We start from the raw sequence: 56,066 nt of genomic DNA on the forward strand, positions 1-56,066 counted from the left end.
GGATGCCGAGCCGGCTGTCCGTGATGCGCGTCTGACCCTGTGCCTGGCAGCAAAGCAGACCATTGAGAACGTGCTGAAGCTCATCGGCGTAGATGCACCGGAGTCCATGTGACAACGTATAGGGGACTTCAAAAGTCCCCTATATACGAAGTATGGTTCCGGAGAAACCATACTTCGATACCCGAATGACGCGCTCCAAGAGCGCTGGGTCGGGGTAACAAAACCCACGCACATGTCGCGGGTTTTGTTGCGGCGCATGCGCCGCTGATTGAAAGCCGCCGTGTAACGGCGGCCGTCTGCGGACGGGACCAATGGCTCGGTTTTTCGGTAAAAAACCTGCTATGCGGTTACGTTTTGCAAGCAAAACGGATTTTTTTGCCGCGCTGAGCGCGGAGGAGAACCACATGAAAAAATTAGCCAAAAGATTAGCGGCACTGGCGATGACAGCGGCAATGATGACCGCCTCCGCCGGTGCGATCACGCAGGACGGACAGAGCGAAACGTGGTTTGACGGCGTTTGGGCGCTCATTGATGCTTTCGGCCTCAAGGCAGAGCATGATCCGTACGTTCTGCAGAACTATATCAATAAATATCTGGAAAAGCATCCGGATGAAATGTATGACGTGCTCAACGATATTCTCTCGCTGCTCGATACGCATTCCATGTATCTGTCGAGCGAGGAGTATTCGCAGGGATTTTCGACGCTTGAGGGCTTTGTCGGCATCGGTGTCGGCCTGCAGGAGACAGAAAACGGCGTACAGATTGCTGAGGTCATGCGCTATTCAGCGGCGGAGGAAGCCGGTCTGCAGATTGGCGATCTTATCGTGAAAATCAACGGTGAGGACGCAACCGGGCTGAAAAATGCCGATGTAGCATCTAAGCTGCGCGGTGAGGAAGGCACGTCGGTCAAGCTGACCGTGCGCCGCTACGGACGGGACATTACCGTTACCTGTGAGCGCCGTCAGGTCAACCGCGTGTACGTTTCCAACAAGACGATGGCGGACGGTGTGGAGTACATCAAGGTCAGCGCCATCGGCTCGCAGAACGACTGGTCGGCGTTTTCGGAGATTTGGGACAGCCTGCCGTCCAAGAACACCCGTGCGGTCATTCTCGACCTGCGCGGCAACGGCGGCGGCCTGATCGACGCGGCGCTCAAAATGGCCAATGTTATGACACCGGTCAAGGATGCAGAGCTTGCCGGCGTGCGCTACCGCGATGATATGGGCGGTCTGGAGCAGACCTATTCGACCGGCAATGCGCTGCCGCTGGGCAAGATTGTCGTTCTGGTGGACGGCGGCACGGCTTCCGCGGCGGAGCTGCTGGCAGGCAGCCTGCAGGATACCGGTTCGGCGACGCTCATCGGCAGCAAGACCTATGGCAAGGGACAGGGTCAGTTCCACATTGATCTGGTAAACGGCGACAAGCTGGTCATCACCACGCTGGAACTCGAGCTGCCCAAGCAGGGCTGTTGGGAAGGCGTCGGCCTGACGCCGGATATCCAGCTGGAAAACCGCAAGGTTACAGTCAATACCAAGGACCTGAAACCGCTCGATACGAGCACAACCCTGCGTTTTGGCGACAGCTCGGACGCGGTTTACGCCATGACCGAGCGCCTGTCGCTGCTGGGTCTGCTCACCGAAGCAACCGGCAGGTATGACGGCGACGTAGCGGACGCGGTAGCGTCCTTCCGGGCGGCCTACGATCTGCCTGCGGCGCTGTATGCGTCTCCGGAGATGCTGAGCGCACTGGACGAAGCGGTTACTGCGCTGAACGGCCAGACCTATCTGGTGGACGATCAGCTGCAGAGTGCACTTGAAATGTGCAGGCTGGCGGCGGCAAAACCGCAGCAGTATACCGTTAAGAGTGACGGCAGCTGGACGAAAAAGTAAACTTTATCAACTGAAATATGAATATTTTTCATCTTCTTAGGAGGAAGCACAACCTTGGATATTCCTTTATGTCAATCCGAGCATAAACCGCAGCTTTTGCTGAACGATCCGGCGGCAATTCCGCTGTATCATACTGCGCCTGAGCAGTTTGCAGGCGCACTTGCACCGAATGCCGAATTGTGTGATGCATGGGCTGAAGAACTGGCACCGCTGCCGGTCGGCCTGGCGCTCGCGTGTCCGCCCGAACCCGATGCGGAGCACTGCGAACGCCCGATCACCATGCACTACATTGAGCAGTGCAAGGAGGTCTTCCGTCCTCTGCTGCACGATGATGCGGCGTTCTATTATCTGCATGGCGCGCCGACGTTTCCGGCACTGCGTGCCGCTGTGCTGGCTCTGGGCGATCTGTGCGGCCGAACGGTAATTGCGGAGCTGCAGGTGGAGGACGACGAAGGCCATCTGCCGGACGGCACAGATGTGCGGGCAGCTATCGGTGTGCTGCAGCGCATTGGCGTTACGACTGTGCTGATCAGCGCACACGATCCCGAATCGCTGACGCAGGCGCTCGAAATCGCGGCGCCGTATGCGCGGCTGTCGCTCGGCGTGTGCATGCACGCGGACTGGCTGTCTCAAACCACACTGTACAACACCGAGGTCATTATGCCCGACATTACGGAAGCATTTGTCGCAGCGCTGCGCGGCAATCAGGTGGCGTGCAAAACGCTGCCGCGCGATCACGATGATTTTATCTGTGCGCCGGATGGCAAGCACGCGCATTTTATCGCTCCGACCATCGACATTTCGGACGAGATCGAGTGCGGTCCGCATCTGGATGAGGATCTCATCGAAGCCGAGGATGATTCGGGTGCGTTCAAGCTGCTGCTCGAAACCGAAGAGGATGTTGTCACACTGGAGGAATCCCGCTATATGATCTCGCGTCCGCTGTGCCTGTGTGCGGAATCTGCCGACCTGCTCGAGCAGGGTCTGCGGGTTTTTCCGGGACTTGCGCTGTATGACGGCACATGGGAGCAGGAAGACGCGGTCATTTCGTACTTTGAGACGAAATACGGCATGATCCGCTTATAGGGGACTTCAAAAGTCCCCTATATACGAAAGACGGTTCCGGAGAAACCGCCTTTCGATACCCGAATGACGTGCCCCAGGGGCACTGGGGCGGGGAAACAAAACCCACGCACATGTCGCGGGTTTTGTTGCGGCGCAATGCGCCGCGGATTGAATGCTGCCGCAGAGCGGCAGTCGCCTGCGGGCGGGACCAAAGACTCGGTTTTCTGGACGAAAACCGGTCTTGTAGTTGCAATTATGCAAGCAAATTGTTATTGAATACCGCGCGGAGCGCGGTTATCTGGATAGGAAAGGCAGGGTGGAACCTATGGACTGGAGAGAAGTTACGATCTACACGACGACCGAGGGCATCGGTCCGGTCGAGGCACTGCTCGAGGACAACGGCGTAGAAGGCTATGTGCTCGAGGATGCGGCGGATTTTGAAGAATTTCTCAAGGACACCGAAATATACTGGGACTATGTAGACGAGGATCTCGTGCGCGAGAAGCGCGCGCAGGAAACCTGTCTGAAGATCTATCTGCCGGACAGCGACGAGGGTGCAAAGCAGTACGCGGATATCCGTGCCGCGCTGGAAAACCTCAAGGCACGCGATGAGGAGCACGCCTGGGGCCGACTGTGTACCGAAACCGCGCTGACCCGTCAGGAGGACTGGGAGTGGGGCTGGAAGCAGTATTTCAAGCCGTTCCCGGTGGGACGCGGCTTTATGATCAAGCCCTCGTGGGAGACGGTTGAGGACCCGCAGGGCCGCCGTATTCTTGAGATCGACCCGGCGTCGTCCTTCGGCACCGGTAGCCACGACACGACCCAGCTGTGCATGATGGCGCTCGAGGATGCGGTAAAGCCGGGTGACAAGCTGCTCGATATGGGCACCGGCTCGGGTATTCTGGCCATTGCGGCGGCTATGCTCGGTGCGGATGTGCAGACTATCGTCGATATCGACGAGAACTGCCTGAAAACTGCACACGAAAATGCGGAAAAGAACCATGTTGAGATCGGCAGGGGTCTGTGCGGCGACGCGCTGCGCGACCCGAAGCTTGCCGAGGACATCGGCGGCGGCTACGACGTGATCGTGGCGAACATCGTGGCTGATGTCATCATCGGCATGTCGCCCATGTTTGCGGATAAGCTGGTCAAGGGCGGTACGCTGATCTGCTCCGGCATCCTCAACGAGCGTGCCGAGGAGGTGCGCGCGGCGCTGGAAAAGAGCGGATTTACGATTCTTTCGCACGAGAAGAGCGATGACTGGAGCGCTTTTGCTGCGAAAAAGTGATTTATTTCAGGATTCACGGAATGTTCACTTGCCAAACGGCTGTTTTTTTGCTAAAATAGGAAAGGTTATTTGATTATTATGCCTCGATTTTTTGTCGATCAGCAGCCGCAGGACGGCGTGCTGACCCTTACCGGAGAAAACGCGCATCATGCGGGACGTGTTCTGCGTCTGCGTGTCGGCGAAGGTGTTACCCTGTGTGACGGTGCCGGAATGGATTTTGACTGCACGGTGGAAGCCGTGGAGAAGGAAGCCGTGACCTGCCGGGTCGTAAGCTGCCACGCGGCGGATACCGAGCCGAAGCAGGCTATCACGCTGTTTATGGCGCTGCCTAAGGGCGACAAAATGGAATTTATCGTGCAGAAGGCGGTAGAACTCGGCGTCAGCCGTATCGTGCCGTATCTGTCCAAGAATTGCGTTTCCCGACCGGATAAGACCGAAAAGAAGGTGGAACGCTGGCGTAAAATCGCTGCCGAGGCAGCAAAGCAGTGCGGCAGAGGACGTCTGCCGGAGGTGGCAGCCGTTGTACCGGTCGCTCAAGCGATCGTGCAGGCGGCGCAAAGTGAAACGGCACTGTTTTTCTACGAAAACGAGAAGCGGACCGGTCTGCGCGACGCGCTTGCAGGCGGTGTCAAGGACACGGTTTCGCTGATGGTCGGGCCGGAAGGCGGCTTCGATCCGGCTGAGGCAAAGGCAGCCGTGGACGCGGGACTGCAGAGCGTTTCGCTCGGCACACGCATCCTGCGGTGTGAGACTGCGCCGATTGCGGCGCTTGCGGCCGTGCTCTATGCCGGCGGCAACATGTGAGAAGAAATAAAGGGAGTGTTAAACATTGGCAAAAAACAATGTGGGTAAAAAGCCAATTTCTCAGGAAGAGTATACCACCAACAAGGTGCTCGCGGTATTCAGCGTGTGCCTGCTCGGCGTACTGGTGCTGATGATCCTCGAGCGTCTGCTGGGCTACAGCAACACCTGGAAGACCGGCGTGCTGGTAACGCGGGTGCTGCTCGGCGTGGGCATTGTCGGCGCAGCAGCCGGCATTATCATGCTGGGACAGGAGCATGCAGGCAAGCGCAGCAGCGTGCGCCGCATCGTGTGCGGACGAAATATGCTGATTGCAAGCATTGTTGCCATCGTATTCCTGACCGCGATCAACTACTACGGCACCATGCCGATCAAGGCGATGTATGTTGTCCTGCCGGTTCTGGCAGTGTATTATCTGGTGTATCATTCTTATGCGCCGGAATTTTTCCTGATTGCAGTAGATACCGGTGTGGGTGTTGCGGCGATGCTGGTGATTCACCGTGCACTGGTTTCGGCTAACCATACGTGGATGTCCACCGTGGCGGTAGCAGGTACCGCGGTGCTGGCGCTGATCCAGATCGCTGTTACGGCTTCTCTGCGCCGCAAGAAGGGCAAGTTCACCTTCCGCGGCAGCAAGATCGACACCCGGTTCAGCAAGAACGCGTACCTGATGCTCACCATTACGCCGATCGTGATGGTAGCGCTGACGGCGGTCGTTGTACTTGCGGCAAGTCATGTCATGATCGCACTGGGTGCGGCAGCGGCATATCTGTTCATCACTGCGGTATATTACACCGTGAAGCTGATGTGATAATTGCATTTTTGTCGAAGCGCGGCGCGTTTTGACGGTTAGACAGCGGGCGGCGCAGCCGCCCGCTTTGTCATACCCGAAGGAGGGGACGTATGAGACGATTTTTCGGCTTTCTGCTGACCATGACTCTGCTTGGCGGCGGTGCATTCTGGCTGCCGTATCTGCAGGCGAAGCCGGTGGATAATGTCTATCAGGCGGCAGATCTGCTCCGGCAGGACGCGGAGAACGGCGGAAACGGCGTTGCCTTCCGCGAGGACAACGTGGACGCGGACGAGGTGTACAGGGCACTGGAGGCGCAGTATCCATACGCATTCGCGCTGCATGCGGTAACACGGCCGAACAAGACCATTGAGCTGAACACTGAGGTTTCTCGGCAGGCGCGGCAGGAGCAGGCGTGGGAGTATGCCAAGGTGCTGACAGCTGGTTCGATCTCACAGACCATGACCGCAGAGGAGAAGCTGCGTGCGCTGCACGATACCCTCATCCGTCAGTGTGAGTACGATGTGGATACGGCAGAGGAGGACGCTCCGGACGGCTCGGCACCCGCTTTCGCGGCAGACGGCGCGTTGCTCGATCATAAGGCCGTGTGCGCCGGTTACGGCCGCGCGTATGAGATGCTGTGCAAGGCGGCAGGCATTCAGGTCATCTATGTCGCATCCGAGGAAATGAACCATGGCTGGAATGCCGTGCGGCTGGGCGGCACAACATATTACATCGACTGCACGTTTGACGACCCGATTCCGGACAGAGGCGAATATGTATCCGATCAGTATTTTATGCTCACCGGAGATGAGCTGGCGCAGACGCATACCTGGAATGAGACGTTCTACGAGCAGCTTCTGGACAGTCTGGAGCAGGGCGGAAAATAGCGGGAAAATCGGTTCCGAAACTTTTTCAAAATTTTTTAAAAAAAGGTGTTGACATTTGATCGATTATGGACTATACTAAACAAGTCGTCAGCGAGCGGGCGATAACAACGGAAAAGGATATGGCGGTATAGCTTAGTTGGCTAGAGCGTCCGGTTCATACCCGGAAGGTCATTGGTTCAAGTCCAATTACCGCTACCATTTTCCCTTGGCCCGTTGGTCAAGCGGTCAAGACACCGCCCTTTCACGGCGGTAACGGGGGTTCGATTCCCCCACGGGTCACCACTTGGAAGTTTAGCTCAGCTGGGAGAGCATCTGCCTTACAAGCAGAGGGTCAGCGGTTCGAGCCCGTTAACTTCCACCACGAAAACCACTCACGAAAGTGAGTGGTTTTTCTTTTTGTCTTTAGAAACCGCCGGCTTTCCGGGGCGCGCGAGTTGCGTCGGCAATACGTCCTATCCGGACGGCAGTTTTTTTCAGCACCGGCTGAGCGGGGTACTCGAACTGCGTAAGCGTGTTCGTCCCTTTCCGGGCGGGAGGTTTTTCGCTTGAAATCAAGCGAGGAGTTGCGCTCTGCGGAGCGCGGGGATTCGCCGCGCCCCGCGGCGGGGCAAGAGGGTAGACACCAAGGTTTCTACCCTCTTAACTCCCACTTCCTTTGGGGAGGGTCTGGCGCAGATTGCCGACATGTGACCGCTGCGAAACAGGGGAACGGCAGTCGGGTTACCGCAGCGTGTCTTTCGTGAAATATTCGCAGTTCAAAGACAGCGTACTGCTACACATACGGGATACTTTGTGCAGGCGCGGCATAGCAGTGCCGCGCAACTCTTTAACACGTTATACCGCACGGCACCTACGAATTAAGCGTTTGGTACAATTTATCCTCGTAGGTGCTGTCTATCATAACGTGCTGACGAATTGTGCGGCACGGTTATGCCGCACTCTGCGTTGATTAACCCGCATGTGTAGCAGTACGCTGTCTGTGAACTGCGAAAAGGTGGAGAAAGACACGCTGCGGTAACCCGACTGCCGTTCTCCGTTTCGGAGCGGTCACATGTCGGCAATCTGCGCCAGACTAACAAACAAGGGAAAGGCAGGAGTTCAAAGAGGAAGGGAAACCGTAGGTGTTCCTTCCTTTTTGCTCACCGCCGTGGGTACGGCGCTGTCCCAGCCGCGGGTGCGGCAATCTCCCGCGCTCCGCAGAGCACAACTCTTTGCTGAATTTCAGCGAAAAACTCTCCGCCCGTTAGGGACGAACACGCTTGCGCAGTTCGAGTACCCCGCTCAGCCGGTGCTGAGAAATGCCGCCCGAATAGGGCGAACCGCCTGCGCGGTTCGTGCATCCCAGCGGGTCGGTGCCGGAATAGCCTGCGTTGCGGTTAAACCGCCGCAACTTCACATAAACTACGTTTGCGTTACTCCCGCATATACGGTATAATATAACCCGTTAGACAAACTTTTCCGGAATCGAGGGAAATTATGCAACAAGTGACCCGAAAAATGCTGGGTGCGGGAATCAATCTCACCTGCGTGACCACACCGAAGTTTAAGCGGGCAGTGCTGCGCGCGATGCTGGTGCTGCCGCTCGGCGGCGAGGATGCCGCGCTGCGCGCGTGTCTGCCGCAGGTTTTGCGCCGCGGCACGGCCAGGCTGAACGACATGCAGGCGTTCGGCACCGCGCTTGATGAGCTGTACGGTGCGCGCATTGAAGCCGCAGTGCGTAAGGAGGGAGAGAACCTGTGCATTGGCTTTCTGTCCGACTGTATTGATGAGGCTTATGCACCGGGAGCTGACGGTCTGACCGCCGGTGTGATCGGTCTGCTGTGCGATCTGCTGTACAACCCGTATCTGCAGGACGGCCTGTTCTGCGCCGCCTATGTAGAGGGCGAGCGCGGCAACCTGATCGACCGCATTGCTGCACTTAAAAACGATCCGCGTTCGTGGGCGCCGCGCCGACTGAACGAGCTCATGTGCGAAAACGAGGACTACGGAAAGTCCGCGCTCGGTACGATCGAGCAGGCGGAGCGCATTACGCCGGAAACGTTGTACGCGGCCTATCGCCGTGCGCTGAGTGAGGCGCAGGTGGAGCTGTTCTACTGCGGTACGATGATGCCGGGCGAGGTGGAAGCGCACTTCATGGCAACGCCGCTGGCTCAGCCGCGCGAGGGCACGCTGTATCAGCCGCACACGGTCGTGCAGGCGCGGCCTGCCGGTGATGTTCGTGAGGTCGTTGAGGATGCCGAGGTAACCCAGGGCAAGCTGTCGCTCGGCTTCCGTACCGGCGGTGCATCACTGACCGGCGGAGAACCGACGGCGTACTGGATGTTCCAGACCATCTACGGCGGCTCGACAAGCGCGAAGCTGTTTCTCAACGTACGCGAGAAAAAGTCGCTGTGCTACTACGCAAGTGCGCAGTTTGTCGCCTCTAAGGGACTGATGATCGTGGGCTCCGGCATCGAGAACAGAAATTTCGAGGTCGCACGCGATGAAATCCTGCACCAGCTGGATTTGTGCCGCAAGGGCGAAATTACGGACGCAGAACTCGAGAGCGCCCGCAAAACGCTGGTCAACGGCTGGCGCACCATGCTCGACGACCCGCTTACACTCGAGCGCTACTGGATGGGACAGGCGGCTGCAGGCACGCTCGTATCGCCCGAGGAGCGCATCGAGCAGGTGACCGACATCACGCGCGAGCAGGTCATTGCCGCGGCACAGAGCACAGCGCTTGACACGGTATTCTTTATGAAGGGAGCGGCAAAATGACAAAGAATTATTCCGCTCTGCACGAGAGTATGCAGACCCGCACGCTGGCAAACGGTCTGCGCATTTGCTATCTGCCTAAGGAGGGCTTCAGCAAGACCTTTGCCATTCTGGCGACCGATTTCGGTTCGGTGGACGCATCGTTCACCTTTGAGGGCAAGCGGTATGACACACCGGCAGGCGTGGCGCACTTCCTTGAGCACAAAATGTTCGAGGATGAGGACGGCAACGCACTGCAGAAATTCGCCCGCACCGGTGCAAGCCCGAACGCCTTCACGAGCCACACCATGACGGCGTATCACTTTTCCTGCACCGACCGGTTTGAGGAGAATCTGGAGATTCTGCTTAAATTCGTGTTCACGCCGTACTTCACGGATGAAAACGTGGAGAAGGAACGCGGCATTATCAATCAGGAGATCCGCATGGTAGAGGACACACCCAATTGGGAGGTGTTCGTCGGCGCGTATGAGGGCCTGTACCGCAATCATCCGGTACGCGTGTCCATTCCGGGCAGCGAGGAGAGCATTTCGCATATTACACCGGAGCTGCTGTACACCTGTCACCGTGCGTTTTACAGTCCGAAGAACATGGCGCTCGTGGTGTGCGGCACAGCGGACTTTGAGCAGGTATGCCGCATGGCAGAGGAGATTTCACCGCAGGACGCACCGGAGATCGGTCAGCGTCATTACGGCGAGCGCCGCGCGGAAGTCCATCAGCCGGTTGTGACGCGCAAAATGCAGGTGTCGCTGCCGCAGTGTATGGTCGGCTTTAAGGACGAGCCGGTTCCGGCAGGCGAAAGCCGCCTGCGCCGCAGTCTGATCGGTGATCTGGCGGTGCGTATCCTGTGCGGCGATACCTCTCCGCTGTATGCAAAGCTGTACGAAAAGCGGCTGCTCGGGCGCGATTTTGATGTGGATTACTCGCTGATTCCGGATGGCGCATGCGCGATCCTCGGCGGTGAGAGCCGAGATCCGGCGGCTGTGCGCGAAGCGCTTGAGCGGGAGACTGCACGGCTGGCGCAGGAGGGCATCGAGCCGAAGCTGTTCCGCCGCATGAAGAACGCGCTGTACGGCATGCGTTTGCGTATGCTGGATGTGCCCGATCTGTATGCACGGCAGGAGATCGCTTCTGTTTTTGCAGGCGAGCATTATCTAGATTTTGCCGGGCTGTTTGACACCATTCATGCGGAGGATGTGCAGGAAATGTTCCGCCGCTGGGCACAGCCGAACCGCTCGACCATGTCGGTGGTAGAGCCGAAGTAACGATAGAAAGAAGAAAGATCATGGAACACACAATTTCATTTCCGGCGCTCGGCCTGAGCCTTGACATCAACCGTGTCGCTGTCAATCTGTTCGGCAAGGATATTTACTGGTATGGCATTATTATCTGTCTGGGCTTTGTGTTGGCGGCGCTGTATGTCAATCGACGGACGAAGGAGTTCGGCGTTACGTCGGACAATCTGATGGACTGCCTGATCATCTGTGTGCCGGTCGGCATCATCTGCGCTCGTATTTACTATGTGGCATTTGAATGGGGCTATTACAGCCAGCATCCGAATGAGATCATCGCCATCTGGAAGGGCGGCATCGCAATTTACGGTGCGGTCATCGGTGTTGTAATCGCACTGGCGGTGTACAGCAGAATGAAGAAACTGTCGTTTGCCAGCCTGTGCGATCTGGCGGCGTTCGGTCTGCTGATCGGTCAGTGCATCGGAAGATGGGGCAACTTTGTCAACGGTGAGGCACATGGAGGTGCAACCTCTCTGCCGTGGGGCATGAGCATTGACGGTGCCTCTCCGGTGCATCCGACCTTCCTGTATGAGTCGCTGTGGAATCTGGTGGGCTTTATTGCACTGCATTTCTACTCGAAGAAGCGCAAGTTTGGGGGCGAAATGGCGCTGCTGTATGTAGCGTGGTACGGTTTGGGACGTGCGTGGATCGAGGGCCTGCGGACGGACAGCCTGTATCTCGGCCCGGTGCGCGTATCGCAGCTGCTGGCCGGCATAAGCTGCATTGCAGCGATTGTTGTGCTGGTACGGCAGTATAACCGCTTCAAGGTTGAAAAGGCGTTCTACGCGCCGGAGCAGGACAAGGCGGACGAGAAAAAAGGCGAATAACATTTCACGATAAAGGAGAACGACAATATGAGTGCAGTAAGGATGGGCGGCAAGGCACTGTCCGCGAAGGTGCGCGGCAGCATTCTGGCAGAGACCGAGGCGCTGAAAAAGCAGGGTGTAACGCCGGGTCTGGCGGTTATTATCGTCGGCAACGATCCGGCGAGCGAGATTTACGTCCGCAATAAGGAGCGCGCGTGTGAGCAGTGCGGCTTTTACAGCGAGAAGTACGCGCTTCCCGAGGAGACCACACAGGAGGAGCTGCTTGGTCTGATCGCGCAGCTCAACGAAAGTCCGGCAATTTCGGGCATCCTGTGCCAGATGCCGGTGCCGAAGCATATTTCCGAGCAGGCGGTCATCGACGCCATCGATCCGAAGAAGGACGTGGACGCGTTCCATCCGGTCAATGTCGGCAAGATCATGGTTGGCAATTTTGATTTCGTGCCGTGCACGCCCGCGGGTGTCATGGAGCTGCTCGACGAGTACAAGATCGACCCGAAGGGCAAGGAGTGCGTCGTAGTCGGCCGCTCGAATATCGTCGGCAAGCCGATGAGCATGCTGCTGCTGCACCGTCACGGCACGGTTACCATTTGCCACAGCCGCACGCAGGATCTCGCAGAGGTGTGCCGCCGTGCGGATATTCTGGTAGCCGCTGTCGGCAAGGCAGGCTTTATTACGCCGGATATGGTCAAGGAGGGCGCAGTGGTGATTGACGTTGGCATCAACCGCAACGCCGAGGGCAAGGTTTGCGGCGATGTGGCGCCGGAGGTTATGGAAAAGGCCTCTTACATGACGCCGGTTCCGGGCGGAGCCGGTCCGATGACCATCACCATGCTGATGAAGAATACGCTCAAGGCGGCAAAGCTCCAGCACGGCATTCAGTAAACAAAAACCGCCCGTATCCGGGTTGACAATCCGGGTGCGGGCGGGTATACTAAAGATAACGAAAGGTGCTGCCGGTAGACGGTCAGCCCCTAAAACTGTGGAAAGAAGTAATCGCACATGTAGGAGTGTCGGCGGTTACTTCTTTTTTGTTCCTAAAATACGCTCAATGAGTACGAGTATCACTACAAGTATTACGAGATATTCCATAGAACCACCCCCCCTTGCAGGGGCAAGACTTAACCGCCTACCGTGAAAGCACAGCAGCACCTTTCTTAACGACAAGTATAACAGAAATCGACTGCTTTTGCAATCCCACCAAATTTCGGCGGGATTGTTTTTATTTTGTAAATTAGAAAAGATTGACCTTTGTCCGGATTCATTCTATAATAAAACTAATGAGTTAACCGCAACATACGGTTTATCACGTCAGGGGAGGACGAATACAATGGATATGAAGAAGCTTGCCGGCGATAAGGCGGCAGAGTATGTAAAGGACGGCATGGTTGTTGGTCTGGGCACCGGTTCCACTGCGTACCACATGGTAAATGCAGTAGGCGAGATGGTAAAGAACGGCCTGAAGATTCAGGCGATCCCGACCTCCAAGGCTACCGAGGCACAGGCGCGCGAGCTGGGCATCCCGCTGCTGACCATCGACGAGCTGGATCATGTTGATCTGGCAATCGACGGCGTAGATGAGATCGACCCGCAGTTCAACGCCATCAAGGGCGGCGGCGGTGCGCTGTACCGCGAGAAGGTCGTTGCATCCATGGCGAAGGAAGTTATCTGGATCATGGACGAGTCCAAGCTGGTAGACAAGATCGGCGCTTTCCATCTGCCGGTTGAGATCGCACAGTACGGCTCCAAGCAGGCGATGGAGCGCATGGCAGCTTACGGCTGGAATCCGGTTCTGCGTGTACGCGACGGCAAGACCTTCGTTACCGATAACGGCAACTTTATCGCTGATCTGCACCTCGGCGCAGGCTTTGACATTCAGGACGTTTACTCCAAGCTGACCGGCATGCTCGGCGTGCTGGAGCATGGTCTGTTCCTCAACATGTGCAAGCGCATGATCGTCGGCCACTCCAACGGTGAGGTTCAGGTCATCGAAAATCCGTCCAAGTAAGCGCAGCTGAAAGGCAGGAGAATTAATGATGGATCAGAACGATCAGAACGACCGCTTCGACAGATTCGACCGCTTTGAGCCGGACTTCAGCCGGTTCGAAAGTGCCTCGGACCGCAGTGAGCGCTCGAGCAGCCTCGACCGCAGTGAGCGTCCCGCACGCACAGGCAGACGTCAGTCGGCACGTCCGGTGCGTTCCGGCATGCGTATGGGCAAAGGCAAGCCGATGCGCAGAGCATCGGTCAAGCTGAACTACCGCATGGTGCTCTGCATTGCCGTGCTGGTACTGCTTTTGCTGACGATCATCTTCGGCGGACTGTTCAAGTCCCGCGGCAGTAAAATTGCGGACCTGAACTCGCAGATCGAAACACTGAATAAGGATAAGGACAATCTGTCCGCACAGATCGGTGCGCTGACGCAGGAGAATCAGACCCTGCAGAGCAGCATCACCGCAACGCTTCCTGCGGCTAAGACCGCAGAGACCAACAGCATCGTGGATCTGATCCCGATGCTGAACGACGGCGTTTATGTAGTACAGAGCACCGGCTCGCAGCTTCGCTACATCAGCGTTCCGAAGGGCTACCTGCAGGACAAGCTGGGCGAGTACCGCGATGACGCTTCCGGCTATGCCGCCTCCACCGGCGATGCACCGATCTGCCAGTACTATGTGCTGTTCACCGACCGCGTGATCGGTCTTGCAGAGGGCGACACCGGCTTTGTCAGCACCGACCGCAGCGCAACCGGCTCGACGAGCACGATTCCGTCCGGCTTCTATGATTTTGTTGCTTCGTTCTTCAACAACAGCAGCAATACCGCGGCTTCCGGCAGAAGCTCGGATAACAGCTCTGACAGTTCGGGCGACAGCAGTGCGTCCGACAATTCGTCTGACAGCAGCGCTTCCTCCGCATCTGCGGATGCAAACGCATAATCTGCGGAAAAATTAAAAAAATCAGAGGCATGGACTTGACAGTTCGTGCCTCTTGTGATATGCTATTAAAAGCCGCATTGTGCATAGGCTTTTGTAAGTGTGTATCAAACGATGCACCGCCGTGCCAAGCGTGACTCTACAACGAAAGAGAGGGAAAACACATGTATGCCATTCTGAAAACTGGCGGCAAGCAGTACAAGGTATCCGAGGGCGACGTAATCTACGTTGAGAAGCTCGGCGTAGAGGACGGTGCTACCGTATCCTTTGACGAGGTTCTGGTAGTAGGCGAGGGTGATTCCATCACCGTAGGCGCTCCGTACGTTTCCGGCGCGGTTGTAACCGGCACGGTTGAGAAGACCGGCAAGGGCAAGAAGATCAACATCTTCAAGATGAAGCCGAAGAAGGGTTATCGCCGTCGTCAGGGTCATCGTCAGCCGTACACCAAGGTGACCATCGCGTCCATCAAGGCGTAAGACCGTGACCAAAGTCACTTTTTCGCTGCAGGAGGATAAAATCCTCGCGGTGGATATTCTCGGCCACGCAGGCTATGCGGAGGAAGGGGAAGACATCGTTTGCGCAGCGATCTCCAGTGCGGTTATGCTGACGCATGCGCTGCTGTATAATGTACAGCATATTCCGGTCGATACTCTCATCGAGGATGACGGAGCGCATATCCGCTTTACGCTGCCGAAAGGCGATGTGGAACGCGGACAGGACGCACTCTGTGCCCTGAAACTGCATTTTTCCGAACTGGAACAAAATTATTCTGATTTCTTGAACGTAATGGAGGTGCAAGCAGATGCTGAAGATTAGCTTACAGTTTTTCGCTCATAAAAAGGGCGTTGGTTCGACCAAGAACGGTCGTGATTCCGAGTCCAAGCGACTGGGTGTAAAGCGTGCAGACGGTCAGACCGTACCGGCAGGCAACATCCTGGTTCGCCAGCGCGGCACCAAGATCCACCCGGGTGTGAATGTTGGCCGCGGTAAGGACGACACCCTGTTCGCAAAGGTTGAGGGCGTTGTTCGCTTCGAGCGTCTGGGTAAGGACCGCAAGCAGGTTTCCGTTTACCCGCAGTAATTATAGCGATTGCAGTATAGGGGGCTTCAAAAGCCCCCTATATTCAAATTCCGGTTCCTTGCGAAACCGAAATTTGATACCCGAACGAAGCGATCTAAGATCGCTGGGTCGGGGGTACAAAAAGCACGGGCAAAGCTCGCACTTTTTGTGCGGCACGGAGTGCCGCGATTGGATGATTGCGCCGGAGGCGCAATTCGCCTGCGGGCGGGCCGATGACTCGGATTTCTGAATGAAATCCTGTCATGTGGTTGCAGTTTGCAAGCAAACTGGTATTTTATTGTCCCAGACTTCGTCTGGGATTTTGTTGATTTTAGATAGATATTACACCTTTGAGAAGAAAGGAGGACTACCATGTTTATTGATATTGCAAAAATCAAGATCGTATCCGGTAAGGGCGGTGACGGCAAGGTTGGTTTCCACCGCGAAAAGTATGTGGCAGCCGGCGGTCCGGACGGCGGCGACGGCGGCCGCGGCGGCTCGGTCATCTTCAAGGTAGATGACAATCTGTCCACGCTGCTCGATTTCCGTTACAAGAAAAAGTATGTCGCGGCTCCCGGTGAGCCGGGCGGCGGTAAGCGCTGCAAGGGCAAGGACGGTGCGGACCTGATCATTCGCGTACCGCGCGGCACGATCATCCGTGACCAGAAAACCGGTCAGGTCATGAAGGATATGTCCGACAGCGAGCCGTTTGTAGCAGCCAAGGGCGGCAACGGCGGCTGGGGCAACACGCATTTTGCAACGCCGACGCGTCAGGCACCGCGTTTTGCCAAGCCGGGTCTGCCGGGTGTCGAGCGCGACATTATCCTTGAGCTGAAGCTGCTGGCCGATGTCGGTCTGGTCGGCTTCCCGAATGTCGGCAAGTCCACGCTGCTGAGCATGGTCTCGGCGGCGCGCCCGAAGATTGCAAACTACCACTTCACGACTCTGGTGCCCAACCTCGGTGTGGTTTCGGTCGGTGAGGAGCAGAACTTCGTCATGGCCGACATTCCGGGCATTATCGAGGGCGCGAGCGAGGGTGCCGGTCTGGGCCACGACTTCCTGCGCCACATTGATCGCTGCCGACTGCTGCTGCATCTGGTTGACGCGGCAGGCAGTGAGGGCCGCGACCCAATCGACGACATTGAGAAGATCAACGCCGAGCTTGCCGGTTACAGCGAGTTTCTGGCAGCGCGTCCGCAGATCATTGTTGCCAACAAGACCGACCTGCTGGGCGATGACCGCGAGCCGGTTGAGAAGATCCGCAAGTACGCAGAGGAGCGCGGCTTCCTGTTTGCGGAGTTGTCCGCGGCGACCAATCAGGGCGTCAAGGAGCTGATGAACCTGACGTGGCATGAGCTGCAGCAGTTGCCGCCGGTATTCATCTACGAGCCGGAGTTCGTCGAGGTCGAGGAGAAGGCCGCAACCGAGAACGACTGGACCATCGAGCGCGACGGCGACGCTTACGTTGTCACCGGTGCATGGGTGGACAAGATTATGGGCTCGGTCAACATCGACGACTACGAATCCCGCCAGTATATGGATCGTATGCTCCAGTCTGCAGGCATTTACGCCAAGCTGGAGGAAATGGGCATCGAGGAGGGCGCTCCGGTCGTAATCGGAGAGTTCGAGTTCGAGTACGTTTACTAAACTGGGTGAAAGAGGACCTTTGGGTCCTCTTTTTTCATATCGTGCGGTTGATTCAGAGTGAAGAGAACGTGCAGGAGTAGCATAATGCAATATCACTAAAAAATTATATCGTACTATGTTCAACTCGCTGAAATAGTGCTACAATTAACTCAGAATGCACAAAAAGGGAGTTGACAAACTGTGCAACAACAAAAGAACGATAAAACAACCTGCCTGTTGCTTGCGCTGACCACGATTTTCTGGGGCAGCCTGTACACGGCAAGCAAGGTACTGCTCGATGTGATTCAGCCGTTCACGCTGCTGTGCCTGCGCTACATCATCGCGGCCATCGCCATGACCATCCTGCAGCGCCTGCGCAAACCCGACCCGAACGGCAAGCCGCGCAGGATCAAGGGCGGCGACTGGAAATACGTTATCATGTTCGGCCTGGGCGGCTATGTGCTGTCCATCGGTCTGCAGCAGTACGGCACCAAGCTGGCGGGAGCATCGCTGGCATCGCTCATCAACTGCATGAACCCGATCGCTATCTGCTTCTTTGCGGTGCTGCTGCTGCATGAGCGCATGACGATGAAGAAGGTCGTCTGCATTGTCAGCGCGGTTGCCGGTGCGGTCTGCATCGTCGGCGGAGACGCCGGCGGCGGTCATATCCTCGGCATAGCGCTTTCACTCGGTTCGGTGCTGACGTGGAGTGCGTTGAGCGTGTTCATGCGCTCATTCTCGCAGAAGTATGATGCGCTGACCGTCACGACTTACGGTATTTACGTTGCCGCTATCGGCACGCTGCCGCTGATGCTCCGCGAGGTCATCACCCACCCGGAGATGGACTTCCTGCACGCGAAGTACATCCTTGTGCTGCTTTATGTGGCGATTTTCTGCACGACCATTCCGCATTCGCTGTGGAATTACTGTCTCTCCCGGGCAGAGGCGAGCACCTGTTCTCTGTTTTACCCGATTCAGCCGCTCACCTCGATGGTGCTCGGTGTCCTGCTGCTGAACGAGCACATGACGGTCGGCTTTATTGCCGGTGCGGTGCTTATCGTGTTCGGTGTGCTGTATTCAACGCTCGGCAAAGAGAAAACCAGATGAGACGCCTTGGCTTTGCCCGATGTTATAGGTTAAGCTGAAAAATCCTCCTGTCTTCAGAAGAAGGCAGGAGGATTTTTTATTCAAAACGGCGAAAGAGAGATGATGATGAAGCCCAAAGGGTAAAAATGCAGGGATGCAGTTCGGACGGTGTCGGATTGCAGCCGGTTTGTTGAATTTACAATCCCAAATCCTTAAACCGCGAATACATGGACTGTACGCCGTACAGTGCCGCCACCGGATTGTGCTGCAGTACCCGGTCCTTGACGATCATAACCGTTGTCGGAACCTTGCTGTGGCGCAGAAACAGGGTATCATGTCCGACGCACAGACCGATCACGATGTTGAAATCGCAGCCGTGCGCGGCAAGCGTCTTGGCCTGCATGATCGGGTTGCACATGGACTCGTGTCCGCAGCCGCCGTTGAGCTTTTTCTCGTTCGGTACGCCGATCTCGGTCTTGTCCTGTGCACCGACCTTGCAGCCGACCGTGAAATATTCGATACCTTTTGCCTTGAGAATACGGGCGAAGATGGAAGTCTCTCGCATCAGACCGACGCAGGACGCGATGCCGATCTTTTTATAACCCATGCGCTTGATGAACTCGATGGTTTCCTCAACACGGGTCAGGCGGCCGTAAAACTCGCCTTCAATGCACGCGGAGGTGCGGGCAATCAGACCCTGTTCCGGGTCGTTGCGGTAGATTTCAAGTGTTTCCTCGAGCAGTGCCTTATCTACGTTCGTCGTCAGGCAGAACGGCGGGTACTGCTCCTCGCTGGCCGAACGGCAGCCGAGTCTGCTGCAGTCCGAGCAGCTGTGTGTGCATTTCAGTTCCGACATAATCCTTTCCTCCCTGTAAAAACAATGTTATGCCTTTGCGTTTGTGTCCTGTGCGGGCTTGGTGATTTTGCCGCTGCAGCAGTCGTCCTCAGCCTCGGCTGCTGCTGCCGGCTGGAAGCTGACAGAGGAGGCATTTGTGGATTTAGTGGCGTTATCGTTGGAAGCGTCGCTCTCCGGTGCATCCGGAACATCATCGAAGAAGATATATGCATTGTCTGCGAACTTGGTCGCATCGGTGCCTTCCTTGAGGATACCGATTTCGGTCAGCTGCTCTGCGCCCAGCTTGAGTGCGTCGTAGCCGCCCTGAACGGAGGGCTTGTAGTTGTAGGTTTCGAGGATGGCAGCGAGCAGGTCTGCATCGCCGGCGGTGTACTTCTTATCAACGATGATCTTCGCGGTTTCCTCCGGATGCTCCTCTACCCACTGTGCGCCCTTCTGTACGGCACGGGTAAATGCTGCAGCAGCTTCCGGATTTTCCTCAGCCAGCTTGCTTGTTACGAAAGCATCGCAGCAGTATTTATCCTTGTAGGTGGGATCGGTAGCGGTGTCGATGAGTGCGGTCAGGCCATACTGCTCCTGAGCAACAGCGGCCTGCGGGTCACCGAGCACGATGGCATCAACAGCCTTGTTCTGCAGCACCTGTGCAAGGTCGTTGCGGGAGAATACGGTGAACGTTACTTCGCTGCTGCCATCGGAAATGTCGATGCCCTCAGCATTGAGAGAACGCTTGGTGATGAGCGTACCTGCATCTGCCAGACCCGGAACGCCGATGTTCTTGCCCCTGAGATCAGCGACTGTCTTAATGTCGGAATCGCCCGGGACGAGCAGCTTCTGGCAGCCGGTGTGTACGCCGGTGGTGAACTTGATGGGCAGGCCGTTCTCGATGGGCTGAAGCATTTTGCCGAGCAGCTCCATGCCGACATCGACTTGATCTGCGCCGATGGCTTCGCCAACGTGAGCCGCATCGACCGTTACCTGCTCGAGTTCAATGTTTTCATCCGCGAAGTAACCGTTCTCGATCGCCATGTAGATCAGCGCGCCGCAGAGATTGCCGTGGTAGGCAAAACGCAGATGGGTTACGCCACTGTCTGAAGCGGAATCCGTTGCCGCGGAAGCGTCCGAATTGCTGCTCGAACCGCCGCAGGCGGTAAGCGAGAGCGTCAGTGCAGCTGCGAGAAGTCCGCTTGCCACTCGAAATAAAATACCGTTCTTTTTCATAGTTTTCTATCCTTTCGAGGAAAATATATAATAAAAGTAATAATAATGAACGTGAGTTCTTTAATGCGATCCTAAATATAGTAGTTGGGTTCTTTGATTGTGCCGCCGTAATGGAGCTGACGAAGGATTTCTGCACGGTAGTGAAGAAAATCCTCCGAGCTGCGTGCTCTTGGGCGGGCAAGCCGGATATCCAGCGTACCGGTGATGCGTCCCGGTCGGGGTGTCATAACGACCACCTTATCCGAAAGATACACGGCCTCGTCCACATCATGCGTTACCATGATGGCGGTCATGCCGGTTTCCTTCCAGATGCGCAGGATCTCGTCCTGCATGTTCATGCGGGTGAAGGCATCGAGTGCACCGAGCGGCTCATCGAGCAGGAGCACCTTGGGCTTGCCAACGAGTGCTCTTGCGAGAGACGCGCGCTGGCACATGCCGCCGGAAAGCTGGTGCGGATACGAATGCTCGAAGCCCTTGAGGCCGACCATCTCGATAAATTCGTCTACGCGGTCCTTTTCCTGCTTGTAGATGCCGCGGGCGCGCAGACCGAACGCGATGTTATCGTAAATCGACAGCCACGGGAACAGCGTGTGCTCCTGAAACATGAAGCCGCGGTCTGCACCGGGGGCCTTGATAGGTGTGCCGTCCAGCATCAGGCTGCCGTTGTCCATCGGGATCAGACCGGAGATCAAACGCAGCAGCGTGGACTTGCCGCAGCCGGACGGTCCAATCAGTGAAATGAACGAACCGGCGGGAATATCGAGCGAAACATTGCCGAGAGCGGTAATGCGCTCTCCGGTGGGATTGACAAAATGCTTGGATACACCCGAAATCGAAATACTTCCTACCATTTGATAACTCCTTTCTGCCATGCGAGCACGCGGTCGCGGAATTTGAACAGCAGCGTGATGAGAATGAAGAAGGTGACTGCAATGATGATCAGTCCGGCATATACGTTGGCATACGCCATCATTTCCTTCTGCCAGTTGATGTACCAGCCGATGCCGTACTTGGCACCGAGCATTTCGGCGGTGACCAGCGTGATGAACGACGAGCAGGTGCCGTTGAACAGGCCGAGGAACATATGCGGCATAGCCGCCGGAATGCCGACCTTGGCAATGCGGTAGAAGCTGCCCGCGCCGAGCGTCGAGGAGACCTCAAAGTACGAGTTGGGGATGGAAGCAATGCCGCTGCTGGTGAGCACGGTGGTCGGGAACCACACAGCCAGCGCAATCAGAAAGGCACTGGCGGAAACCGCAGTCGGGAATGCGATGAGCACGAGCGGGATCCACGCGGTGGACGGGATCGGACCGAGCACGCGGACGAGCGGCTGTACCCAGTAGGCGAAGGTCTTGTTGAAGCCGATGCCAATGCCGGTCAGCATGCCGACGACTGCACCGCCGAGCCAGCCGAAGAACAGCAGGCGTGCGGAGTATGCAAGGCAGGTCGCGAGGAACGCACTGTCCTCGACAAGAACGCCGAACACGCGGTCGAGCGAGGGAAAGTACAGTACCGGCAGAATCGCAAACTTGGCGGTCAGCAGGTTGAGAATGTTCAGCACCAGAACCGCTCCTGCATAGAACAGTGCGCTGTACGACAGCTTATCGCGCACCTTGGTGTTGCCGAGCGATATCAGCAGGGCAATCACATACACGGCCAGTCCGATGAGCAGCGCCCATGTAAAATAAGGATGTTCTGCGGCAGGATGCTGCGCGGAATCCGGCAGCAGAATATCGCAGGCGAGCGCCAGCAGAATGGAGAGAACTGGCAGCGATTTAACAAAATGCTTCACAAGGGAGAACTCCTTTCGATAAAAAAGGCAGAAGACGTATGCCTTCCGCCAGGATGGCATATGCGCGTTATTCGCACATTCGCCAGGTCACAAGGGAACGCATACACGAGCAGCGGTGCATACACATACAGCAGCGATTCATACAGTACATTCGGCTCATGACAGGTTCTCCTTTCAATTCATATAAATCCTATCGGGATTCGGTGATTGAAAGTATAGACTTCAATAACCTGATTGTCAATAGGAATACTATGATTTTTGGATAGTGTGCCAAAAACGGTTTGTCTGAAAGAGAGAATTTGTCGGTTTTCATAAAGAACCGATGCAGCAGGATTTCTTATGGGATCGGGTGGCTGAATCCATGCTTTTGTGTTACAATATTTACAGGTGATGAATATGATTTTTAAACCGCGTCCGCTCAGCAGAACCATGCTCGATGACGCTTCGCTCGTCTGCGATAAGCAGCACTGCCGCCGGATCGGTCCGTGCGGTGTTGGCCGCCGGGCATTATATTTGAACAGTTATTTTATTGACCGGCATTATTATGTGCCGTTTTCCGCCATTACGCGGGCATTTAAGTTTATAGAAGAAGGCACCGGCGGTGTCCGAAGTGTGCTTGCAGGCAGAGCCTGTCTGCTTGTGGAGTACGATAATGGTCTGCAGCAGGTGTGCTGTTTCAAGTACGAGGATCAGATCGACGAGCTGCTGCGCGTGCTGCACAAGATGCATCCGGAGATTCCGTGCGTCAGCGAGGAAGAGGAGGCAGAACTCGAGGTCGAGTGCGAGCGCCGGAGGGCGGAAGAACGCCGACGACCGCCGCTCAGCATCCGCGCCGAGCGGGAGATTGAGGAGCTGGAGAATGCGATCGCGTACCTCGAGTGTAAACCTGAGCTGTACAAGCGGCTCAGTCGTGCAGCTAAACGGCGGCGCAACTACCAGAGCAGGAGTGCAGGATATCGGTGGGCGGCTGCAGCGATCATGGTGCTCGGGGCGGCGGCGCTGATTTACAGCGTGGTGTCGCTCGTGTGCCGCGGTTTCTCCGGCGGATACCTGCTGCTGTGCCTGCTGGCGGCAGCTTTCCTGTTTGGCGGATGGCGCCTGCTGCCGACGGCGCGCAACAACAATGCGGCTGTTCTGCGCGGGGATAAGCAGGCGCGGGCACAGATGCAGAACTATATCGACCGGTTTCCGGCATTTCCGCTGCCCGCACGGTACGCGCACCCGATCGTGCTGCGCCGTATGCAGCAGGCCATCGCGGAAGGCCATGCGCTGAACGTCATGGAGGCACTTGAGGTCGTCAAGACCGATCTGCAGACCATGAATGCGGATATGCAGGTCTCGCAGGAGGAATACGCCGAGATTTCTACGATCAAGCCTCTGTTTCTGAATGCGGATTATAAGTAAGAAATCCGGCCTGAGGCTTGCAAAGCTGTTGACAACGGTATGGCTTCTCCCGTATAATAAATTCAGTAAAATGAAGTCGAAAAAGAGGGGATGGACGGATATGCTGTGTAAAAAAAGAACATGCGGCGTTCCGTTGAATCCAATAGGAAAACGATGAAAACTAAGGACCTTCTGCCCGCAAAAATGGCAGTCGGTCCTTTTTTTAGGGAGGAAACTGATATGATCGAAAATTGGAATGACGTCCATATCGTACCGGAATTCAGCGATCAGGGTGTGGACTGCTACCGTCTGGCGGGCGGCAGCTTTGTCAATGAATACTACATCGTCTCGGAGGCCGAGACCCGCAAGCTGATGAACCATCCGGAGGTTGTCGGCTACGAGGTGTATGCGTCACTCGTAACAGCTACCTCGCAGATGATGTACTACCTCAAGGAGCAGAAAAAGATCACTTCGGCGAACATTCTGTCCATTCTGCGCGGCGCACTCAACTATCCGCTCGAGGAAAGCTGCTATAAGGAGCATATCCGCGTGCATGACATCAGCTTTATGTCCAGTGAGCGCGTATTTGGCGAGAATGATGAGATGTCGCTTGATATCAAGTACTGCAAGCTGACCATGGTGCCCAACAGCACGCTGATGATCGGCGATATCATCGCCTCGGGCGAGACGCTTGTGCAGTGCCTGCGTTATGTCACCGACTATTACCGCAAGCAGGGCGCCAAGCTGCGCAACATTCTGCTGTTTACCATCGGCGGTACCCAGGGCATTGAAATCCTTGAAAAGCTGACCAGGGAAATCCGTACCTACTGGCCGGACTTTGAGGGCTTCATCACCGTGTACTACGAGGGCGTTTTCAGCTGCTACGAGGAAGGCGACAAGGGCGTTTCCGGCATCAACCGTGCGCTCATCGACTTTTACTGGAAGGGCGGCATCGTGGCGCCGGAGTTCCGCCGTCAGACGCTTTCCATGCAGAATCCGCTGTTTGAAAAGTGCACGATCTACGATGGCGGCGCACGCCGCTATGAAATCCACGAGCACATTGAAGAGGTGCTGGAATTCTGGAACGGCATTCTCGCGCGTGCCGACAAGATCGACAAGCAGGCGCTGTTGGAGGAAAAGCTGGGTCATGCGCTGCCGATTTCCTATGAGGACTGGCTGAAGGACTGCCATTACGAAAAGCTGGACGCAAAGCTGACGCGCTGGCTGTATCAGCAGGAGCGCGGCTTTGTCGAGAGCCTGAAGGACGTAACGCTGGAGGAGATCGCGCGTCAGCGCATTGACGAGTTCACCACGACGCTCAAAAAGTACATTCTTTAATAAATAAGGCAACACCACACAATTAAAGCTGCGGCGCTTTGCGGAAATTTTGTACCCTGATGTCGTTACGATTTCACGGTAATACAGCAAGTATTACCGCAAAACCGCGCCTAATCAGGATGCAAAATTTGCCCGCAAATCGCGCTTGTTCAATTATGCGGTATTGCCACAAAAAGGGGATAAGAATCTATGAAAAATGACAACACATCGGTCGATATCGACTTTGCGGAAGCGGCCGTGCCGCATTATGCGCGCCGCGGCATCGTAACCATGTTCATGATCATGCTGGGTTTCACCTTCTTCTCGGCCAGTATGTGGGTCGGCAAGGAGCTGGCAGACGGACTGGATTTCGGCGGCTTTATCATCTCCATGATCATCGGCGGCCTGATCCTGAGCCTGTACACCGGTCTGCTCGGTTACGTCGGCGCGGAAACCGGCATGAGCCTTGACCTGTTGGCACGCAAAGCCTTCGGTGTAAAAGGCTCGTACCTGCCGAGCGCGATGATCTCGTTTACGCAGATCGGCTGGTTCGGCGTCGGTATCGCCATGTTTGCCATTCCGGTTGCAAATGAGCTGCTCGGCGGCAGCACAGCGGCTGAATGGGTGCTCGTTATCATTGCGGGTGTGTGCATGACGGCCTCGGCGTATTTCGGCATCAAATCGCTGACGCTCATCAGCTATATTGCGGTTCCGTTGGTTGCAATCCTGGGTACGGTTGCCATGGTGATGGCAGTTAAACAGGGCAACGGCACGCTGATTGATCAGTTTGCCAAGTCCAGCGGTACGCTGACCGTTGTCGGCGGCGCCGGTCTGGTTATCGGCTCGTTTGTCTCCGGCGGCACGGCAACACCGAACTTCTCCCGCTTTGCCCGCAACGGCAAGGTTGGTGCGATCACGACCGTTATCGCGTTCTTTATCGGCAACTCGCTGATGTTCTTCTTCGGCGGTATTTCGTCGGTCTACGTCGGCGGCAATGACATTTTTGAGGTTATGATCAACCTCGGTCTGTTCTATCTGGCGATTCTGGTCCTCGGTCTCAACATCTGGACCACGAACGACAACGCGCTGTACACCGCCGGTCTGGGTCTGGCGAACATCTTCGGCCAGAGAAAGAAGCCGATGGTGCTGATATCCGGTATTGTCGGCACGGTGCTGTCGGTCTGGCTATACTGGAACTTCACCGGCTGGCTGAATATCCTCAACTGTACGCTGCCGCCGGTCGGCATTATTCTGGTGATGAGCTTCTTTATGAACCGAGAGAAGTACAACGACATGGAGATCACCGAAACGGTGAACTGGTTTGCGGTTATCGGCGTTCTGCTGGGCGCTGTGGTGGCAAATCTGGTTCCGTGGGGTATCGCATCCATCAACGGCATGATCGTTGCTGCTGTGTGCTATCTGGTCGGCAGCAAGGCGAAAAAATAAGCAGAATTAAAAAAATCCTCGTTTAACCCAAGGTCAGCCGAACTTGCTGACCTTGCGGTTTAATCGGGGATTTTTTATTTTGCAATTTGCGGAAATTTTCTATCACAGCATTGTCCAGACAGTTCCCTTTCCGGCTCATGCTTTGCCGGATGCCCTTCTCTTGGAGCATCCGTTGATACTGTTTGTGTTGGTACTGCCACCTCTGGTCGGAATGGAGAATGAGGTTTGTTCCGTCCGGAATTTTTGCAAACGCCTTATCCAGCATAGTCGTTACCATGCTCAGTACCGGACGGTCTGAAATCGTGTAGCTGACCAGATCGCTGCTGTGCAAAATGGGGGGAGAAACAGAAAAGGCCTGACAGCGCAGGCCCTTTCCAAAAGAGGTGTGAATTCGGGCGGTTGGGGTATCAGGAACGCCCGAAGGATCAGTTCTGATTTTTCTCGTCGTGCCGCTTGACCACGCGGATGCCGATCGTCAGCAGCACGGCGGAAATGATGGCTGTGGTGAGGACAAAGCCGTCCTGCAAGGTAAACAGGAACCGATCGGCCAGCATCACCGTGCAGATCAGCACGCTGCCGAGCGCTTCGAGCTGAAGGCCGCGCCGACGCGATAACTTAGAAAGCATATGCTCGGCCTCCTTTTACTGAACGCCCATTGCCGCCAGAATGACGCGCATGATGACAAGGCTGATAGCCGCATCAAGCAGACAGACACCGATGAGCAGCGGATGCCACTTCTTGTTGGTGTCGGTTACGAGCACGATACGCGCATAGTGTCCGATGAGCGTACCCATCAGGATACATGCCGGGAGCATCATAGACGCCTGACCGAGCGTCAGAGCGCCTGCCTCATACATGGAAGCGGCGGTCGCGCAGCCGGAGGCCTTGGCGAAGAACGCCGAGATCAGAACCGCGAAAGCCTCGCCCGGCAGACCGAACAGTCCCATGACTGGCGACATGACCGTACCGAGAATGTCCATCAGACCGGTCTCCTTCAGAATGTACACCAGTACATAGCCGAGGATCATCGCAGGGGTGATATTTTCAATGCCGACCTTGAAGCCCTTTGCGCAGCCCTTGAGGAAGGTATCTACGATTGAAGGTTTCTTTGCCTTTGCGGGTGCGGCCGCAGCCGCCGTATTGGTTGCCTGATTGCTCATTTCCGTTACCTCCTTATGCCTTGCCGCGCTTTGCACGCAGAATCAGACGGACGATGTTCGCACCGATCAGCTTGCAGACGAACATGATGACGATGCACGGGCCGAGTGCCACCGGGCAGATCGCCACGAGCGGTGCGCCGCCGGTGATGGTGTTGTTGATGCACGCCGAGCCTGCGTACTGATACGCTACGAAGATCGTGCGCTCGTCGTCCGTAATCTCGCCGTCTTCGTACAGCTCACGGGTCATGACAGCCGCAACGTCCGAACCGGTAAAGCTCGAGATGAATGCGATGCCGCACTTGCCCGGGATGCCGAGCAGCGGACGGAGCAGGGGACGAAACAGGATATCCGACGCCTTGAATGCGCCGAGCTGCTCGAATACACCGAGCAGGCCGCAGAAGAACATGACCGCCGGAATCAGATTGAAGCCTGCCATGAAGCCGTCCTTCGCGCCGGTGCCGCCCTTGCCGATGAGGTTCGCGCCTGTGTCGCCGATCTGTCCGAACGAGCCTGCCAGATTAGTAAAGTCAAGCACCTTGATCGGTCCTTCCGCCGTGCGGAACGCACCGGAGAGCACGAGAATGAGGACGATCAGTGCCAGCCATGCGCCGATACCGATCTTTTCCTTGTTTTCCGCCTGTTTCTCTTTGTTTGCCATGAGTTTATACCTCCTTATCCCTTATCTGCCGTTTATTCGGCAGTTTTGGCAAAATCGTCGTTCAGCGTATACGCTGCGCACGCCGCAAGCACGCTGCGCTGAAACAGCGATTCTACTTCCGCATATTCGTTCGGGGTGTGATTGCCCTCGCCGCGCACGCCCATGCCGCATACCGTCGGCACGCCGCATGCTACCGTGATGCCGGAGTCCGAAAGACCGCCGACCTGGAAGCAGTCGATCTCACCGAAGCCGCAGTCCTGCGCGGTGCGCTGCAAATGACGGAACAGCGCCATCACGCCATCGGTTGTGTCCATGCACTGCATGACGCGGCTCAGATCGAGCTCCGCCGTAGTATCCGGCACTGAATTATGCTCGGTCGCACGGTGCAGAATTTCAAAAATCTCATCGCGCACCTCCGCGTTTGGGAAGCGGATGCCGATGCGCACCTCGCACGAGTCGGGGATGGTGTTCTCACCGATGCCGCCGTCCACCATGCCGCAGTTCATCAGCCTGCCGCGCATGATGTCGTTCTGCGACTCGATCTCGACGATCTTGTGCGCAGCCTCGAGCACCGCCGAGCGGCCCTTCTCCGGCGCAATGCCCGAGTGGGATGCTCTGCCGTGAATCCTAATGCTGACCGGGCCGCCGCCCTTGCGGCCGACCACGAAGCGGTTGTCCATGTAGCCGGTCTCGAAGTTGAACGCTGCAAGCGCGCCTGCCGCCTCCTCTGCGAAGATCTCCTTCGCGTCCGAACGCATATGCAGGTTTTCCTCGTCGCTTGCGAAGATGAACTTGATCGGGCGTTCCTTCCAGTCCACGCTGTCGAGTGCCTTGACCGTGTACAGTGCCATGACCAGACCGGCCTTCATATCCAGCACGCCGGGGCCGTGCGCCATGCCGTTCTCGTCTACGCGGAACGGATTTTCCTTCGCCGCGCCCTCCTTGAACACGGTGTCCATGTGGCCGATGAGCAGAAGCGGCGCTTTAGAGCTGCCGGGGTTCCACTCGCCGATGAGCATGTCACCGGAGTTCTGAATGGCGCGGACACGGGTGTGGATGCCGGCGTTCTCCATCTCGCGGCGCAGGATGCTGCAAACCGCGTTCACGCCGTCGATTTGCGTCGTGCCGCTCTCCATGTTCACCAGCTCGCGCCAAAGGTTCAGCATCGGTTGTCTGTTTTCGTCGATGTACTGGCGGATCTGCGTGTAAATTTGCTCCATTTTCGTATACCTCCTCTATTGAAAGCCCGTTGTACCGGGGCTTAGTTCACAGCATCTTTACCGCCGCGCCTGCAATAAGCACGGACACGATAGTAACGGTGACGAAGCCTGCCGTCAGCATTTTCGGCAGCAGAAAATTCAAGATCGCTTTCTTTTCCTTCTCGTTTCGTCCGAACGCCTCGGAGACCTCCTGCGGAATGAGCATAGTGGTCGGGAAGCCGAACGTGCAGCTGATGCCGTAGGCCGCCGCAAGGCTGACCGGTATGTGCAGCAGCTTCGCGCACAGCAGCGCGGCCACCATGGTTCCGAAAACGCCGCAGGCCGCTGCGGTCAGCAGCGCAGGCAGAACGGATAACACTTGCTCCGGCGTGGTCTGCGCCAGATTGGAAAAGATCAGAATGGTGACGAAAAACGTGATCAGGCTGGAGGCCTGCGTTTTTCCGAGGATGTTTTTATCGAGGAAACCCAGTGCGAAGAACACCGCGCCCATGATAAGGCACATGACGAAGTAGTGAACCGCACCGCCGGTCAGCTTGGACGCATAGTACGCGATGACCGCAACGACTGCCAGCTTGGCGAAATACATCGAAGGACGCTCGCAGCATTTCGGCAGATGCAGCGGACCGTGATGCGCCGCGTCGTTTTCCTCCTGCAAAGTGCTGTACTGCTCCACGAGCACCGCGTCATCGCGGATGAGCTTTGCGGTGCGCCGCAGCAGAAGGGACGCAATCGGTACGCCGATGAACTTCTGCGTCACGTAAAGCACGATGCAGAACGTCGCCGCCGTCGTGAGGTTCATCTCCTTGAGCGTGCTCGTCATGATGAGCGTTGCCGCGCTGCCGCCTGCGAAGATCGGTGCACCGGCGATCGCCATCTCGCTGCCAATGAACGGTCGTCCAATCAGTACGATTGCTGCAACTGCGCCGCACACGCCGCACAGCGCGGTGACGACTACCTTCCACTGCCGACGTAGCTCCGCGAAGTCGATTGTCGTGCCGAGCGACACGATGAGCAGGCCGGCAATGATGTTGCCGAACCCGGTGATCTGCGCATCGTCGATCAGTGTGCGCGGCAGGATACCGCTCCAGAAGCCTGCAAGCAGCAGGATTGCAATGCTGAGCACCGTGGAGAATATTGCTTTGGTCTTCTGCGCAATCAGATCGCTGACTGCGTAGATGCAGAACAGAATCGCAAGTGCGCTGATCGGTGTCATAAGCCTCATTCCTTTCTGTGTCTATACCGTATCATAAATTTGTTATGCCTGTCCAAATCATAAAAGTTATAGTGACGTTATAACCGAAACGGAATAGTATTCCTGTACAGTTTCACGCCCGCTTTTCAGGAAAAACAGACAAAAGAATAGGCGCTGTGACTAAATCACAGCGCCCTTGCTTTGACACTATTCGGTATACCATTCTGCGCTTTTTTGTCCATTTCGCTTTTGTTATAACCCAGTCATAACAAAACGGAATATCCCGTTATAACCCTCGAAACGTCTTATTTCGCATTCTTCGGGTAAAGCTCCTCCAGCATCTTCACAAATGCCTGTGCTTCTGTGCTCAGCATTTCTCGGCTGCGCTGAATCCAGCCTACATTGATCTGTACTTGACAGTTCCGGATCGGGATGGTGCGGATGCCGTACTCCGCAAAGTCCGGCGCGCTCAGTCCCGGACCGAGGCGAACCACATCGGTCGAGCGCAGCAGCGACAGGATGGCCGCGCTGTCGTTGACGTAAACAACACGCTTGAACTGCTCGAGACGCACGCCGTCGATCTCCAGATAAAAGCTCAGATTGGAAAAATAATCATCCGGAAGGCGGACGAACGGATGGGGCAGGAGCTGCTCCATCGTCACCTCAGCCGCATGGTACAGCGGATGGTTCGGACCGAGGTTTGCATACCAAGTGTCCGTGCCCAGCGCGTGGAATTGAATGTTTTTGAACTTCAGCATGTGCCTGAGCTCCTTCACCTGCACGTTGTTGCTCATCACAAAGCCAATCTCCGCTTCGCCATGCTCCACGCTCTCGATCACCTGCTGCAGACGGTTTTCCACCAGCTTGAGCGCCACGCGATTATCGTGGTAATCGTTGTAGAACTTCGCCATCAGACGCCCCATTGTGATGATCGGATAGGAGGCAATAGACAGCACCGGTGCGTGCTCTTTCTCCGACAGGCCCTGAATGAGCTCCATCTGGTTGATGATCGTGCGCGCGTACTGGTAGAGCTTTTTGCCCTCGTCAGTCAGCACGACGCCCTTGTTCGTGCGGTTGAAAATACGCACCTTGAGCTCGTTTTCCAGATTGCTGATGGCCTTGCTCAGATTGGGCTGCGTGACAAACAGCTTCTCCGCGGCCTTGTTGATGCTGCCCTGCTCCGCAATGGCGACAAAGTAGGTAAGCTGCTGAATTTGCATAACTCTTTTCCTCTTTTGCATGTAGTATCTTTAGTATAGCATATTCGGGCGGAAAATGTCAGATGATCTTGAGGAGGGAATACCGCGGAAATGGACGAAAACCATTTGAATATTCTCGGCGTGCGCGATTGTGGCAGCTATGTGTCATAAAAGGTTAGACAGCAGTCTTGATCCCGGCGCCGCGCGCACACACTTCCTGCGAGACTACATCATGGGCCGCATTTGACACCTTTTCTTTCCCCCATACAGCCGGAGAACCATCAGCAATGGTGGTTCTCCGACCTTAGCGTAATTAGGAGGCTATTTGCGTGAACAAACTGGAGCTGGGGCAGAAGATCCGCGCATTGCGAAAGGAACGAAAACAAATACTGAAACACTGGCGGAGGCTGCAGATATCGGACTGATTTATCTGGGTGAGATCGAGCGCGGTGTCAAAATGCCGAGTCTCAAAACCTTTATTAAGCTCGTAAATGCGCTGGATGTATCGGCAGATGAGCTAATTGGCTTGGAAACCAAGCCTGGTCGAGATTATTACGCGCAAAAGCTCTCTGAACAGCTGCAATCACTTACGCAAGAAGAAACTGCTGCGGTGCTTTCAATCTTAGAAACAACGATACAGCAAGTCAAGAACTTAAGAAATGAAACGGTCTGATTGAATAAATCAGACCGTTTTTTTGTGACAAATTTTGGCGTATGTGCTATACTCAAATTATGCAAAAGCTTAATTATAAGCTGCAGTAAATTTGGTAGCAGCATATACATCTCACGAGGGGGAACGTAAAATGAACAGTACGGAGCGGAAGAGAATTTACTGTTTTTCACAGCCTGTGCATAACATTTGCAGTCGGACAGCTTTTTGACAAGCAGACGCATATTTTTGCGAGTTGAAGCATGTTTCACGGTCTCAATCTTCGCCATACAATCGAATATCGCACAAACGGCAGATTTTCGTGCAGTTTTTTCATATATGAGTGAATGGTTTTCTCTGACTCATTCATCACGGTTTTCAGGATTTTCTTGTTGCTGCCCTTAACCTGCTCAGACAGGCCGCGCTTGAACTTCGCTCCCGAGCGGGATACCTCGAACCGAAGCATCGGCGCATCATACTGCTCCAGCAAATCCTCCTCCATCAGCTGAAATGTCTTGTCATAGACCGTCAATGTGGTCGTCTTGCAGCAAATACACCACGAATGCGCGTTCTTTTCCTTGTGATTGGGGAATTCTTTGCCGAATGTGCACAGCTTGTACTGCTTCATGTACGGGCTGCAGCGAATGACACGCAGTGCCTCATCAACCCATTTTTGCGACTCGGGAAAGTAGTCCAGACAGCAGTCGATACGCGAGAGCGTCAGCTGTTCGAACTCGCGGTCCAGACCGATTTTATGCAGCAGTTCTGTCATCTCTCTGTCAAGCGTTTTCAGCTGCTTTTCCGTCGCGGTGAACACTTTCTTGGGTGAATATCTTCCGTGCAGCAGAGTGTGCGGATTGAGCCGGAAACGAATAGAGCAGGCGATATTTTTGCTCGCTTTGTTCTTGCTGCGCTTCTGCTTGTACAAGTAAAGTGCGACACCCTGACCGCAGTACGAGGTGCAGATATACTTCGTCATGCCGCTCTCGGAATGATATGTCGCGTCCGGGTAGAGCTTGCCGAAATGCAGACTTTTCAGATGCTGAAACACCTTGTTAAAGCTCTTCTGGGACAGTCTGTGAAATAATTCAATCGTATGGATACTGTAACGAAAATCCATTTCATACACCGCCTTTCGCAAAACAGCCGATTACTGCGTCGTGCAGATCGTCCGATGATTCACAGATTGCATACAGTTCATTGACGGCGTCCACTGCACGGTAATCCGTGTCAGAGATGATATCAAGGTTCATCTGAAAATCGGCGTCATTCCAGAGCAGCAGTGCCTTTGCGCGTTTGCCGTCGCGCCCGGCCCGGCCTGCCATCTGGTAGAATGACGCGACGCTGAACGGCAGCTGAGAGACAATAATCAGGCGAATATCCGGGACATTCACGCCCATTCCGAACGTAGAAGTTGCAATCATAATATGTGCCTCACCGGAACGAAAGCGCGCTTCCTGCTCGGCTCGGTTAGACAGCCTGCTGTGGCAGAGAGCAATAGCAGAAGCCGAAATATCGCAATCCTCAATAAGAAAGTCACGCATATCTTCTACATCACAGACACGAGTGCAGTAGATAACAACTTTTCCTTTACTGCCGCATTTCTGAATCGTTTTGCTGACTTTCGCATAACGAGCAACATCATTTTTCACAAACGCTTTCTTGAGGGACAGATTAGAACGTTTGAGCTTGCCGATATGTACAACAGGATTTTTCATGCGTAGACTTTTCGCAATATATGAAATATCATCCGGCATAACAGTCGCGCTGAAAGCAGCAACGACAACCGTGTGTACGCTATTCTTCTGAATTGCCTTCCAGAGGTGAGGATCACTCAGCCGTTCCGGCGCGACAAAGATTGCCTGGAGTTTACGATGTGTCAGCCGTTCGATAACGGTGGTATTCTTCCGGTTTCCGCTGTACAGACAGCCCGCTCGGATTTTACTGTCCTCGCAACGCTGCACCAGATCACGCATGAGTGCAACGGTCGGGAGAATACCAATCAGCAGACCATTCGGGTGCAGGGTAATCATCGAGAGAAAGCAGATCGACTTGCCCTCGGAGGTTTGTGCTAAACCGAGTACATCTTTACCATCGGATAAGTCTGTGATTGCCTTCTTCTGAAACGATCTAAGTTTCGAAATGCCAAAGGTATTACATATCATCTTTTCCTGTTTGTTCGTCATAATTTTCACTCCAAAACATAGAATTTTCGTTCAAAATTGAAATTTTGAAATTTCGTCTGAACTGCCTTTATTCCATTGTTGAGAGCGTAATCGAATTATAATTTCACAGGAAAAACATGATATATAATATATAATAATAGCGAAAGACGTTGTATATGTACTATTTCCATCCCATTCTCTTACCCAGCTCCAGCATGCTGATACCGAACTGCTCTGACGCTGTCAATGCCATCTGCAACGACGCTTGCAATTTTTGTTAAAACTATTTGTCTAACTTTTTGGGCACTTCAACGTGCGGTACGGTGTCCGAACGAAGTCGAATACATCGCCTTCTGCAACGCGGCAGAAGCGCAGTGCAACCGCGACCGCGATAATGATGTTCGGAAGCGAGGTCATCAGCTTAGACAGGTTTGCCACAAATGCCGGAACCAGTGCTCGCACAGCGCATGGGTCTTTGCGTAAAGATTTTCCACGCTTCTCGTAAGGCCGTCCGTTTCCGATAGACCCACCACCGTGGTGATGCCATTCATGTTAATTCGTGCCATGATAACAGATGCGGTCTGCACCTTGCAAAAGATGTAAATTTCGAGGCACGATCTCTGTGAAGCAGACAGGCTGCACGCTAAACAATCCTATCCGCTTGCAGCAGGCCGGAAAACGCAGCTTGATCAGGTGCATTTTATTGGGGCGGCTGTAAATTGGAAGCGAAACCAGAGAGGGAGAGAATGTTTCGTGAAAACCAATCCAACCATGCAGGCAGAGGCGGTTCTGCCTACACGATCTGTTTCTGAAAACGGAAAAATCAATATTCTGACACGCCTGGCTTACGGCGGCGGTGACGTAGAGTGCAACGTTTGGCAACAATCAGTCTGCCTGGGTCAAGGTAATGAGCATCTGGGCCGCAATCGCTGTCCTGCTGCTCTGGATGTTCCAGAGCACCAATCAGGCTGTTGTCGGCACGATCCTGCCGTACTACTGCAAGTATGTGTTCCATAACGACTCGTGGATGTACAGCACGCTGTATCTTTCCGAAACCATCGTTCTGATCGTCGGCGTGCTGTATCAGCTCGACAAAAAGTATCCCGCTATCATGAAAGAACTCGAAGAGCGCGAAGCGCGCGGTGAGCTGTAACTTTCTGATCTTCATAATCCCTCAACCGTTCCCGGCATGGCTGCAAAGCTGTGCCGGGAATCTGTATCTCCGGCTTTTCTTGCTCTGCCCGCACCGGTCGGCAGGGCGTTTTCCGTCTGTGTGCCGTGTCCGCCTCGCGGATATTCACAAAAAGTTTATCGCTGCGGCATTGCGGCTGTCCGCTCTTCTGTATATAATAAATGCAGAGCAGATTCCTGTGTCTCTCCTCGCGATTACCGAACGATTCAGATAAAGGAGTACCCGTATGTCAACCAACAACCTGTCCTCTCCCGCCTCCGGCCGTTTTTCCCTCAGCGCCGCGGCACTTCACATTCTCGCCATGGTGCTGATGCTGATGGATCATCTCTGGGCGACCCTCCTGCCTGCGCAGGACTGGCTGACGTGTGCCGGACGGCTGGCCTTTCCCATCTTCGCATTCATGGCGGTGGAAGGATATTTTCACACCCACAGCTTCCGGAAATACGCCCTGCGGCTTGCGCTGTTTGCCGTGCTCTCCGAAGTGCCGTTCGACCTGATGTACGGCGGAACCTGGTTTTATCCGGTGCACCAGAACGTGATCTGGACGCTGCTGCTCGGTCTTCTGGGCATTCATCTGATGGAAACCGTGCGCAAAAAGCAGAAAACATGGCTGTATCTGCTCACCGCCCTGCTTGTTGTGCTGATCGGCACAGTGCTGGGCACCCTGAGCATGGTGGACTACTACGGCACCGGCGTGCTGACGATCTTTATCTTCTACTTCTTCCGCGGACGGAAGTGGTGGTGTCTGGCAGGGCAGCTTCTCGCCCTCTACTGGGTCAATGTGCAGCTGCTGGGCGGTCTGCTGTATCCCGTCCATATATTCGGCATGGAATTTGAGATCTGTCAGCAGGGGCTTGCACTTCTGGCGCTCATCCCCATCTGGCTGTACCGCGGACGGCAGGGCTATCACAGCAAGCCGTTCCAGTATGCCTGCTATGCCTTTTATCCCGTACATATGCTGATCCTTGTGCTGATCCTGCAATATCTGACCCGCTGACGGCCATACCGGCATCTGCAAACATCTATAAGGCAACACCGCACAATTAAAGCTGCGGCGCTTTGCGGAAATTTCGTGCCCTGACTTTGGCTTCGGTTCCTTGCGCGAGTTCCGTCCGCGCTGCCGAGATTTCACGGTAATACGTCAAGTATTACCGCAAAACCGCGCCTCGTCAGTACGCAAAATTTACTCGCAAATCGCTCTTGTCCAATTATGCGGTATTGCCTTAAAACTTTTTATTTATCAAATGCGCGTTCTGCTATATAATGAATACAACATTAAGGCATTTTCTGTTTTATGAAGGAAAGTGTGCAGGACAGGCCGGCTGTTGTATGCGGTGCAGATCGACCGACTGCAAGAGAGAGCGCTTTCCCCACGATAACACTGAAAATTTTCGGTAAGAGAGAAAGGAAAAACCATATGAACTGGAACATTATTACGGATTCAAGCTGTGATCTGCTCCCTTCCACCAGTCCGGACGGAAGGATTCGGCTGACCAGTGTGCCGTTTACCATCCGCATCGGGGAGCGGGATTTTGTCGATGACGAGCATCTGGATACGATGGAAATGCTCTCCGCCATGGAGCAGGAACACTCGGCCGGCCACACCTCCTGCCCCACGCCGGACGCATGGCTGGCACAGTTTGAACAGGTGGACTGCGCGATCGCGATCACCATTTCCTCGCAGCTGTCCGGCAGTATGAACAGCGCTCTTGCGGCAAGAGATATGGCGCTGGAGAAAAATCCGGATAAAAAGATCGTCATTCTGGACTCCTTATCCACCGGACCGGAGGTTCTGCTTTGCGTAAAGGAGATCGAGCGCCTGATCCGTCAGGGCCTTTCCTTTGACGATATTGCGGCGCACGCCAGAAATTTTCTACAGAAAACCAAAATCCTCTTTGCGCTCTCCTCGTTTGACAACCTGATCAAGAACGGACGCATCCACCGTCTGACAGGTATGCTCGCCAAGGCTCTCGGCATCTGGGGCATCGGCAGCGGCAGCGACGAGGGAAAGATCACCTTTGAAAGCAAGGCGCGCGGTGCGAAAAAAGTCGTACAGACGCTGGTCAGCACCATGAAGGAGCACGGATTCATCGGCGGAAATGTCGCGATCAGCCATTGTGATAATCTCGCACTGGCTCAGACGCTGAAAAACAGCATTCTGGATATCTGGGAAAATACAAGCATCGAGATCCTGCCGACCCGCGGGCTCTGCAGCTACTACGCCGAGCGCGGCGGATTGATCATCAGCTACTGATTTCAACAAACAAAGGGCGAAACCGCATGGTTTCGCCCTTTTTCTGTTCGGTTGATTGTTTTCCGCTCACAGCACCTGCATATCCGCCGCACTGCACGCCGCAAGGAACTCCGGAGGCAGCTCAGTGAGCAGATCCTGCAGCAGCGCATCCAGATCCTCTCACGGCCCACCATGGCAAGCCATGCCTTGAGCGACTCGGCCTTCTTGGACGGCACGGATTTGATAATGCGCCAAAACCCAGTTTCTTTCTATTATGCCTTTGCATATTCTCATCATCAGCACATCATTTTCCATCATTATGTACTAACTCCATCCATTTCTTTTCGTTTATTGTATCTGTTCTTGCATTGATTTCCAGTATTCAAATCGGTAGAAAGCAGTACGAACTCAGCAAATGGCAGGCAGAGGCGCAGAACAAGGTGGAGCTGTATTTGCTGACGCAGCCGATTACGCTGAAAAGTGCCGACGGTATACAGCCAGATCAAAGTGTGCCTGCAATTTATATCCGAAATGTGGGCGGCAATGTGATTTATCTGGAACGGTATCTCTTTGACGGCAGAGAGTACCCATTGGGAAAAGAGGTTTTGCCGCCGATGTCTGTATGCGAGGGCTACCGCTATATTTATTTGCCGACAGATGGAACGACCCGTGTTTCGCTGCAAATATATTTCGAGGACTGGCAGAAAAAACAGTGGACGACAAAGGGGGTTGCGGATTGGGAAGACGGTATTTGGAAGATTACATATCAGCCGTGCGTCCGCTGTGCAGAGCAGCTGCTAACGCGAAAGAAACAGATCTGCAAACCATAATTTTCATGAATAGGAACACATTGTGCATACGGTTTTTCTACATGAATTGCACGGTTTCAGTAAATACTACCACTATCGCAGCAGAAATACCGAAAATGGGAGGCGGAATTGCTATGAAAGCAACCGGAATCGTGCGCCGGATCGACGATCTCGGCCGCGTTGTTATTCCGAAGGAGATCAGAAGAACGCTTAGGATTCGAGAGGGCGACCCGTTAGAAATCTATACCGACCGCGACGGCGAAGTGATTTTCAAGAAATACTCCCCGATGGGAGAGATGGGCGCGGTATCCGCCGAACTGGCGGAGGCTTTGGCGCGTACAGCGGGCATGAGCTGTGCTATCTGCGACAGGGATGCGGTGATTGCGGCAGCGGGCGGTGCGAAAAAGGATATTCTGGAGCGGAGTATTTCATCCGAGCTGGAGCAGCTGATGGAACGCCGCGAATGTTACGAACGCGGTGTGGACGAGCAGCCGGAGGTGCTTATCTCCTCTCAGGACGGCTGCGCGGTGGTTGCGGCGGCACCAATCATCACAGACGGCGATGTCAGCGGCTGTGTCGCGTTTGTCAGCGAAAAAGAGGACGAAAAGGCGGATGAGGTGCTGCTCAAGCTGTGTCAGTCGGCGGCGCAGTTTTTGTCCAAACGCATTGCAGTGTGAAAGGAGCGTTCTCTATATGCACAGGCACGATCACAAAGAGCGTGAGCCAAAGGCCTTCCCGCAGTACGACGATGCGGCGCATATTGACTCGGCAGCAGTGGCCGAGCTGCCGCCGTGGGAGCAGACACGCGAGCCGAAAGGCGATCCCAAAGCAACGGCCTACACGGAGAAATACTGTGAGGAGCAGCAGAAATGAAAACGGCGGAGGCTGTCGTGAAACTACAGCTTCGCCGACAAGCGGGAACGGGTCGTGGGCCGTTCCAAAGTTGTCCGAAAGTTCCCATACGGTAACTTTCTCCCTATAGAAGTCAAAAAAGTCAGGTACACGCCCTGACTTTTTTGGCATTTGCAAGCAAATGCTATTTAACGCGCGCTGTCGCGCGGATTATTTGAAATGGCGGGGATATAACTTTTTACAGACTGAAACGGCGGAACGATACAAATCGTTCCGCCGTTTGGCGTTAAATCATGTATTCAATGGTATTCTCTGCCGTCAGGCGCGTCTGGTCATTAAACAGGAGAATGCCTTCGCGGGTGTCGATCTCGCCAAGCGCGTAAACCTCGTGGGTCTCACGCTCGAAGCAGGGGCAAGGAACGAGCCGGTTGTATTCGCACGGGTGGTCGTACACCATCTGCACGCCGTCCGTATCGAGCGGCTGATCAAGATAATACGGGTCGAACACGCGCACCATGTCGTTTTCGTCAATGCCGGTGAGCGTCACATAGTGCGCTCCGTCGAAGTGCAGGCGCACCACGGCAGCGCCGCCGCAGCGGAGTGCATCGCGCAGACGGCTGTTCTGCCCGAAATTCACCGCCGGACCGGACAGATACTGCGTGGAGATGTGCAGGCGGCCGATCTTGCCAAAGCCGTTCAGCCAGTTGCTGAGGAACATCATCGCCGCACAGGAGGTACCGCTTTTGCCGCTTACGCCGTCCGAGCCGTAGCAGTCCAGACAGTACAGCATGATGTTGCGGACAGCCTCCGGCGGGATATCCTCGCGCTCAAACAGGAATGCGAGCGCGTTGAGCATGGAGGTTGGACCGCAGTCATATTCGGAAAGCTGGTAGCGCAGCGGATTTTTCATGGGGGAGCCTTCTTTCGTGTGATGTATTCCTATCGGATTACTATATAATAGTAAGGTCAATGCCGATCAATGTCAATACAAATTTGCGGAAAGCGCATATTCATGGTATGATAAGTATGCTTCCCGCCAAAGATAAGGTGGGAAGGAGTGAATCGGCATTGCTAAAACTGATTCATGCGAGTAAAATATATGCTAAGAACGGTATTTGTGCGCTGAACTCAGTCGATCTGACCGTGCAGGACGGTGACTACATTTCGGTGACCGGCGCATCCGGCTCGGGTAAAAGCACACTCATGCACATTCTGGGTCTGCTGGACAGCCTGTCCGATGGCGAATACCTGCTCGACGGAGCAGCAGTCGCGCATTTGCCGGCAAAACAGCGGGCGCGTCTGCGCAGTGAGAAGATCGGTTTTGTGTTTCAGCAGTTCCGGCTGCTGACAGGCATGACAGCACTGGAAAATGTTGCGCTGCCGCTGGCGCTGCAGGGCGTTCCGCGGCATGAGCGGAGCGAACGCGCACTGGCGGTTCTGGAGCGGGTTGGCCTGTCTGATCGGGCGAACCACCGGCCGCACCAGCTTTCCGGCGGACAGCAGCAGCGGGTGGCGATCGCACGGGCGGTTGTGACAGAACCGTGCGTGATTCTGGCGGATGAGCCGACCGCAGGACTGGATCCTGCCGCGGCGGACAGCGTGCTGGAGCTGTTTGACCGATTGCACCGGTCGGGGCATACGCTGGTGCTCATCACACACGATGAGCGGGCAGCGCAGTGCGCCGCAAGGCGGATGTATCTTGAAAATGGGTGCATTTTCGGGTGAGATTATCCGACACCGGATAATCAGTGCATGAAAATAACGCAATCAAACCTAACAGGTTTTCCTATATAGAAGGAGGAAACAAAAATGGACCGTCGGGACAAAACAAACTACTACCTCGACATGGCGCAGGTTGCACTCGAGCGCGGCACCTGTCTGCGCCGCAACTTTGGCGCGGTCATCGTCAAGAACGATGTCATCGTATCCACCGGCTACAACGGTGCGCCGAGAGGTCGTGCCAACTGTATCGACATCGGCACCTGCATTCGTCAGAAGATGGGCATTCCGCGCGGCGAAAGATACGAATTCTGCCGCTCGGTGCATGCGGAGATGAACGCCATTATTGCCGCTCCGCGTGACCAGATGATCGGCGCGACGCTGTACCTGGTCGGCCGCGATATGTCCACCGGAAAGATCATGTCGGACGCAAACTCCTGCACGATGTGCAAGCGCCTCATCATCAACGCGGGCATTGAGAAGGTGGTTATCCGCCGTGATGTGGATACATACGACACTGTGAACGTGCACGACTGGGTGGAGAATGACGACACGCTCGGCAGCAGCATGGCATACTAAACAGACATCGGAGAGAGAAAAATATGTCAATATTCGATATTTTTAAGAAGTTGGATGAAGAAAAAGCCGCAAAGACATCCCAGCCGATCGAGTGGATCGTGGTCGGACTGGGCAATCCGGGCGCGAAGTACGACAACACCCGTCACAATGCGGGTTTCCGTGCGCTTGAGGGTTACTGCGCCCGCAGCGGACAGAAGATCGACCGCATGAAGTTCAAGGCACTGGCGGGTGAGGGTATGCTCGGCGGCAAGCGCGTGCTGTTTCTCAAGCCGCAGACCTTTATGAACCTGTCCGGCGAGGCAGTTCGTGACGCGGCCTCGTTCTACAAAATCCCGCCGGAGCACGTTATCGTGCTGTCGGACGATGTATCGCTCGATGTTGGCACGCTGCGCGTGCGCGCAAAAGGCTCGGCAGGCGGACAGAACGGCCTGAAAAACATTATCTATCATCTGAACAGCGAGGACTTCCCGCGCGTGAAGATCGGCGTCGGCAAAAAGCCGCGTCCGGATTACGATCTGGCGGCGTGGGTGCTTGGCAAGTTCCCGGCAGAGGATCAGAAGGCTATCGACAAGGCGTGCGAGGACGCGGTGAACGCAGCTGCCTGCATCATCGCGGAGGACTGTGCCGCTGCCGCGCAGAAATTCAACGGAAAACGCATCTAAGGAGTTGGTTTTGATGAAAACCGCAGTAGCATATTACTCGCTCGGCGGCACAACACGGTCATACGCCCGCGCGGAAGCCAAGGCGCGGAACGCCGATTTGATCGAGCTTACGCCGAAAACGCCGTACAACCGGTTCACCGCGTTTGTGCGCGGCTGTCCGGAGGCCGTCAAGCAGAAGGCGGTCGCGCTGGACGGTATGCCGCTGTTTGTCGGCTATGACAGAGTGGTGCTGATGGCGCCGGTCTGGGCGGGTTATCCGGCGCCGGTGTTCAACAGCGCGGTGGAACTGCTGCCGCCCGGTACGGAGGTCGAAGTAATACTGGTTTCCGGCAGCGGAAACAGTGAAAAGAGCAAGGCAAAGGTGCGTCTGCAAATCAAAAAGCGCGGCTGTACGATCCTTGCGCAGCGCGATATCAGGGCAAGCCGATGAGTGGATATACTTATGTGCTCCGCTGTGCGGATGATACGCTGTACTGCGGCTGGACGAACGACCTCACGGCTCGGCTGGCGGCGCACAACAGCGGAAAAGGTGCGAAATATACGCGCGGACGCGGTCCGGTGACGCTGGCGTACAGCGAAATGTTCGACACGCAGAGCGAGGCCATGCAGCGCGAAGCAGCAATTAAAAGGCTCACGCGGCCGCAGAAGCAGGCGCTGATTGACAGCCAGAACGGCGGAGAGCTGCTCACTGTTTACGATGCAGACGGACGCGCCTGCGGAGAACGCCCGCGGGCTGTCGTGCATGCGCAGGGGCTGTTCCACCATGTGTGCCACCTGTGGGTGGTCGGTAAGCGGGATGGCGTGTGCGGCATCTGGCTGCAGCAGCGGCAGTTTGACCGGCCTTTATTTCCGGGTGGGTTCGACCTGACCTCGACCGGACATATCGACCCAGGCGAAACGCCGCAGACCGCTGTTCTGCGCGAAGCGCGGGAGGAGAGCGGACTGCAGCTGACAGCAGCCGACCTGATCGACGGCGGCAGTTATCGTCAGCGCTACTCGCGCGGCGAAGTCGGCTTCGATGATGAGCTGGCGTATACATTTCTGGCGCGTATCGACGGCATTCCGCCGTTCCGGCCCGGCCCGGAGGTCGCGGAGATGCTGTTCGTGCCGCTGGCGGACTTTGCCGCCGCACAGGAGCAGGGCGCATCACTCACCGGTCTGACACCGGACGGACGCACGATGGAGATGTCGAACGAATCCCTTTGCTGTCTGCACACTGAGGAGTGGCAGGGCGCGAAACCGCGTATCGAAGCACTTTTTGACTGAAAAGAACAGCCGCCTTCCGCTTGGCAATGGAAGACGGCTGCCCGATTTACTTGACATTTTTCAAAACAAAAAGCTGTCCGAAAGGACAGCTTTTGCTTTACTTGCTGAGTGCGCCGATGATGATATTGACGATCAGGCTGACCGCGGCTGCGATCGCGTAGATCGTGCTTTGTTGACGGCACACCTTGGCCTTGGGATCATCCTGTTTGTCCTCCTGCTCACTGCGTCCGCAGATCATGCCGTAGCGGATCTGCTGCAGGACTGTCAGCGCGGCGAACGCGGCAAACAGCAGCAGGAGCAGTCGCTGAACCGTCTGCATCTTAGTGGATGAGGTTCAGGACGATTGCAATGATGACGAAAACAACGCCGACAATCGAGGTCAGACGAGCAAAGATACGGTCGGATGCGCTTGCCTTGCCGGAGCCGTAGAAGGTGTCTGCAGAGCCGGATACAGCGCCCAGACCCTGCTGTGCACCGTGCTGGAGCAGAACAACAACGATCAGGAACAGGCTTGCAACGATCATAATGACCGAGAGAGCGATTTGTGCGGTAGTCATAGGTAATTTCCTCCACTGCTTTTCATTTTTCTTATCGCGCATAACGAGACTATGCGCGCAATATGCGTACATGATACTATATCATATTAAATGCACTTTTTCAAGAGGTTTTTCGTATTTTTGTCCGGGAATTTGTCTCAGACAAGCGGCTGGAGAATGTTTTTCAGCGAATCGCCCATGCGGTTGGTGTGCACCTTGTGCGTATCAAGGTCCACGACCGCCAGACGGATGGATGACCAGCCGTGCTTGCCGCTCTGGTATTTGCGCTCGTCGGACAGCTTTTTCAGTTTTTTGAGCACGGCTTTGTCAGTCTCGCCGGCGGCAAGAATGACCGAAAGCAGCGAAAAATCGTGGTTTTCGTCCGGCTTTACCAGCTCGGCGCTGACCTGCTGCGCGTACTTCCACCAGTCGTCAAGCGTCTGCTCATCGAGCGAGGGCACGGCGAACAGCAGACGGTATTCGTGCGCGTGGCTCGTGCCGCCGGTCGGCATCAGACCGAGGATTTTGCGGGGCGTGCGGGAGTTGAAAACGCTCAGCAGCGCCGCCATTCGGCCGGAAACCTGCACGTTCTGCTGGGAACGGAAATGCGGATCCTGCCCGTTCAGCAGCTTGTCGCGCAAGGCAACAAATTCAGTAGAAAAGTCCATGAACAGCCTCGCTTTTTTACAGATCGGCGGGATAATCGCCGTTTTCCGTCATAGCTGCAACGGCAGCGCAGATAGTCGGCTTGTCCTCGCGGTAGGTGACGCCGTACCAGCGGGAATCCGTGGTGAGTACCTTTGCGGTCGCCTTTCCGTCCTTGATGAGTGCGTCCACCGCGAACGGCAGATAATACTCTGCCTTCATCGGATTATTCGGCAGCTTGCCTGCGAAAAACTCACGCAGGCCGTCATCAAGCGAGGGCAGGAAGGAAGGGGTGAATCCCCAGAGATTGAGCGACACCGGCGTGCCGGGCGCAATCTCACCGGCGGGTGCATCGCCGTCCGCATCATAGCGGATGATGCCGTCCGCATCGCGGTGAATGGCGGTGCGCTCGATGATATGTGCGAGCAGACCGTTTTCGTCTGCGGTGCATACGCCGCGGGAGACCGTGCCATTTTCGGTGAGCGTGTTCTCGACCTGATATCCGACCATGCAGTAACGGAATTTGTCGTCATCCTGTGCGGCAGACAGGTAATCATACATTTTGCGAAATGCATCTGCGCCGTAGAAGTCATCCGCGTTGATAACGGCGATCGGACAGCCGGCAGTCAGCTCCTTTGCACACCACACTGCATGCGCGGTGCCGAGCGGCTTCTCACGGCCCTCCGGTGCGGTCAGACCGTCCGGCAGATTGTCGAGCGTTTGATAAGCGTAGTCCACCTGCATGAAGCGGCGCGCCTTTTTGCCGATGGCGTCCTCGAACGCCTCGTGCAGCTCGGGACGGATGATGAATACCACGCGGTCAAAGCCTGCACGGTGTGCATCGTAGATGGAATAATCGAGCAGAATCTGTCCGTTCGGACCGATCGGGTCGATCTGCTTGAGTCCGCCGTAGCGCGAGCCCATACCTGCCGCCATGATCACCAAAACCGGATTTGCCATAGTCTATATCCTCCTAAAGAACCTTATCTATTTATACAAATAAAGCATTTCATTCATGTTTTTCATACTCTCAAACGGGAATACTCCTTTATTATACAAGAGCGTATCATAAAACACAAGATGTTTGCGGTGCAGGTCTGCTTTTTTGTCGAAAAGCATGAAAATCCAAATGGGGTTCGGGTGATGATTGCAAAGTGTCGGGAAAACTGCTAAAATAAAAAACGTATACGTATAGAGAATTTTATTATTAAAACCATATTGTTATAGAGAGGAATATGTTTCGATGCGCAAAACGAAGATTATCTGCACGCTTGGTCCCGCAACTGATGCTGTACTGCCCGAGATGATCAAGGCAGGCATGAATGTTGCCCGTATGAACTTCAGCCACGGCTCTCACGAGGAGCACAAGGCTCGCATGGACGCCGTTAAGGCAGCCCGCAAGGAGCTTGGCATGCCGGTCGGCATTATGCTGGATACCAAGGGTCCGGAGATCCGTACCAAGACCTATAAGGACGGCAAGATCGAGATTGTTGAGGGTCAGGAGTTTACGCTGACCACCCGCGATATCGAGGGTGACAACACCATCGTTTCCATCACCTACGAAGGCCTGCCGAACGACGTTCAGCCGGGCACCCGCATCCTGATCGACGACGGTCTGGTTGCATTCGAGGTCGAGGAGATCAAGAACGGCACCGACATTGTGTGCAAGGCACTCAACGGCGGCCCGCTCTCCAACCGCAAGTCCATCAATGTACCGGGCATCAAGCTGAACATGAAGTTCGTTTCCGATAAGGACCGTGAGGATATTGAGTTCGGTCTGTCTCAGGACATCGACTTTATCGCTGCTTCCTTCACCCGTTCCGCACAGGACGTCCGCGACATCAAGGAGATCCTCAAGGCACACGGCAAGGAAGATGTTGAGATCATCTGCAAGATCGAGAACATGGAAGGCGTAAACAACGTACAGGAGATTCTCGACGAGGCAAACGGCATCATGGTAGCCCGCGGCGACCTTGGCGTTGAGGTTCCGTTTGAGGAGCTGCCGGAGATCCAGAAGTCCATCATCAAGACCTGCATTTCCCGCGGCAAGCGCGTTGTAACCGCTACCCAGATGCTCGAGTCCATGGCTAAGAACCCGCGTCCGACCCGTGCAGAGGTTTCCGACGTTGCAAACGCTGTTTACGACGGCACCTCCGCTATCATGCTGTCCGGTGAGACCTCTGTCGGCAAGTATCCGGTAGAGACCGTTCGCACCATGAGCCGCATCGCAGAGAACGCAGAGAAGACCATCCACTACGACCGCCGCCGTGTAACCCGTCTTGAGTTCCAGAACATGAACGTAGACGGCGACATGAAGACGCTGGCAATCTCGCACGCAACCTGCTCTACCTCCGCTGATCTGGGCGTTAAGGGCATTGTAGCGTTTACCGAGTCCGGTTCTACCGCTCGCGCTGTATCCACCTACCGTCCGGGCGCGCCGATCATCGCCGCTACCCCGAGTGAAAAGACCTTTAACCGCCTGACCATGTCCTGGGGCGTAAAGCCGATTCTGGTTGAAAAGCGCCCGCAGTCCGGCACTGAGCTGTACCATCTGTCCGAGAAGGCAGCGGTAACTGCGCTCGATCTGCGCGTTGGCGACGTTATCACCATCACCGCAGGTATGCCGGTAGGCGAGGTTTACTACACCAATACCCTGCGTGTACACGAACTGACCGAGAAGTCTTTCGAGGACTAACACTATGTCTTTCAAACGCTTGCAGCGTGCATTGTTCCGCACGATGGCCGCTGTTGTGGCGCTGGCGGTCCTGTTCTGCATCGGATTGTACGGCTACCGCACGATGTTCGGCTATACCTATGACTCCTCGCTGTCCGATGAAGATCTGGCGGCGAGCGTCACAGCGGACGAAAATATTACGAATATTGCATTGTTCGGTCTGGATACCCGCGAGGGCGACAAGCAGAGTCATTCGGACTGCATGATGATCGTTACCGTGGACAACACGCGCGGCAAGATCAAGCTCATCAGCCTGATGCGCGATTCTCTGGTAGATATCGACGGCTACGGTGAGGACAAGCTGAATGCGGCGTATTTCCGCGGCGGTCCGAGTCTTGCCATCCGCACCATCAACGAGAATTTCGGCACGGATATCAAGGATTATGTTGCCGTGGACTTCGAGCAGCTGGTGCAGATCGTAGACGCGATCGGCGGCGTAGACATCGACGTGCAGAACGATAACGAGCTGAAGGAGCTCAACCGTGTCATCAAGGACTACGGCGCAGAGCGGGGCAAGGAGTTCTCCGGCGTGGAGAAGACCGGCCTGCAGACGCTGGACGGCGTGCAGGCGCTGTGCTACGGCCGTATCCGCAAGGGCGATACCGGCGATGACTGGGCGCGCGTGGAGCGTCAGAGCGTTGTGCTGAACGCCATCTTCACCAAGCTGCAGAGTGCAAGCGCCACCGAGCTGATCGGCAGCATGCGCAAGCTGGTTCCGTATGTCACGACCTCGCTTTCGCCGACTGCTATGGCGTCGCTGATCGTCGGCGCGGTCAAGAACGGCATTCCGACACTTGAGCACACCCGTGTTCCGGTGGATGGCGAGTGGAGTTATTCCGGTAATTCCGGCGAGTATATCACCTACGATCTGGACGTTGCAGCCGACCATATCCATGCATACATCTATGATGACGCGGATATCAGCAGCGGCACGACCGACGATGATACAGGCACGGACAGCAAGTCCGATACGGATACGACCGATTCGTCCAAGAGCACGGATACCAAGTCGAATACCACTGCGGTGGATCCGGAATCCCTTGTGGAGGAAGGCGGCTGGTACGATTCCGACACCGGTGACTATTATGATTGCGATGGTGACCGATACAGTCTGGACGAAAACGGGAATAAGGTGTATTATTAAACTTGTGATCGTTAGAGAACGAAGCAGGGGACATGACGACGATCATGTCCCCTGTTCTTATATGGCAATAACTGCTATAAGAAATAGAGAGAAAGAGTACAAACAGAAAGCAGGTAAAAACCTATGTATGTAAAACGAATTCTCCCGAACGGTGTGCGCTTGATTACCGAACGGATCGACAACATGCGCACGGTGTCGGTCGGCATCTGGGTCGGCAACGGCAGCCGATACGAACCCGCAGAGCTCGGCGGCGTATCGCATTTCATCGAGCACATGATCTTCAAGGGCACAGAAAAACGCTCTGCCCGCCATATTGCAATCGCGATCGACGCATTAGGCGGGCAGGCGAATGCATTCACAGATAAGGAATGCACCTGCTACTATATGAAGGTTCTGGACAGCCGGCTGAAAAACGGAGTGGCTCTGCTGGCGGATATGTTCCTGCATTCCCGCTTTGCACAGGAGGATCTGGAGCTGGAGCGCGGTGTCGTTCTCGAGGAGATCGATATGTACGAGGATTCTCCGGAGGATGTCGCCATCGACAAGCTGTTCGAGCGCTGCTACGACGGTTCGGCACTCGGCCGCCCAATCCTCGGCACGGCGGAAACGCTCGAGCCGATGACCTCGGAAACACTGCACAAGTATATGCGCGAATATTACCGCCCGCAGGATACGGTTGTTGCGGTTTCCGGTCACTTTACCGATGATGATCTCGACTTTATCGAGGAGCTGTTCTCCGAGATGCAGGGCGAGGGCAAAAACGTTATCACACCGGCAGCCTATCAGCCGAGCCTGTTCCTGAGGGATAAGGAGATCGAGCAGAACCACCTGTGTCTGTCCTTTCCGGGCGTATCGCTTGTCAGCGAGGACCGCTTTACAATGAACCTGCTCAGCTCCATCCTTGGCGGCGGCATGTCGTCCCGCCTGTTCCAGAGCGTGCGCGAGCAGAACGGCCTGTGCTACTCCATCTACACGTTCACCACGCCGCATCTGGATACCGGCCTGCTGTCCATCTACACCGGTCTGGGACAGGAAACCGAGCGAAAGGCGCTCGATCTCATCCTGCGTGAACTCGATGAATTCTGCCAGAACGGCCCGGCGCCGGATGAACTGTCGCGCTGCCGTGAGCAGGTCAAGACAACGCTGCTCATGGGTCTGGAGAACACCGGCAACCGCATGATGACCATCGGCCGCAGCGAGCTGCTGCGCGGCGAGGTATCCAAGATCGAGGAAGTGCTCGATTCCTACGACAGTGTGACCGCAGATGATATCCTGAACCTTGCCCGCCGTGTGTTTGACCGCTCGAAGGCTTCTCTGGCCGTTGTCGGTCAGCCGGACAGCGAGGATACATACCGCGAACTGCTGCGCTAATTACCGAGCTGCTTGCACAGATAGGTGATCACATCCCGACGGGTGACAATACCGCAGAAGATACCGCGTCCGTCCACTACAGGTACAAAATTCTGCATTGTGACCAGATCGACCATATCCTCCATGCGTGCATCAATGCTTACCGAGCGGTGGTGTACCCGCAGCTCAACCTGACCGACGGTCAGCTGTTCGAGGTTTTCCTTCGGGTAATGCAGCACCAGCCGCAGAAAATCACCTTCGGTGATCGTTCCGGCGTATTTACCCTTGGCATCTACCACAGGAATCGCTGTGAAGCCGCTGTGGAGCATGTCGTCAATGGCCTTCTGCACCGGGCAGCTCTCGGTTAAGTAGGAAACCTCTACCTTGGGTTTCAGGAAGAACGAAATATTCATAGTATCGCTCCTTAAAAATTGTAATATAAATCGTAGCAGAGCAGCACCGTGAAGCGGATTCACCGGTGCTGCTTTTGTTACCTCTATTGTACGATAGACAGAAGCGGCGGTCAACTGGAATTTGACATTCCTTACAGATTGTTAACAAATTGCAAAGTTGATATTGTAAAAAATGACGGATAGATAATTCTTGTCGTGAGAAATTTAAACGGTATACTTGACTTGCACTCTTTTAACTGCTAAAATGATGAAGTAACAGAAGTGCAAAAGTTCTGTGAAAAGTAAAATTTGAACAAAGAAGGGTTTCCCATGAAGAAGAGATTACTCGCAGCGCTGATGGCTGGCGCCATGGCACTCACGATGACTGCCTGCGGCGGCAGCAGCTCCGGCAGCGATGACAGCAATGCAGCCTCCGGCAGCGATTCTGGTTCGGCTGGCAGCTACAAGGTAGGCATTGTTCAGCTGGTTCAGCATGAGGCGTTGGATGCGGCTACGCAGGGTTTCCAGGATAAGCTGAAGGAGCTGGTCGAGGCTGACGGCGGTTCGGTTGAATTTGATCCGCAGAATGCATCCGGCGAGTCCGCAAACTGCACCACGATTGTAAACGGCTTTGTTTCCGAGGGTGTTGACCTGATCATGGCCAATGCTACCGCAGCACTGCAGGCAGCACAGGCCGGCACCTCTGATATACCGATCCTCGGCACTTCGGTAACCGACTACGGCACCGCACTCGGCGTATCCGACTGGACCGGCAAGACCGGCACCAACATCTCCGGTACTACCGATCTTGCACCGCTCGACGGTCAGGCCGACATGCTCAAGGAGCTGTTCCCGGATGCCAAGAACGTAGGTCTGCTGTACTGCTCTGCTGAGCCGAACTCCAAGTACCAGATCGACACCATCAAGCCGCTGCTTGAGAAGCTGGGTTACACCTGCACCGAGTATGCGTTCACCGACTCCAACGACGTTGCTTCCGTAACGCAGAAGGCTGCTGCGGCAAGTGATGTTATGTATATCCCGACCGATAACACCGCTGCTTCCTGCACCGAGGCAATTGCAAACGTTGTTATCCCGGCAAAGGTTCCGGTTATCGCAGGCGAGCAGGGCATCTGCAACGGCTGCGGCGTAGCTACCCTGTCGATCGACTACTACGAGCTGGGTCAGGCTACCGGTGAGATGGCTTACGAGATCCTCGCCAACGGCGCAAACCCGGGTGATATGGAAGTACAGCCTGCACCGAACTTCACGAAGATGTACAACAAGACTAACTGCGAGAAGCTGGGCATCACCGTTCCGGATGATTACACGGCAATCGAAGGCTAAAAGCTGAAACCCAAAGCACCGTACTTTATGTACGGTGCTTTGGGTTTGTCAATAAAGTCCGTTTTAGCGCTGCTGCCGCTGCCGCGCGGTAGCGCGCATGAAAACCGGGGGCGTGTACCTCGGTTTTCATACTTTCAGAGGGAGAAAGTTTCCGCATGGGAACTTTCGGACGTCCGTGTTTTGCAAAGTCAAAACACAGATTGTCGGAAAAACGAAGTTTTTCGACAGTCTCAGCACCGTACTTTATGTACGGTGCTTTTTCATCTGCAGGAGAAATTTTGCGCACGGACGTGCGGTTTTACAGCGAAAATATACGTCAAATTGCCGAAAAATGAGGAAAAGAGTAAATAAAACTTACAATTTGCAGGGAAATGTGCTATAATGATATCAGAAAAAGTGGATGACGGAAACAGAATGAAACGCGATGTGTGAGGAGGCATCTTGATGTATCAGGCAGGAGAGTTCATTGTGTACGGAACCAACAGTGTGTGCCGGGTAGAGTCAATCGGCAAGCCGCCGTTCGAGACCGAGGAGGATAAGCTGTACTATACGCTGGTACCGGTAACGGGCACGGAGACCATCTATATTCCGACGGATTCGCCGGTGTTTACCCGTCCGGTGATCTCCCGCGAAAAAGCAGAGGAACTCATCAACTCTATTCCTGACATCGAAGAGGACCACTTTGTCTGCCACAGCGTCCGCATGGCGAATGAGCATTATCAGGCGGCGCTGCAGAGCCACGACTGCGAGGAGCTTGTGCAGCTGATCAAGACGGTTTACGCCAAGTCGCGCCGGCACGGACGCCGTGTCAGTCAGGTCGATCAGCGCTACCGCAAACGTGCCGAGGAACTGCTTAACAGCGAGCTTTCGGTTGCACTCGGTATTCCGCTCAAGGAAGTTCCGGCGTATATCAATCAGAGGATTGGCAAGCTGGAAAAAAAGACGGCAAAGAAAACTGCAGAATAAATGGAAAAAGAGAGGCTTTGTAGCCTCTCTTTTTCAGTCTGTCAGGAAAACGAAGTTTTCGACAGTCTATTTGTTTAGAAACCGGAGAACCATTTTCGGATCTTCTCGAGGAAACCCGGATGCGGCGCAGGCTGTGCGGCCTGCTTGCGGGCGTTCTCAATGGCCTGCTGCATAAGCAGATCCTGTGCGCAGATGGGGTCCTGAACGGCAGGCTTTTTGCAGTAGGTGCCGTCCGGCTGCAGCACACGCGCCTTGACAGTATCGTGCTGCATGGCATAGAGAATATCATGCAGGCGGGCGCGGACGGCAGGATCGTCGATCGGACAGGCAATTTCAACGCGGCGTTCGGTGTTGCGCGTCATCAGATCGGCGGAGGAGATATGCATTTTTTCCTCGACACCGCGGCCGAACACATAAATGCGGGAATGCTCAAGAAAACGTCCGATAATGCTCGTCACTGTGATGTTCTCGGTGTGGCCCGGCACACCGGGCAGCAGGCAGCAGATGCCGCGCACGATCATCTCGACTGTAACGCCTGCGCAGGATGCCTCACGCAACTTGGCGATTACGTCGATATCGGTCAGCGAATTGAACTTAAGCAGGATGTAACCGTCCTTGCCTTTGGCAATCTGCTCGTCCATCAACGCCAGAATGTTGTTTTTCAGGCTGGTCGGCGCGACGAACAGGCGGCTGTAGCGTCCGGACAGGTTGCCGAGCGCCATGTTGTTGAAGAACGCGCCTGCGTCCTGACCGATTCGCTCATCCGTCGTGATGAGCGACACGTCCGTGTATTGCTTGGCGGTTTTCTCGTTGTAGTTGCCGGTGCCGACCTGCGTAATATGGCGGACGGTTCCGCGTTCTCTGCGGGTGATCAGGCAGATCTTGGAGTGCACCTTGTAATCCTCAAAGCCGTAAATGATCTTGCAGCCGGCTTCTTCCATGCGTTCGGACCAGTCGATGTTGTTCTGCTCGTCAAAGCGCGCGCGCAGCTCGATGAGTGCGGTAACGTCCTTGCCGTTTTCGGCGGCAGCACACAGGTATTCGACCAGCTTTGCCTTGCTTGCCAGCCGGTAAATCGTGATGCGGATCGCCAGTACAGCCGGGTCGTTTGCCGCCTCACGAATCATCTGCAGGAACGGCTCCATGCTCTCATACGGATAGGACAGCAGAATATCCCGCTGCAGAGCGGCCTTGAGCAGACTCTGACCGGCAGACAGCATGGCCGGCTGCTGCGGCGTGAAGGGCGCGTCGCTGAGAAACGCACGCTTTTTTTCCGGCAGGTGTTCGCCGAGCGAGAACGCATACCCGAGCTTGAGCGGTGCTGTGCGCGACAGGAAAATCTGTGCATCGCTGACCTCAAAGCGGCTGCGGAAGTGCTCTTTGAAGTGGTCGCTGATGGGACGGTTGATCTCCACGCGGACGACAGCCATGCGGCGGCGCTGCCGCAGCAGCTTTTCCATCTTTTTGCGAAAATCTCCGCTTTCTACGCCGAAGGTCTCGTCGTCCACCTGAATATCCGCATTGCGGGTAACGCAGAGCACAGTCTTTTCAAGTACGTCGTACATCTCGAACACATGGTCAGCGTAGGCGAGCAGAATATCCTCGGTGAGAATATAGCGCGACGGTGTCTCCGGCAGGAACACAACCGGCGGCAGCGATGCGGGCACGGGCAGCAGACCGAGCCGTTCGGTCTTTTTGTGGCTGAGCAGCGCGGCAATATGCAGCACCTTGCCCTCAAGGTGCGGGAACGGATGGTGCGAGTCCACGATCTGCGGCGAGAGAACCGGCGCAATGATATCTTTGAAATACCGCTTGATGTATTTCTGTTCGTCCGGCGCAAGCGAATCCATTGTCAGTCGGCGCAGACCAATCGCACTCAGTTTGCTGTCCACATCGGAGAACGCCGCGTCACGACGTGCATAGAGCGGCACAACCGCCTTGTAGATCAGATGCAGCTGCTCTTTGGCGGTCAGACCGGATTTACTGTCGGTATGCTCCTTGTCCACGGCGGCCATGTCGCATAGGCTGCCGACACGGATCATGAAGAACTCATCCAGATTACTGGTAAAGATTGCGAGGAATTTGAAACGCTCGAGCAGAGGCACGTTCTCATCCTCCGCCTCGGCGAGCACGCGGGCGTTGAACTGCAGCCACGAAAGCTCACGATTCTGGGTGTAGCCCTGCTCCCAAATCTTCTGTGTCATATCATGTCCCCCTTCGTGGTGGCATACGCCGTCATTCTATCGTTACTATTATACTGCGCTTTTGTAAAGGAACAATGCGTTTCATGTAAAATGTATAAAAAGTTTCTTTCCTCCGCAGGTCTTGCGGGAAATGAAAAGGTCTGTTATACTGTGGATATAAAATAAGAAGAAAGAGGGAGAAAATCAGATATGATCAACATCTGGCATGACATTGATCCGAGTCGCGTAACGCCGGAGAGCTTTACGGCAGTCATTGAAATTCCGGCAGGCAGCAAGAAAAAGTATGAGCTGGACAAGCAGACCGGTCTGCTGCGGCTGGATCGTATTCTGTATACTTCAACGCATTATCCGGCCAATTATGGCTTTATTCCGCGCACTTATGCGGGCGACGGCGATCCACTGGATGTGCTCGTGCTGTGCAGTGAAACGCTTGACCCGATGGTCGAGGTGGACTGCTATCCGATCGGCGTGATCCGCATGATTGATGATGACGAGATCGACGATAAGATCATCGCCATTCCGTTCGAGGACCCGAACTGGAACTATTATCATGATATCGACCAGCTGCCGCCGCATCACGGCAACGAGATCGCGCATTTCTTCGAGATTTACAAGAGTCTGGAGCACAAGTACACCGCAACGTCGGACGCGCTGACGCGTTCGGTGGCAGTCAAGGTGATCAAGGACTGTATCGAGCGATATGAGGTTCATTACTGCGGCAAGTGTCCGAGTAAGGAATACGAGTCGGAGAAAAAGCGCCTCAAGGAAGAAAAGAAGGAGGCCAAGGAGAAGGAAAAGCTCATTAAGGATATCCGCAAGGGCTAAGTACATAGAGCCGAGGACAGCTTTCGCATCAACGAGCGGCGTGACACGGGTCTCTCCGGGGAGC

General features: G+C 55.2%; 61 protein-coding genes and 3 tRNA genes (1 of these 64 only partly in view). 42 read left to right on the forward strand and 22 right to left on the reverse strand.

What is annotated here, in order from left to right; all coding sequences use genetic code 11:
• The 21 genes from argS to PGY33_RS05640 form a co-directional block, all read left to right on the forward strand.
• Positions 1-112, forward strand: the 3' end of a protein-coding gene (gene argS, locus PGY33_RS05540; protein WP_118361060.1) for an arginine--tRNA ligase. The gene continues 1,586 nt to the left of window position 1, outside the view; the window shows 112 of its 1,698 coding nt (coding positions 1,587-1,698); its start codon lies off the left edge, out of view; it ends in the stop codon at positions 110-112.
• Positions 113-404: 292 nt separating this feature from the next.
• Positions 405-1,889, forward strand: a complete 1,485-nt coding sequence (locus PGY33_RS05545) for a S41 family peptidase (RefSeq protein WP_158575209.1) — start codon at positions 405-407, stop codon at positions 1,887-1,889.
• 54 nt (positions 1,890-1,943) lie between these two features.
• The gene (locus PGY33_RS05550) at positions 1,944-2,975 is read left to right on the forward strand and encodes a hypothetical protein (protein WP_118480923.1); all 1,032 of its coding nucleotides are present in this window, start codon (positions 1,944-1,946) and stop codon (positions 2,973-2,975) included.
• Between the two features lie 304 nt (positions 2,976-3,279).
• Positions 3,280-4,242: a 50S ribosomal protein L11 methyltransferase gene (prmA, locus tag PGY33_RS05555; RefSeq protein ID WP_118480925.1), complete on the forward strand. Its 963-nt coding sequence runs from the start codon at positions 3,280-3,282 to the stop codon at positions 4,240-4,242.
• Positions 4,243-4,320: 78 nt separating this feature from the next.
• The gene (locus tag PGY33_RS05560; protein ID WP_118480995.1) at positions 4,321-5,046 is read left to right on the forward strand and encodes a 16S rRNA (uracil(1498)-N(3))-methyltransferase; all 726 of its coding nucleotides are present in this window, start codon (positions 4,321-4,323) and stop codon (positions 5,044-5,046) included.
• A 25-nt stretch (positions 5,047-5,071) separates the two neighbouring features.
• Positions 5,072-5,854 (forward strand): hypothetical protein, encoded by a 783-nt coding sequence (locus tag PGY33_RS05565; RefSeq protein WP_118480927.1) that lies wholly within the window; start codon positions 5,072-5,074, stop codon positions 5,852-5,854.
• A gap of 92 nt (positions 5,855-5,946) precedes the next feature.
• Positions 5,947-6,723, forward strand: a complete 777-nt coding sequence (locus PGY33_RS05570) for a transglutaminase domain-containing protein (protein ID WP_270477677.1) — start codon at positions 5,947-5,949, stop codon at positions 6,721-6,723.
• Between the two features lie 121 nt (positions 6,724-6,844).
• A tRNA-Met gene (locus tag PGY33_RS05575) sits at positions 6,845-6,921 on the forward strand.
• A 9-nt stretch (positions 6,922-6,930) separates the two neighbouring features.
• Positions 6,931-7,005 (forward strand) — tRNA-Glu (locus PGY33_RS05580).
• A 3-nt stretch (positions 7,006-7,008) separates the two neighbouring features.
• Positions 7,009-7,084: transfer RNA gene (locus tag PGY33_RS05585), tRNA-Val, on the forward strand.
• A gap of 1,115 nt (positions 7,085-8,199) precedes the next feature.
• Positions 8,200-9,483: an EF-P 5-aminopentanol modification-associated protein YfmF gene (gene yfmF / locus PGY33_RS05590; protein WP_270477679.1), complete on the forward strand. Its 1,284-nt coding sequence runs from the start codon at positions 8,200-8,202 to the stop codon at positions 9,481-9,483.
• A complete protein-coding gene (gene yfmH, locus PGY33_RS05595; RefSeq protein ID WP_270477681.1) occupies positions 9,480-10,742 on the forward strand; it encodes an EF-P 5-aminopentanol modification-associated protein YfmH in 1,263 nt (420 codons plus the stop codon). Before yfmF ends, yfmH begins: the two co-directional genes overlap by 4 nt.
• Positions 10,743-10,762: 20 nt before the next feature.
• Complete coding sequence (gene lgt, locus PGY33_RS05600; protein WP_118480935.1) at positions 10,763-11,596, forward strand: prolipoprotein diacylglyceryl transferase; 834 nt, start codon at positions 10,763-10,765, stop codon at positions 11,594-11,596.
• Positions 11,597-11,623: 27 nt separating this feature from the next.
• Entirely contained in the window at positions 11,624-12,478 is an 855-nt protein-coding gene (folD, locus tag PGY33_RS05605; protein ID WP_118480937.1) for a bifunctional methylenetetrahydrofolate dehydrogenase/methenyltetrahydrofolate cyclohydrolase FolD, read from the forward strand.
• Between the two features lie 445 nt (positions 12,479-12,923).
• The gene (gene rpiA, locus PGY33_RS05610; RefSeq protein ID WP_110436003.1) at positions 12,924-13,601 is read left to right on the forward strand and encodes a ribose-5-phosphate isomerase RpiA; all 678 of its coding nucleotides are present in this window, start codon (positions 12,924-12,926) and stop codon (positions 13,599-13,601) included.
• Between the two features lie 28 nt (positions 13,602-13,629).
• Positions 13,630-14,526: a hypothetical protein gene (locus tag PGY33_RS05615; protein ID WP_118285920.1), complete on the forward strand. Its 897-nt coding sequence runs from the start codon at positions 13,630-13,632 to the stop codon at positions 14,524-14,526.
• 161 nt (positions 14,527-14,687) lie between these two features.
• Positions 14,688-14,999, forward strand: coding sequence for a 50S ribosomal protein L21 (gene rplU / locus PGY33_RS05620; RefSeq protein WP_117489775.1), 312 nt, complete (start codon positions 14,688-14,690; stop codon positions 14,997-14,999).
• 4 nt (positions 15,000-15,003) lie between these two features.
• Positions 15,004-15,339, forward strand: a complete 336-nt coding sequence (locus PGY33_RS05625) for a ribosomal-processing cysteine protease Prp (RefSeq protein ID WP_118480939.1) — start codon at positions 15,004-15,006, stop codon at positions 15,337-15,339.
• Positions 15,326-15,604: a 50S ribosomal protein L27 gene (gene rpmA / locus PGY33_RS05630; protein ID WP_110436006.1), complete on the forward strand. Its 279-nt coding sequence runs from the start codon at positions 15,326-15,328 to the stop codon at positions 15,602-15,604. The genes PGY33_RS05625 and rpmA overlap by 14 nt, the downstream gene beginning before the upstream one ends.
• A gap of 351 nt (positions 15,605-15,955) precedes the next feature.
• Positions 15,956-17,230, forward strand: coding sequence for a GTPase ObgE (gene obgE / locus PGY33_RS05635; RefSeq protein ID WP_110436007.1), 1,275 nt, complete (start codon positions 15,956-15,958; stop codon positions 17,228-17,230).
• Between the two features lie 180 nt (positions 17,231-17,410).
• Positions 17,411-18,316 (forward strand): DMT family transporter, encoded by a 906-nt coding sequence (locus tag PGY33_RS05640; RefSeq protein WP_118480941.1) that lies wholly within the window; start codon positions 17,411-17,413, stop codon positions 18,314-18,316.
• Between the two features lie 175 nt (positions 18,317-18,491).
• On the opposite strand, the gene PGY33_RS05645 is transcribed toward PGY33_RS05640, so the two are convergent.
• From PGY33_RS05645 to PGY33_RS05660, 4 genes are all read right to left on the reverse strand, one after another.
• Positions 18,492-19,151: a DUF1847 domain-containing protein gene (locus PGY33_RS05645; protein ID WP_110436009.1), complete on the reverse strand. Its 660-nt coding sequence runs from the start codon at positions 19,149-19,151 to the stop codon at positions 18,492-18,494.
• Positions 19,152-19,178: 27 nt separating this feature from the next.
• On the reverse strand, positions 19,179-20,369 hold the full coding sequence (locus tag PGY33_RS05650; protein WP_118480943.1) for an ABC transporter substrate-binding protein: 1,191 nt from the start codon (positions 20,367-20,369) through the stop codon (positions 19,179-19,181).
• A gap of 71 nt (positions 20,370-20,440) precedes the next feature.
• Positions 20,441-21,220, reverse strand: coding sequence for an ABC transporter ATP-binding protein (locus PGY33_RS05655; protein WP_118480945.1), 780 nt, complete (start codon positions 21,218-21,220; stop codon positions 20,441-20,443).
• A complete protein-coding gene (locus PGY33_RS05660) occupies positions 21,214-22,161 on the reverse strand; it encodes an ABC transporter permease (RefSeq protein ID WP_243038517.1) in 948 nt (315 codons plus the stop codon). The genes PGY33_RS05655 and PGY33_RS05660 overlap by 7 nt, the downstream gene beginning before the upstream one ends.
• A 396-nt stretch (positions 22,162-22,557) precedes the next feature.
• Here PGY33_RS05660 and PGY33_RS05665 point away from each other — a divergent pair, with 396 nt between their 5' ends.
• The 3 genes from PGY33_RS05665 to codB all read left to right on the forward strand — a co-directional run bounded on the left by PGY33_RS05665 (position 22,558) and on the right by codB (position 26,307).
• Entirely contained in the window at positions 22,558-23,565 is a 1,008-nt protein-coding gene (locus tag PGY33_RS05665) for an ATPase P (protein WP_118480949.1), read from the forward strand.
• Between the two features lie 219 nt (positions 23,566-23,784).
• Positions 23,785-24,882, forward strand: a complete 1,098-nt coding sequence (locus PGY33_RS05670; protein ID WP_192924471.1) for a hypothetical protein — start codon at positions 23,785-23,787, stop codon at positions 24,880-24,882.
• 189 nt (positions 24,883-25,071) lie between these two features.
• Entirely contained in the window at positions 25,072-26,307 is a 1,236-nt protein-coding gene (gene codB, locus PGY33_RS05675) for a cytosine permease (RefSeq protein WP_118480951.1), read from the forward strand.
• Positions 26,308-26,329: 22 nt separating this feature from the next.
• Here codB and PGY33_RS05680 read toward each other — a convergent pair whose 3' ends face one another.
• From PGY33_RS05680 to PGY33_RS05710, 7 genes are all read right to left on the reverse strand, one after another.
• Positions 26,330-26,638 carry a DDE-type integrase/transposase/recombinase gene (locus PGY33_RS05680; RefSeq protein ID WP_270477691.1) on the reverse strand — a complete coding sequence of 103 codons (309 nt, stop codon included), beginning with the start codon at positions 26,636-26,638 and terminating at the stop codon, positions 26,330-26,332.
• Positions 26,639-26,732: 94 nt separating this feature from the next.
• A complete protein-coding gene (locus PGY33_RS05685; RefSeq protein WP_118361023.1) occupies positions 26,733-26,933 on the reverse strand; it encodes a hypothetical protein in 201 nt (66 codons plus the stop codon).
• Positions 26,934-26,948: 15 nt separating this feature from the next.
• A complete protein-coding gene (locus PGY33_RS05690) occupies positions 26,949-27,467 on the reverse strand; it encodes a nucleoside recognition domain-containing protein (RefSeq protein WP_118480955.1) in 519 nt (172 codons plus the stop codon).
• 13 nt (positions 27,468-27,480) lie between these two features.
• Positions 27,481-28,125 carry a nucleoside recognition domain-containing protein gene (locus tag PGY33_RS05695; protein WP_118480957.1) on the reverse strand — a complete coding sequence of 215 codons (645 nt, stop codon included), beginning with the start codon at positions 28,123-28,125 and terminating at the stop codon, positions 27,481-27,483.
• Between the two features lie 32 nt (positions 28,126-28,157).
• Positions 28,158-29,345 carry a M20/M25/M40 family metallo-hydrolase gene (locus PGY33_RS05700; protein ID WP_118480959.1) on the reverse strand — a complete coding sequence of 396 codons (1,188 nt, stop codon included), beginning with the start codon at positions 29,343-29,345 and terminating at the stop codon, positions 28,158-28,160.
• Between the two features lie 46 nt (positions 29,346-29,391).
• A complete protein-coding gene (locus PGY33_RS05705; RefSeq protein ID WP_118480961.1) occupies positions 29,392-30,558 on the reverse strand; it encodes a hypothetical protein in 1,167 nt (388 codons plus the stop codon).
• 284 nt (positions 30,559-30,842) lie between these two features.
• Complete coding sequence (locus PGY33_RS05710) at positions 30,843-31,757, reverse strand: LysR family transcriptional regulator (protein ID WP_118480963.1); 915 nt, start codon at positions 31,755-31,757, stop codon at positions 30,843-30,845.
• Between the two features lie 304 nt (positions 31,758-32,061).
• Between PGY33_RS05710 and PGY33_RS05715 the strand changes: the two genes are divergently transcribed.
• Entirely contained in the window at positions 32,062-32,409 is a 348-nt protein-coding gene (locus PGY33_RS05715) for a helix-turn-helix domain-containing protein (RefSeq protein ID WP_243022945.1), read from the forward strand.
• A 244-nt stretch (positions 32,410-32,653) separates the two neighbouring features.
• Here PGY33_RS05715 and PGY33_RS05720 read toward each other — a convergent pair whose 3' ends face one another.
• From PGY33_RS05720 to PGY33_RS05730, 3 genes are all read right to left on the reverse strand, one after another.
• Positions 32,654-33,505: a hypothetical protein gene (locus tag PGY33_RS05720; protein WP_118480965.1), complete on the reverse strand. Its 852-nt coding sequence runs from the start codon at positions 33,503-33,505 to the stop codon at positions 32,654-32,656.
• A 1-nt stretch (position 33,506) separates the two neighbouring features.
• Positions 33,507-34,571, reverse strand: a complete 1,065-nt coding sequence (locus PGY33_RS05725; protein ID WP_118480967.1) for a helicase-related protein — start codon at positions 34,569-34,571, stop codon at positions 33,507-33,509.
• Between the two features lie 270 nt (positions 34,572-34,841).
• On the reverse strand, positions 34,842-35,012 hold the full coding sequence (locus PGY33_RS05730) for a hypothetical protein (RefSeq protein ID WP_270477696.1): 171 nt from the start codon (positions 35,010-35,012) through the stop codon (positions 34,842-34,844).
• Positions 35,013-35,457: 445 nt separating this feature from the next.
• Between PGY33_RS05730 and PGY33_RS05735 the strand changes: the two genes are divergently transcribed.
• From PGY33_RS05735 to PGY33_RS05745, 3 genes are all read left to right on the forward strand, one after another.
• Complete coding sequence (locus tag PGY33_RS05735) at positions 35,458-35,703, forward strand: hypothetical protein (protein ID WP_118480969.1); 246 nt, start codon at positions 35,458-35,460, stop codon at positions 35,701-35,703.
• 265 nt (positions 35,704-35,968) lie between these two features.
• Positions 35,969-36,739 carry a TraX family protein gene (locus tag PGY33_RS05740; protein WP_118361015.1) on the forward strand — a complete coding sequence of 257 codons (771 nt, stop codon included), beginning with the start codon at positions 35,969-35,971 and terminating at the stop codon, positions 36,737-36,739.
• Between the two features lie 420 nt (positions 36,740-37,159).
• Complete coding sequence (locus PGY33_RS05745) at positions 37,160-37,996, forward strand: DegV family protein (protein WP_158575213.1); 837 nt, start codon at positions 37,160-37,162, stop codon at positions 37,994-37,996.
• A 159-nt stretch (positions 37,997-38,155) separates the two neighbouring features.
• On the opposite strand, the gene PGY33_RS05750 is transcribed toward PGY33_RS05745, so the two are convergent.
• Complete coding sequence (locus tag PGY33_RS05750; protein WP_158575215.1) at positions 38,156-38,293, reverse strand: hypothetical protein; 138 nt, start codon at positions 38,291-38,293, stop codon at positions 38,156-38,158.
• A 50-nt stretch (positions 38,294-38,343) separates the two neighbouring features.
• Here PGY33_RS05750 and PGY33_RS05755 point away from each other — a divergent pair, with 50 nt between their 5' ends.
• The 3 genes from PGY33_RS05755 (at position 38,344) to PGY33_RS05765 (ending at position 39,657) form a co-directional block, all read left to right on the forward strand.
• On the forward strand, positions 38,344-38,805 hold the full coding sequence (locus tag PGY33_RS05755; protein ID WP_147356932.1) for a hypothetical protein: 462 nt from the start codon (positions 38,344-38,346) through the stop codon (positions 38,803-38,805).
• A gap of 113 nt (positions 38,806-38,918) precedes the next feature.
• On the forward strand, positions 38,919-39,461 hold the full coding sequence (locus PGY33_RS05760; protein WP_118480974.1) for a stage V sporulation T C-terminal domain-containing protein: 543 nt from the start codon (positions 38,919-38,921) through the stop codon (positions 39,459-39,461).
• A gap of 16 nt (positions 39,462-39,477) precedes the next feature.
• Complete coding sequence (locus PGY33_RS05765; protein ID WP_117488339.1) at positions 39,478-39,657, forward strand: hypothetical protein; 180 nt, start codon at positions 39,478-39,480, stop codon at positions 39,655-39,657.
• 265 nt (positions 39,658-39,922) lie between these two features.
• Here the strand turns inward: PGY33_RS05765 and PGY33_RS05770 are convergent, their stop codons facing one another.
• Entirely contained in the window at positions 39,923-40,546 is a 624-nt protein-coding gene (locus tag PGY33_RS05770; protein WP_118480975.1) for a peptidase C39, read from the reverse strand.
• A 158-nt stretch (positions 40,547-40,704) separates the two neighbouring features.
• Here PGY33_RS05770 and PGY33_RS05775 point away from each other — a divergent pair, with 158 nt between their 5' ends.
• The 5 genes from PGY33_RS05775 to PGY33_RS14470 all read left to right on the forward strand — a co-directional run bounded on the left by PGY33_RS05775 (position 40,705) and on the right by PGY33_RS14470 (position 43,862).
• The gene (locus tag PGY33_RS05775; RefSeq protein ID WP_199667488.1) at positions 40,705-41,361 is read left to right on the forward strand and encodes an ABC transporter ATP-binding protein; all 657 of its coding nucleotides are present in this window, start codon (positions 40,705-40,707) and stop codon (positions 41,359-41,361) included.
• An 84-nt stretch (positions 41,362-41,445) separates the two neighbouring features.
• Entirely contained in the window at positions 41,446-41,934 is a 489-nt protein-coding gene (locus tag PGY33_RS05780; RefSeq protein ID WP_110436051.1) for a deoxycytidylate deaminase, read from the forward strand.
• A 23-nt stretch (positions 41,935-41,957) separates the two neighbouring features.
• Positions 41,958-42,596, forward strand: coding sequence for an aminoacyl-tRNA hydrolase (gene pth / locus PGY33_RS05785; protein ID WP_117751949.1), 639 nt, complete (start codon positions 41,958-41,960; stop codon positions 42,594-42,596).
• Between the two features lie 13 nt (positions 42,597-42,609).
• The gene (locus tag PGY33_RS05790) at positions 42,610-43,026 is read left to right on the forward strand and encodes a flavodoxin (RefSeq protein ID WP_118360997.1); all 417 of its coding nucleotides are present in this window, start codon (positions 42,610-42,612) and stop codon (positions 43,024-43,026) included.
• On the forward strand, positions 43,023-43,862 hold the full coding sequence (locus PGY33_RS14470) for a GIY-YIG nuclease family protein (protein ID WP_270477703.1): 840 nt from the start codon (positions 43,023-43,025) through the stop codon (positions 43,860-43,862). The genes PGY33_RS05790 and PGY33_RS14470 overlap by 4 nt, the downstream gene beginning before the upstream one ends.
• A 97-nt stretch (positions 43,863-43,959) precedes the next feature.
• Here PGY33_RS14470 and PGY33_RS05800 read toward each other — a convergent pair whose 3' ends face one another.
• From PGY33_RS05800 to PGY33_RS05815, 4 genes are all read right to left on the reverse strand, one after another.
• Positions 43,960-44,181: a hypothetical protein gene (locus tag PGY33_RS05800; protein ID WP_270477705.1), complete on the reverse strand. Its 222-nt coding sequence runs from the start codon at positions 44,179-44,181 to the stop codon at positions 43,960-43,962.
• Position 44,182: 1 nt separating this feature from the next.
• On the reverse strand, positions 44,183-44,419 hold the full coding sequence (gene secG, locus PGY33_RS05805; RefSeq protein ID WP_110436055.1) for a preprotein translocase subunit SecG: 237 nt from the start codon (positions 44,417-44,419) through the stop codon (positions 44,183-44,185).
• A gap of 137 nt (positions 44,420-44,556) precedes the next feature.
• A complete protein-coding gene (locus tag PGY33_RS05810; protein ID WP_270477707.1) occupies positions 44,557-45,066 on the reverse strand; it encodes a hypothetical protein in 510 nt (169 codons plus the stop codon).
• Positions 45,067-45,082: 16 nt separating this feature from the next.
• The gene (locus PGY33_RS05815) at positions 45,083-46,003 is read right to left on the reverse strand and encodes a nucleotidyltransferase family protein (RefSeq protein ID WP_270477709.1); all 921 of its coding nucleotides are present in this window, start codon (positions 46,001-46,003) and stop codon (positions 45,083-45,085) included.
• Between the two features lie 283 nt (positions 46,004-46,286).
• Between PGY33_RS05815 and pyk the strand changes: the two genes are divergently transcribed.
• The 3 genes from pyk (at position 46,287) to PGY33_RS05830 (ending at position 50,292) form a co-directional block, all read left to right on the forward strand.
• Entirely contained in the window at positions 46,287-47,738 is a 1,452-nt protein-coding gene (pyk, locus tag PGY33_RS05820; RefSeq protein ID WP_110436058.1) for a pyruvate kinase, read from the forward strand.
• Positions 47,739-47,742: 4 nt separating this feature from the next.
• Positions 47,743-48,921 carry an LCP family protein gene (locus PGY33_RS05825; RefSeq protein ID WP_118480981.1) on the forward strand — a complete coding sequence of 393 codons (1,179 nt, stop codon included), beginning with the start codon at positions 47,743-47,745 and terminating at the stop codon, positions 48,919-48,921.
• 123 nt (positions 48,922-49,044) lie between these two features.
• Positions 49,045-50,292 carry a M16 family metallopeptidase gene (locus PGY33_RS05830; RefSeq protein ID WP_118360985.1) on the forward strand — a complete coding sequence of 416 codons (1,248 nt, stop codon included), beginning with the start codon at positions 49,045-49,047 and terminating at the stop codon, positions 50,290-50,292.
• Here the strand turns inward: PGY33_RS05830 and PGY33_RS05835 are convergent.
• A complete protein-coding gene (locus PGY33_RS05835; protein WP_118480982.1) occupies positions 50,289-50,684 on the reverse strand; it encodes a CBS domain-containing protein in 396 nt (131 codons plus the stop codon). The two genes, PGY33_RS05830 and PGY33_RS05835, sit on opposite strands and share 4 nt — an antisense overlap.
• Positions 50,685-50,993: 309 nt before the next feature.
• Here PGY33_RS05835 and PGY33_RS05840 point away from each other — a divergent pair, with 309 nt between their 5' ends.
• Both PGY33_RS05840 and PGY33_RS05845 read left to right on the forward strand, forming a co-directional pair.
• Positions 50,994-52,007, forward strand: coding sequence for an ABC transporter substrate-binding protein (locus tag PGY33_RS05840; protein WP_118480983.1), 1,014 nt, complete (start codon positions 50,994-50,996; stop codon positions 52,005-52,007).
• A 444-nt stretch (positions 52,008-52,451) separates the two neighbouring features.
• Positions 52,452-52,973 (forward strand): CarD family transcriptional regulator, encoded by a 522-nt coding sequence (locus PGY33_RS05845; protein ID WP_118480984.1) that lies wholly within the window; start codon positions 52,452-52,454, stop codon positions 52,971-52,973.
• Between the two features lie 74 nt (positions 52,974-53,047).
• Here the strand turns inward: PGY33_RS05845 and ppk1 are convergent, their stop codons facing one another.
• Entirely contained in the window at positions 53,048-55,177 is a 2,130-nt protein-coding gene (gene ppk1, locus PGY33_RS05850; RefSeq protein ID WP_270477715.1) for a polyphosphate kinase 1, read from the reverse strand.
• A gap of 192 nt (positions 55,178-55,369) precedes the next feature.
• Between ppk1 and PGY33_RS05855 the strand changes: the two genes are divergently transcribed.
• A complete protein-coding gene (locus PGY33_RS05855; RefSeq protein ID WP_118480997.1) occupies positions 55,370-56,002 on the forward strand; it encodes an inorganic diphosphatase in 633 nt (210 codons plus the stop codon).
• Positions 56,003-56,066 lie beyond the last annotated feature (64 nt).

The sequence above is a fragment of the Butyricicoccus sp. AF18-9LB genome, assembly GCF_027684505.1.
In the GTDB taxonomy this organism is placed as follows: domain Bacteria; phylum Bacillota; class Clostridia; order Oscillospirales; family Butyricicoccaceae; genus Agathobaculum; species Agathobaculum butyriciproducens.

Bases quoted from the DNA above. Each gene is read 5' to 3' on its own strand.
- PGY33_RS05545 (WP_158575209.1), top strand. From the start codon at position 405: ATGAAAAAATTAGCCAAAAGATTAGCGGCACTGGCGATGACAGCGGCA.
- prmA (WP_118480925.1), top strand. From the start codon at position 3,280: ATGGACTGGAGAGAAGTTACGATCTACACGACGACCGAGGGCATCGGT.
- PGY33_RS05560 (WP_118480995.1), top strand. From the start codon at position 4,321: ATGCCTCGATTTTTTGTCGATCAGCAGCCGCAGGACGGCGTGCTGACC.
- PGY33_RS05570 (WP_270477677.1), top strand. From the start codon at position 5,947: ATGAGACGATTTTTCGGCTTTCTGCTGACCATGACTCTGCTTGGCGGC.
- yfmF (WP_270477679.1), top strand. From the start codon at position 8,200: ATGCAACAAGTGACCCGAAAAATGCTGGGTGCGGGAATCAATCTCACC.
- yfmH (WP_270477681.1), top strand. From the start codon at position 9,480: ATGACAAAGAATTATTCCGCTCTGCACGAGAGTATGCAGACCCGCACG.
- lgt (WP_118480935.1), top strand. From the start codon at position 10,763: ATGGAACACACAATTTCATTTCCGGCGCTCGGCCTGAGCCTTGACATC.
- folD (WP_118480937.1), top strand. From the start codon at position 11,624: ATGAGTGCAGTAAGGATGGGCGGCAAGGCACTGTCCGCGAAGGTGCGC.
- rpiA (WP_110436003.1), top strand. From the start codon at position 12,924: ATGGATATGAAGAAGCTTGCCGGCGATAAGGCGGCAGAGTATGTAAAG.
- PGY33_RS05615 (WP_118285920.1), top strand. From the start codon at position 13,630: ATGGATCAGAACGATCAGAACGACCGCTTCGACAGATTCGACCGCTTT.
- rplU (WP_117489775.1), top strand. From the start codon at position 14,688: ATGTATGCCATTCTGAAAACTGGCGGCAAGCAGTACAAGGTATCCGAG.
- rpmA (WP_110436006.1), top strand. From the start codon at position 15,326: ATGCTGAAGATTAGCTTACAGTTTTTCGCTCATAAAAAGGGCGTTGGT.
- obgE (WP_110436007.1), top strand. From the start codon at position 15,956: ATGTTTATTGATATTGCAAAAATCAAGATCGTATCCGGTAAGGGCGGT.
- PGY33_RS05645 (WP_110436009.1), bottom strand. From the start codon at position 19,151: ATGTCGGAACTGAAATGCACACACAGCTGCTCGGACTGCAGCAGACTC.
- PGY33_RS05650 (WP_118480943.1), bottom strand. From the start codon at position 20,369: ATGAAAAAGAACGGTATTTTATTTCGAGTGGCAAGCGGACTTCTCGCA.
- PGY33_RS05655 (WP_118480945.1), bottom strand. From the start codon at position 21,220: ATGGTAGGAAGTATTTCGATTTCGGGTGTATCCAAGCATTTTGTCAAT.
- PGY33_RS05665 (WP_118480949.1), top strand. From the start codon at position 22,558: ATGATTTTTAAACCGCGTCCGCTCAGCAGAACCATGCTCGATGACGCT.
- PGY33_RS05670 (WP_192924471.1), top strand. From the start codon at position 23,785: ATGATCGAAAATTGGAATGACGTCCATATCGTACCGGAATTCAGCGAT.
- codB (WP_118480951.1), top strand. From the start codon at position 25,072: ATGAAAAATGACAACACATCGGTCGATATCGACTTTGCGGAAGCGGCC.
- PGY33_RS05685 (WP_118361023.1), bottom strand. From the start codon at position 26,933: ATGCTTTCTAAGTTATCGCGTCGGCGCGGCCTTCAGCTCGAAGCGCTC.
- PGY33_RS05690 (WP_118480955.1), bottom strand. From the start codon at position 27,467: ATGAGCAATCAGGCAACCAATACGGCGGCTGCGGCCGCACCCGCAAAG.
- PGY33_RS05695 (WP_118480957.1), bottom strand. From the start codon at position 28,125: ATGGCAAACAAAGAGAAACAGGCGGAAAACAAGGAAAAGATCGGTATC.
- PGY33_RS05700 (WP_118480959.1), bottom strand. From the start codon at position 29,345: ATGGAGCAAATTTACACGCAGATCCGCCAGTACATCGACGAAAACAGA.
- PGY33_RS05705 (WP_118480961.1), bottom strand. From the start codon at position 30,558: ATGACACCGATCAGCGCACTTGCGATTCTGTTCTGCATCTACGCAGTC.
- PGY33_RS05710 (WP_118480963.1), bottom strand. From the start codon at position 31,757: ATGCAAATTCAGCAGCTTACCTACTTTGTCGCCATTGCGGAGCAGGGC.
- PGY33_RS05720 (WP_118480965.1), bottom strand. From the start codon at position 33,505: ATGGATTTTCGTTACAGTATCCATACGATTGAATTATTTCACAGACTG.
- PGY33_RS05725 (WP_118480967.1), bottom strand. From the start codon at position 34,571: ATGACGAACAAACAGGAAAAGATGATATGTAATACCTTTGGCATTTCG.
- PGY33_RS05735 (WP_118480969.1), top strand. From the start codon at position 35,458: ATGAGCATCTGGGCCGCAATCGCTGTCCTGCTGCTCTGGATGTTCCAG.
- PGY33_RS05740 (WP_118361015.1), top strand. From the start codon at position 35,969: ATGTCAACCAACAACCTGTCCTCTCCCGCCTCCGGCCGTTTTTCCCTC.
- PGY33_RS05745 (WP_158575213.1), top strand. From the start codon at position 37,160: ATGAACTGGAACATTATTACGGATTCAAGCTGTGATCTGCTCCCTTCC.
- PGY33_RS05750 (WP_158575215.1), bottom strand. From the start codon at position 38,293: ATGATGGAAAATGATGTGCTGATGATGAGAATATGCAAAGGCATAATA.
- PGY33_RS05760 (WP_118480974.1), top strand. From the start codon at position 38,919: ATGAAAGCAACCGGAATCGTGCGCCGGATCGACGATCTCGGCCGCGTT.
- PGY33_RS05765 (WP_117488339.1), top strand. From the start codon at position 39,478: ATGCACAGGCACGATCACAAAGAGCGTGAGCCAAAGGCCTTCCCGCAG.
- PGY33_RS05770 (WP_118480975.1), bottom strand. From the start codon at position 40,546: ATGAAAAATCCGCTGCGCTACCAGCTTTCCGAATATGACTGCGGTCCA.
- PGY33_RS05780 (WP_110436051.1), top strand. From the start codon at position 41,446: ATGGACCGTCGGGACAAAACAAACTACTACCTCGACATGGCGCAGGTT.
- pth (WP_117751949.1), top strand. From the start codon at position 41,958: ATGTCAATATTCGATATTTTTAAGAAGTTGGATGAAGAAAAAGCCGCA.
- PGY33_RS05790 (WP_118360997.1), top strand. From the start codon at position 42,610: ATGAAAACCGCAGTAGCATATTACTCGCTCGGCGGCACAACACGGTCA.
- PGY33_RS14470 (WP_270477703.1), top strand. From the start codon at position 43,023: ATGAGTGGATATACTTATGTGCTCCGCTGTGCGGATGATACGCTGTAC.
- PGY33_RS05800 (WP_270477705.1), bottom strand. From the start codon at position 44,181: ATGCAGACGGTTCAGCGACTGCTCCTGCTGCTGTTTGCCGCGTTCGCC.
- secG (WP_110436055.1), bottom strand. From the start codon at position 44,419: ATGACTACCGCACAAATCGCTCTCTCGGTCATTATGATCGTTGCAAGC.
- PGY33_RS05810 (WP_270477707.1), bottom strand. From the start codon at position 45,066: ATGGACTTTTCTACTGAATTTGTTGCCTTGCGCGACAAGCTGCTGAAC.
- PGY33_RS05815 (WP_270477709.1), bottom strand. From the start codon at position 46,003: ATGGCAAATCCGGTTTTGGTGATCATGGCGGCAGGTATGGGCTCGCGC.
- pyk (WP_110436058.1), top strand. From the start codon at position 46,287: ATGCGCAAAACGAAGATTATCTGCACGCTTGGTCCCGCAACTGATGCT.
- PGY33_RS05825 (WP_118480981.1), top strand. From the start codon at position 47,743: ATGTCTTTCAAACGCTTGCAGCGTGCATTGTTCCGCACGATGGCCGCT.
- PGY33_RS05830 (WP_118360985.1), top strand. From the start codon at position 49,045: ATGTATGTAAAACGAATTCTCCCGAACGGTGTGCGCTTGATTACCGAA.
- PGY33_RS05835 (WP_118480982.1), bottom strand. From the start codon at position 50,684: ATGAATATTTCGTTCTTCCTGAAACCCAAGGTAGAGGTTTCCTACTTA.
- PGY33_RS05840 (WP_118480983.1), top strand. From the start codon at position 50,994: ATGAAGAAGAGATTACTCGCAGCGCTGATGGCTGGCGCCATGGCACTC.
- PGY33_RS05845 (WP_118480984.1), top strand. From the start codon at position 52,452: ATGTATCAGGCAGGAGAGTTCATTGTGTACGGAACCAACAGTGTGTGC.
- ppk1 (WP_270477715.1), bottom strand. From the start codon at position 55,177: ATGACACAGAAGATTTGGGAGCAGGGCTACACCCAGAATCGTGAGCTT.